Below are 57,671 nucleotides of genomic sequence, written 5' to 3'. Positions count from 1 at the left end.
GCGCCACGCCTGGAGAAGGTGATGGCCGAGTACACCGCGAAGTCGTACGAGGAGCTGATCCGGCTGATCCGTACCGGTCCGCCGCGGTTGTCGCCCTTCCGGCTCAAGCAGATCGACGAGGCGGCCAACATCGTCGAGTTCTACGTCCACACGGAGGACGTGCGCCGCGCCCAGCCGGAGTGGACCCCGCGCGAGCTGGACCCGGTCTTCCAGGACACGCTGTGGTCCCGGCTGGAGCGGACCGCGCGGCTGATGGGCCGGGGCGTGCCGACGGGGCTGGTGCTGCGCCGCCCGGACGGCCAGACGGCGGTGGCGCACCGGGGCACGCCGGTGGTCACGGTGACCGGTGAGCCGTCGGAGCTGCTGATGTTCGCGTTCGGACGGCAGAGCGCGGCGCGGGTGGAGCTGGACGGGGACGCGGACGCGATCACGAAGCTGCACGACTCCCGGCGGCTGGGTATCTGAGCGGGCCCCTCGCGGGCCGTCAACCGGGGAGTTCGGCGTGGCGCAGGGCCGGTACGGCGAGGATGACGACCCCGCCGAGTCCGCAGACGGCGGCGCTGACGGCGTAGACCGGGCCGAGTCCGAAGGCGCCGATCGCGGCGGCGGCGAAGGGCATGCTCAGCGGGGTGAGGCCGAGGCTGACGAGGCCGGAGACGGCGGTGACGCGGCCCAGGTAGGCGGGGTCGGCCCGGGTCTGGAGGAACGCCCCGCAGAGCGCGCCGCTGAGCCCGGTGAGCAGGCCGACGAGCACGGCCGTGCCGACGGCGGCGGCCAGCGCCGGTACGAAGGCGAGGGACGCCACGGCGACGGAGCCGGCGGCGCACGCGCACCCGGCGACCAGTCCGGCGCGCGGCACCCGGCCGCGGGCCGCCAGGAGCAGCGAGGCGGCGCCCGCGCCGACGCCGAACCCGGCCAGCACCCATCCCATTCCGGCGGCGCCCCAGCCGCGCCGGTCGGCGAGCAGGGTCAGCCCGACGTTCAGCGGTCCGACGAAGCCCAGGTCACCGAGGGCGATGGCGAGCATCAGCGGCCCGAGCACCCGGTGCCGCCGGACGTAGCGGAGTCCGCCCTTCAGCTCGCTCCAGGCGGTGTCCGCTCGGGGGGACCCGGCGGGGCCGCCGGTGTCGGTGGGCAGGTCGCGGATCCGGACCGACAGCAGCAGCGGCAGCGACAGCGCGATCAGCAGGCCGGCGAGGGCGAAGGCGGCCGGGGCGCCGCCGAGGGCCACGCCGAGGCCGCCGAGCGGGGCGCCCACGACGCTCGCGCAGCGGATGGCGAGGCCGCGCAGGCCCTGCACTCGGGCCAGCTGGTCCTTCCCGGTGATCCGGGCGGGCAGCGCGCCCACGGCCGGCATGAAGACGGCGTCCACGGTGCCGAAGACCAGCGCGAGCAGGGCCAGCGGCCACAGTCCGGGGCTGGTGAGGAACAGCAGGGCGGCCACGGCGAGGACGGCGGCGCAGCGCACGGCGTCGCTGCCGACGACGACCCGGCGCGGGCCGAACCGGTCGGCCATCACGCCTCCGCCGAGCATCAGCACGGCCCTGGGCAGGGCGCTCGCGGACATCACGAGCCCGGCCTCGGCGGGGGTGCCGGCCTGGGCGGCGGCCCAGGACAGGGCGAGGTAGTAGACGTTGTCGCCGAGCATCGAGGAGGTGTAGGCACCGAGCCAGCGCAGGACGTTGGGGTCGCGGTGGGCCTGGGCGGCCGCCGGCGGTACGAGCGTGGCGGTCACGGGAGGGGTCCTCTCAGAAGCGGAACGGGGAAGCCGTACACATGCAGCGCGACGTGCTCACGCCCTTCGGTGTCGCCGCTCCGGGTCCCTGCTGCGGCTCGGCGCCGGAGAACCGACCGCGCCGAAGAGGGCGGCCTGACCGGTCCCGGACCGGGACGCCGTCGGACGCCGGCTGCCGCCACCGCTCCCGGCGTCGGTGCCGCGCGGTTCCGCCTCCTCCACGAGTCCGTGCCGGGCCGGCTTGCGCGGGGGCAGCCGACCAGGGGGCACCGCCTCGTCCACCCGCCGTGCCGGGGCACGGGGCAGCCCCGGCCGCGTGCGGTGGCCGGGGCCGGGGTCAGCGGGGTGTCACCGGACCGGGTGGCCCGCCCCGCGCAGCGTCTCCTTCACCTCGGTGATCCGCAGGTCGCCGAAGTGGAACACCGACGCGGCCAGCACCGCGTCCGCGCCCGCCGCGACGGCCGGGGGGAAGTCGGCGAGCTTGCCGGCGCCGCCGGAGGCGATCACCGGGACGGTCACGTGCCTGCGGACGGCCGCGATCATCTCCAGGTCGTAGCCGTCCTTCGTGCCGTCCGCGTCCATGGAGTTCAGCAGGATCTCCCCCGCGCCCAGCTCCGCCGCCCGGTGCGCCCACTCCACCGCGTCGATGCCGGTGCCGCGCCGGCCGCCGTGGGTGGTGACCTCGAAGGTCCCCGACCCGGTGCGGCGCGCGTCCACCGACAGGACCAGGACCTGACGGCCGAAGCGCTCGGCGATCTCGCGGATCAGGTCGGGGCGCGCGATCGCGGCGGTGTTCACGCCCACCTTGTCGGCGCCCGCCCGCAGCAGCTTGTCCACGTCCTCGGCCGTGCGGACGCCGCCGCCGACCGTCAGCGGGATGAACACCTGCTCGGCGGTGCGGCGCACCACGTCGTAGGTCGTCTCCCGGTCGCCGGAGGAGGCGGTGATGTCCAGGAACGTCAGTTCGTCGGCGCCCTCGGCGTCGTACACCTTGGCCATCTCGACGGGGTCGCCCGCGTCGCGCAGGTTCTGGAAGTTGACGCCCTTGACGACCCGGCCGTTGTCCACGTCCAGGCAGGGGATGACTCGGACCGCCAGGGTCATGAATCCACGGCTCCTCTGTATGCCTCTAGCTCTACTTCGACCAGGATGCGCGGGTCGACGAAGCCCTCCACGACCAGCAGGGTCGAGGCCGGGCGGACGTCGTCGAACAGCTCCTTGTGGGCGCGGCCCACCGCGTCCACGTCCCGCACATGGGTCAGGTACATCCGCGTCCGGATCACGGACCCGATATCGAGCCCGAACTCGCCGATCGCCTCGACCGCGCCGGTGAAGGCCACCTTGGCCTGTTCGTAGGGGTCGCCCTCGCCGTACAGCACATCGCCCCGGAAGGACGTGGTGCCCGCCACCAGCACTCGGTCGCCCGCCGCCACGGCGCGGGCGAAACCGAAGGACTCTTCCCAGGGACTTCCGCTCTGCACGCGCCGCACGGCTCGGGACGTCATGACGACACAGCCTCCAAGGCCTCTTCCAGGGTGAACGCCTTCGCGTACAGCGCCTTCCCGACGATGGCGCCCTCGACACCCAGCGGGACCAGACCGGCGAGGGCGCGCAGGTCGTCCAGGGAGGAGACGCCGCCGGAGGCGACCACCGGGCGGTCGGTCGCCGCGCACACGTTCCTCAGCAGCTCCAGGTTGGGGCCCTGGAGCGTGCCGTCCTTGGCGATGTCGGTGACGACGTAGCGGGCGCAGCCCTCCTTGTCGAGGCGTGCCAGCGTCTCGTACAGGTCGCCGCCGTCCCGGGTCCAGCCGCGGCCGCGCAGGGTGGTGCCCCGCACGTCCAGGCCGACGGCGATCTTGTCGCCGTGCTCGGCGATGACCTTGGCGACCCACTCCGGAGTCTCCAGGGCGGCCGTGCCGAGGTTGACGCGGGTGCAGCCGGTGGCGAGGGCGGCGGCCAGGGTGTCGTCGTCCCGGATGCCGCCGGACAGCTCCACCTTGATGTCCATCGCCTTCGCGACCTCGGCGATCAGCTCGCGGTTGTCGCCCGTGCCGAAGGCCGCGTCCAGGTCGACCAGGTGCAGCCACTCGGCGCCGGAACGCTGCCAGGCGAGGGCGGCCTCCAGCGGGGAGCCGTACGACGTCTCGGTCCCGGACTCGCCGTGCACGAGGCGGACGGCCTGGCCGTCGCGGACGTCGACGGCGGGGAGGAGTTCGAGCTTGGCCATGGTCTACAGGGTTCCGATCCAGTTGGTGAGGAGCTGGGCGCCGGCGTCGCCGGACTTCTCGGGGTGGAACTGGGTGGCCCACAGGGCGCCGTTCTCCACGGCGGCCACGAACGGCTTGCCGTGCGTCGTCCAGGTGACCCGGGGAGCCTCGATCAGCGGGTTGTGGGTCTCCAGCCGCCAGTCGTGGACGGCGTAGGAGTGCACGAAGTAGAAGCGGGCGTCGGCGTCCAGGCCGGCGAACAGCTGCGAGCCGGCCGGCGCGTCCACGGTGTTCCAGCCCATGTGGGGCACCACGTCGGCCTGGAGCGGTTCGACCGTGCCGGGCCACTCGTCCAGGCCCTCGGCCTCCACGCCGTGCTCGACGCCGCGCGCGAAGAGGATCTGCATGCCGACGCAGATGCCCATGACCGGGCGGCCGCCGGACAGCCTGCGGTCCACGACCCAGTCGCCCCGCGCGGCGCGCAGGCCCCGCATACAGGCGGCGAAGGCGCCGACGCCCGGCACCAGCAGGCCGTCGGCGTTCATCGCCCGGTCGAAGTCACGGGTGATCTCCACGTCGGCGCCCACGCGGGCGAGGGCCCGCTCGGCGGACCGGACGTTGCCGAAGCCGTAGTCGAAGACGACGACCTTCTTGGACTTCTGACCGCTCAATTCCACACCTCCAGCCGCATGACACCCGCCACCAGGCACAGGCCCGCGGCGATCGACAGCAGCACGATCAGGCTGCCGGGCATCTTCTGCTTGACGAAGGAGATGATGCCGCCGACCAGGAAGAGGCCGACGACGATCAGGAGGGTCGACAGACCGTTCATGGGGTTACAGCGCGCCCTTCGTCGACGGGAGGATGCCGGCCGCGCGCGGGTCGCGCTCCGACGCGTACCTGAGCGCCCGGGCCAGCGCCTTGAACTGGCACTCCACGATGTGGTGCGCGTTGCGCCCGTACGGCACGTGCACGTGCAGCGCGATCTGCGCCTGGGCGACGAAGGACTCCAGGATGTGCCGGGTCATCGTCGTGTCGTACTCGCCGATCATCGGCGCCATCTTCTCCGGCTCGGTGTGCACCAGGTAGGGGCGGCCGGAGAGGTCGACGGTGACCTGGGCGAGGGATTCGTCCAGCGGGACCGTGCAGTTGCCGAAGCGGTAGATGCCCACCTTGTCGCCGAGCGCCTGCTTGAAGGCGGCGCCGAGCGCGAGGGCGGTGTCCTCGATGGTGTGGTGGGAGTCGATGTGCAGGTCGCCGTCGGTCTTCACGGTCAGGTCGAACAGACCGTGCCGGCCGAGCTGGTCGAGCATGTGGTCGTAGAAGCCGACACCGGTGGCGATGTCGGTCCGGCCGGTGCCGTCGAGGTCTATCTCGACCAGTACCGAGGTCTCCTTGGTGGTGCGCTCCACGCGTCCAACGCGGCTCATGAACCCTGCTCCTTCTTCAACTCACGGACCGCGTCGAGGAACGCGTCGTTCTCCTCCGGGGTGCCGGCGGACACCCGCAGCCACCCCGGTACGCCGTTGTCCCGGACCAGCACACCCCGGTCGAGGATGCGCCGCCACGCCCGGTGGGCGTCGTCGAACCGTCCGAACTGCACGAAGTTCGCGTCGGACTCCGTGACCTCGTAGCCGATGGCGCGCAGCTCGGCGACCAGCCGGTCCCGCTCCGCCTTGAGCTGCTCGACGTAGCCCAGCAGCGTGTCGGTGTGCTCCAGCGCGGCCAGGGCGGTCGCCTGGGTGATCGCCGACAGGTGGTAGGGCAGCCGGACGAGCTGGACGGCGTCCACGACCGCCGGGTCGGCGGCGAGGTAGCCCAGGCGCAGGCCCGCCGCGCCGAACGCCTTCGACATCGTCCGGGAGACGACCAGGTGCGGGCGGCCCGCCAGCAGCGGCAGCAGCGAGCGGCCGTGGCTGAACTCGACGTACGCCTCGTCCACGATCACCATGGACGGCTTGGCCGCCTGCGCCGCCTCGTACAGCGCGAGGACCGTCTCCGGCGGGACCGCGTTGCCGGTGGGGTTGTTGGGGGTGGTGATGAAGACGACGTCGGGCCGGTGCTCGGCGATGGCCCGGGCGGCGGCGTCCCGGTCGATGGTGAAGTCCGCGGCGCGCGGGCCGGGGATCCAGCCGGTGCCGGTGCCGCGCGCGATGAGCGCGTGCATCGAGTACGAGGGCTCGAAGCCCATCGCCGTGCGGCCCGGTCCGCCGAAGGTCTGGAGCAGTTGCTGGATGACCTCGTTGGAGCCGTTGGCGGCCCACACGTTCGCCATGCCGAGCGGGTGTCCGCCGGTCCGCGTCAGGTACCCGGCCAGCTCGGTGCGGAGCTGGACCGCGTCCCGGTCCGGGTAGCGGTTCAGGTCGCGGGCGGCCCGGCGGACCCGCTCCGCGATCCGCTCGACCAGCGGCTCGGGCAGCGGGTAGGGGTTCTCGTTGGTGTTCAGCCGTACGGGGACGTCCAGCTGGGGCGCGCCGTAGGGGGACTTGCCGCGCAGCTCGTCCCGTACGGGGAGATCGTCGATGCCGGTCACTTGCCCGTCGGTACCTTCCAGCCGAACCTCGCCTTGACCGCGGCGCCGTGCGCCGGCAGGTCCTCCGCCTCCGCCAGCGTCACCACGTGGTGGGCGACCTCGGCGAGCGCGTCCTTCGTGTAGTCGACGATGTGGATGCCGCGCAGGAAGGACTGCACGGACAGGCCCGAGGAGTGGCAGGCGCAGCCGCCGGTGGGCAGCACGTGGTTGGACCCGGCCGCGTAGTCGCCGAGCGAGACGGGGGCCCAGGGGCCGATGAAGATCGCGCCGGCGTTCCGCACCCGGTCGGCCACCGCGGCGGCCTCGGCGGTCTGGATCTCCAGGTGCTCGGCGCCGTAGGCGTCGACCACCCGCAGGCCCTCCTCGACGCCGTCCACCAGGACGATGGCGGACTGCCTGCCCTTCAGGGCGGGCACGATCCGGTCGTCGATGTGCCGGGTGGCGGCGACCTGCGGCTCCAGCTCCTTCTCCACCGCGTCCGCCAGCTCGGTGGAGTCGGTGACCAGCACGGCCGCGGCGAGCGGGTCGTGCTCGGCCTGGCTGATCAGGTCCGCGGCCACGTGCACCGGGTCGGCGGTGGCGTCCGCCAGGATCGCGATCTCGGTCGGGCCGGCCTCGGCGTCGATGCCGATCCGGCCGGTGAAGTAGCGCTTGGCGGCGGCGACCCAGATGTTGCCCGGGCCGGTGACCATCACGGCGGGCGGGCAGGACTCGGTGCCGTAGGCGAACATCGCGACGGCGGTGGCGCCGCCCGCGGCGTACACCTCGTCCACGCCGAGCAGGGCGCAGGCGGCGAGGATCGTCGGGTGCGGCAGACCGCCGAACTCCGCCTGCGCCGGGGAGGCGAGCGCGATGGACTCGACGCCGGCCTCCTGCGCGGGCACCACGTTCATGACGACGGAGGAGGGGTAGACCGAGCGGCCGCCGGGCGCGTACAGACCGACGCGCTCGACCGGCACCCACTTCTCGGTCACCGAGCCGCCGGGCACCACCTGGGTGGTGTGGGCGGTACGGCGCTGCGCGCGGTGGACCAGCCGAGCCCGGCGGATGGACTCCTCCAGGGCGGCGCGGACCGCGGGGTCGAGAGCGGCGAGCGCGTCGGTGAGCGCCTGGGCCGGGACACGGACGTTTTCCAGCCGTACTCCGTCGAACTTCTCGGCGAAGTCGATCAGCGCCGCGTCGCCCCGATGATGCACGGCCTCGCAGATCGGACGCACCTTCTCCAGGGCGGCCGAGACGTCGAAGTCGGCTCGGGGCAGCAGGTCGCGCAGGGCGGGGCCCTCGGGGAGGGCGTCGCCGCGCAGATCGATTCGGGAAATCACAGTCCCAATTCTCTCAGATCGCCGTCGGGAGCCGTCCGCGCGTATCAATGGCTGATACAGAACGTGGGTCAATGCCTGGTACAGAGGCTGGCCGAGACCGGAAGATCACCTTCACGTGGTGTGTTCCGGAGGTCACGCAGCGGGCATGAACGGCTGTACATGAACGGCTGTACGAAAAGGTTCGGACGGAGAGGAGGGAGACGGTGACCGAGGTGGCCGGCACCCGTACCGGGGACCTGCCGGACGACCTGACCGCGACCGAGGCGGGCATGTGGCAGGCCTTCCGCAACGGCAGTGTGTACGACCTGAGCAGCGGCGACGCCGCCGTGGACGATCCGCACGGCGGACATCCGTGGGGGCCGGAGCGGACCGTGCGCGCCCGGACCGTCTGCTGGCTGCTGCTGGACGGGCCGCCGGCATTGGCCGGCCGGGTGTCCTCGCTGAAACTCGTCGGTGTGCGGATCACCGGGGTGGTGGACCTGTCGGGCGGCCAGGTCACGCCGTACGTGGAGCTGACCGGCTGCCGCTTCGACCAGGAGATCCGGCTGCCGGAGGCCCGGTTCACCACCGTGCGCCTGGCGGACTGCGCGGTGCCGCGGCTGGAGGCGGCCCGGGTGCAGACGGAGGGTGACCTGCACCTGCCCCGCTGCCGGTTCCGGTACGGCATCCGGCTGACGGACGCGCACATCGGCACCGACCTGCTGCTCAACCAGGCGGTCGCGCACCGGGACCGGCTGGGCCGGTCGATCGCGGCGGACGGCATGACCGTCGGCCAGGACCTCCAGGCGGAGCTGCTGGAGTCGCACGGCGAGCTGAGCCTGCGCGGCGCCCAGGTCGGCGTCTCGCTCAGCCTGCGCGGCGCGAAGCTCGCCAACCCCTACTCGCGCTTCGCCCTGAACGCCCCCCAGCTCACGGTCGAGCGCACCCTGTACCTGACCCCGGCCGGCGTGGGCAGCCCCGCGCTGAGCGGCACCACCCCCGCGCGCGGGACGCGCATCCAGCGGTTCGAGTGCCGGGGCGGGGTGCGGCTGGACGACGGGCGGTTCGGGGACGCCGTCGACCTGGAACGGGCCCGGTTCGTCCTCTCCGAGGACCAGGAGCTGTCGCTGCGCCGGGTGCAGGCGCCGGAGCTGCGCTTCCTCGGGGACCGGCCGGAGCACGGCAAGGTGGTGCTGTCCGGGGCGCGGATCACCACGCTGGTGGACCGGGCGAGCAGCTGGCCGGACGCGGGCCGGCTGCACATGGGCGGGTTCAGCTACGAGAACCTGGTGCCGCAGGGCCCCTTCCCGCTGACCCGGCGCCTGGACTGGGTGGCCGCGGCCACCGCCGAGTACGCCCCGGAGCCGTACGAGCGGCTGGCCGCGGTGCTGCGCGCCGCCGGGGAGGACGAGGACGCGCGCGAGGTGCTGCTCGCCAAGCAGCGCCGGCGCCGCGAGACGCTGCCGCCGGCCGCGAAGGTGTGGGGGTTCGCGCAGGACTGGACGGTGGCCTACGGCTACCGTCCGGGCCGGGCCGCGGTGTGGATGGCGGTGCTGTGGGCGGCGGGCACGCTCGCGTTCGCGCACGCGGACCACCCCCCGGTGGACTCCGGACACCCGGCCTGGAACCCGGCGCTGTTCACGCTGGACCTGCTGCTGCCGGTGATCGACCTGGGCCAGGTCGGCCAGTGGCAGCTGCGCGGCGGCTGGCAGTGGCTGGCGGCGGTGATGATCCTGCTCGGCTGGATCCTGGCGACGACGGTGGCGGCGGGCGCGACCCGGCTGCTGCGGCGCAACTGACGCACACACCCACCACTCTCACCACTCCCCCACAAGACGCACATTCACCCTTTACCGGCCCTTGACCGTCGGCCGTGCAACTTTCCACGACTTGCCCGGGACCTCTGGCGCCGCCCCGGCCTGCGGACTTTCAATGGTCGACACCATGGCTCTGCTGCCCTCGTTCATCCGCCCCCCGCGGACGGCCAAACGCCTCACCCGCCCGGCCGGCCGGCCGCCGGCCGGCGACGAGGCCGTGCTCGACGCGCCCGACGACCGTCTCTCGCCCGCCCTCGTCGCGGCCGGCCGGGGCGAGTACGCCGTCGCGGCCGGGCTGCTCGCCGTCACCCGCGCCGCGGCCGAGTGGGAGCACCGGGACCGGTACGCGCGGCGTCTGGCCGCCTTCGCCCGCTCCCGCCCCGAGTGGTTCGACCAGTGGCGCGCCACCGCCCCGGACGACCCCGGGGTGCTGCTGGTCGCGGCCCAGCTGGCGGTGGACCGCGCCTGGCCCTCGCCGGCCCGGACCGAGCTGCTGCGCGAGGTGAGCCCGCTGATCACCGCCGCCGCCCGGGCCGAGGACCGCGACCCGGTGCCCTGGCGGATCGCGCTCGACCACGCGCGCGGCTCACGGGCCGGCCACCGCTACTTCGAGGAGCTGTGGGAGGCGGCCGTGCGGCGCGCCCCGCACCACTACGGCTGCCATGTGGCCGCGCTGCGCTACCTGGCCGACTCCTGGCACGGCTCCCACCGCGAGTGCTTCGACTTCGCCGACCGGGCCGCCCAGGACGCCCCGGCCGACTCCCTGGTCCAGGCGCTGCCCGCCCGGGCGGCCTTCGGCTACCTGACCGACGGGTGCGGCCCGAAGGTGCCGCGGTCCCGGCTGGACGAGGCGGCCGACCGGGCGATCGCCCTGTCCGGGCGCCTCCCGGCGGCCGACCCGTGGCCCGCCGAGCTGCGCAACAAACTGCTGTACGTGCTGCTGCGGCTGGACCGCCGGGAGGACGCCCGCGCCCAGCTGGCCCTGATCGGCCCGTACGCCACGTCGTTCCCCTGGGACCGGTGCTCCGACGACCCGCTCGGCCACTTCCTGCGGCTGCGCGAACACCTGGAGTCGGGAGCCCCCGGACCCGCTCCGGCCGGGCTGCTGGGCTGGCCGCCGGAGCCTCCCGGCGGCCACGGCGGACACGTTCGCGCCGCCGACCACTAGGCTGGGGCGCCGTGACCACCGTCCGTCTCCCGCTGTTTCCGCTGAACTCGGTGCTGTTCCCGGGGCTCGTGCTGCCGCTGAACGTCTTCGAGGAGCGTTATCGCGCCATGATGCGCGACTTGCTGAAGACCCCCGAGGACGAACCGCGCCGGTTCGCCGTCGTGGCCATCCGCGACGGCCTGGAGGTCGCGCCGAGCGCCCCGGGCATGCCGGATCCCACGGCACGGCCCGAGCGCGGTCCGGCCGCCGGCTTCGGCCCCGATCCGCTCAAGGCCCTCCACGCGGTGGGGTGTGTGGCGGACGCGGCGACCGTCCGGGAGCGGCCCGACGGCACGTTCGAGGTGCTGACGACCGGTACGACCCGGGTGCGGCTGCTGTCCGTGGACGCCTCGGGGCCGTTCCTCACCGCCGAACTCGAAGAGCTGGCGGAGGAGCCCGGGGACGAGGCCGGCGCGCTCGCCGAGGACGTCCTGCGGTCCTTCCGCCGGTACCAGAAGCGCCTGGCGGGCGCCCGCGAACGTTCGCTGTCCGGTGGCACGGAACTGCCGGACGACCCGAGCGTGGTGTCGTACCTAGTGGCCGCCGCGATGGTGCACGACACACCGACCAAGCAGCGCCTGCTCCAGGCGCCGGACACCGCGTCCCGGCTGCGGGACGAGCTGAACCTGCTGCGCGCGGAGACGGCCATCATCCGCACCCTGCCGTCGCTGCCCGCGTTCGAGCTGACGCGGACGCCGACCAGCCTGAACTGAACCGAGGAGAACCGCACTCCCGATGGCGAAGAAGCCGAAGAAGCAGCAGTCCGCGGGGACGCCCGCCACGGTGGCCCTGACGGCGGCGGGCGCGGACTTCACCGTCCACGCCTACGACCACGACCCGTCCCACCCGTCCTACGGCGAGGAGGCGGCGGAGGCGATGGGCGTCCCGCCCGACCGCGTCTTCAAGACCCTGGTGGCCGACGTGGACGGCTCCCTGGTGGTCGGCGTGGTCCCGGTGGCCGGCTCGCTGGACCTGAAGGCCCTGGCGGCGGCGGTGGGCGGCAAGCGGGCGGCCATGGCCGACCCGGCCCTCGCCGAGCGCACCACGGGCTACGTCCGCGGCGGCATCTCTCCGCTGGGCCAGCGCAAGAAGCTCACGACGGTCCTCGACGACTCGGCCCGCGCCCACCCCACGATCTGCGTCTCGGCCGGCCGGCGGGGGCTGGAGGTGGAACTCGCCCCGGCGACCCTGGCCGATCTGACGGACGCGGTACTGGCCCCCATCGGCCGGCCCTGACCCGGGACCGCGCCGACCGCCCTAGGGACGGGGCCGACGCCTCCCCCGCGGGGCCGCCGGACCGGAACCGGCGCACCGGGGCCGCCGTCGACCGAGCGGGCGTCCGGTGCACAGGGGCCGCCCGTGACCGTGCCGCCGTCCCGGCGGCCAGAGCCGCCGGGACGGGACCGGTGTCCCCGGCCGGAGCACGGAGGCGATACCGGCACCCGGCAGGCACCAGGTGACCGGGGCGGCGAAGGTCAGTCGACCGGGGTGTCGTAGCGCGGTTCGGGGTCGCGGGGGCCGAACAGGGCCGTGAGGCCCAGGTGGGCGAGGAGCGCGGCGAGCGGCCACGCCAGCAGCGCGCCCTTCGCCGACAGCTTCAGCGGCGCCGCGAACGACACCCCCTTGCCCACGGCCTGCGCGTGCGCGAGTACGTCGGAGTCCGGTCCGAGCCACACGCCGAGCCGCCAGGCCAGCAGGGACCCGAGCAGGCTCCCAACACCGAGCGCCACCGCCAGCGGCACTCCCCCGCGCCGGCGCAGCAGGAAGACGACGACCGCGCTGACGACTCCGAACCCGAGCCCCAGCAGGGTGAACGTTCCGTCGGCCCCGACCGCCTGCTCCCCCTCGGTGTCCTTCAGGTACACGACCCAGTTCTTGTCGATCTCGTCGCCGACCAGCGGTACGTGCGGTGCCAGCCACCACCACAGCAGCCCCAGCAGCACCCCGCCGAGCGCCACCGCCACCGTGATCACGGCGGCCTCCCGCACTTCCGTCCGCATCCCGGGACCGTCCTGTTCGTACTCGCTCCCGGCGGGTGCCCCGGCCGGCGGCGAAGCCTGCCAGACCTCGTTCGGGGAGTCGTCGTGCGGCGGCGGTGGCGGAGTCAACGGTGCGGTCACCCTGCCATCGTGCCAGGTCGCGCCGTGCGCCGCGTCACCGGACGGCGGCCCTGCGGTAGGCCCGGGTGGCCACGGCCAGCGAGACGACTCCGACCCCCGCGCACACCCCCAGGTCAGCGAGGACGACGGCCCAGTCGGGGTGCGGCCCGAAGGTCCGCGCGTACGCCTCCACGCCGTAGGTGGAGGGCAGCAGATCACGGGCCAGCCGGACGATCTCCGGCATCCGGTCGGCCGGCAGCACGCCCAGCAGCAGCGCCGCCGACATGCCCAGCTGCCCGAGCAGCGTGGCCAGCTCCGGCCGGGGCGCGAGCAGCCCGCAGGCGGCGCCCAGCCCGGCCAGCGCGGCCCCGGCGAGCGGGATGACGGCCACCAGGATCCACAGGTTGGCCAGCGGCAGCCCGAAGAGCGCACACCCGAAGAGCGCGGTCACCAAGGTCCCCGGCACGGTGAAGGAGGCGTACGCCGCCGCCGCGCCCAGCACCACGGCCGCCGGCGGCACCGGCAGCGTGGCGTAGTGGTCGAGTCCGCCGCTGGCCCGCAGCTGCCCGAAGTACTGCGACAGCAGGTTCAGCGCCACGTACGCGACGACCAGCACGGACGACCCGGCCACCACGGACTGGGCCTCGGGGCCGCTGTCGACCACCCCGCGCATCATCACGGTGATGCCGACGGACTGGAAGGTCGCCACGAACAGCAGCGGGATGCGCGCCACCCGGGCCCGGGACAGCTGCGCCCGGTAGACGGCCGCCAGAGACGGCCACAGCCGCGCGGGCGGTCCGAGCTCGGCCGCGCGGGGCGCCGTCTCCGGCACGGCCCGGGCGCCGCCCGGCACGACCTCGGCGGGTACGACACTCACGACGAGCTGCTCCTCTTCCCTACGGCAGTCGCGCGGACCCCCACGCCATTCGCGCGGAGCCCCGCGCCGGCCACGGTCCGCCCGCTCACGCCCGCACCAGTCCCTGCCGGGCCGCCCCGCCCAGCGCCAGGTACACGTCCTCCAGGCTGGGCGTGGCGAGCGTGAAGTCGTCCAGGGCGGCGAAGGCGGTGCCGCCGGTCACGGTGGCGACGACGGCACGGGCCTCCTCGGGCGCGAGCCGGAGCGTCCAGCGCCGCCCGGACTCCACCGCCCGCTCGCGCAGCACGGCCACCTCGGGCACCTCCAGCGGTGCCCGCTCCCGCCACACCAGCTCCACCCGCACCTCGCCGGCGACCTGGGCCTTGAGCCCGGCGGGGCTGTCGCAGGCGATGACCCGGCCCTGGTCGAGCACGGCGACCCGGTCCAGGACCGTCTCGGCCTCGATGACGTTGTGGGTGACCAGCAGCACCGTCGTACCGCGCTCGGCCCGCCGCCGGTCCACGGCCGCCCACACCGCGCGCCGGGCCACCGGGTCCATGCCGGTGGTCGGCTCGTCCAGCACGAGCAGCGGGCGCTCGCCGACGAGGGCGGCGGCGAAGCAGGCGAGCCGCCGCTGCCCCCCGGACAGCTTCTTCAGCGCGCGTCCGGCGATCGGGGTCAGCCCCAGCTCCTCCAGGACGGCGTCGCGCTCGGCCCGCGCGGTCGTCGCGTCCAGGCCGCGCAGGCGTCCGGTGGTCTCGGCGGCGAGGGAGACGGTCAGCTCGTCCAGGGCCGAGGACTCCTGGCCCAGATAGGCGAGGAGCCGGGCGGCCCGCTCGGGGTGCCGCACGATGTCGTGGCCGAGTATCTCGACGCTGCCCGTATCCGGCCGCAGCAGCCCGGTGAGCTGCCGCACGAGGGTGGACTTGCCGGCGCCGTTGGGGCCGAGCAGCCCGAAGACCTCGCCGCGCCGCACGTCCAGCTCCACCCCGTCGGTGGCCCGCACCTCGGGGGTGGCCGGCGTGCCCCGGCGGCCCTTGACGGCCGGGTAGGTCTTCCCGAGCCCGCGCACGCGTACGACCTCGTCGTACCGAAGTGCCTGTGCCGCGCGCGTCATCACAAGGGACGAGAGTACGGGGTCGGGGGGCTTTACTCGCCTTTGGGGGCGGCCCCGGGAGGTCAGTCGGCGGCGGGCGCGGGCTGCTCGGCCGCCGCCGGAACGTCGAACTCCCGCCAGAACCCCGCCCGAATGGCGTAACGGTCGTGCTCGTCGATCTGGTCGTCCTTGTGCGCGAGCAGCCCGAACCGCGCCGCGTACCGCAGCAGCTCGCCGTCGATGCGGTGCGGGATGCGCGGATACATGTGCGACAGCCGCTGGAGATGGCCCTGGTCGCCGAGCCGGGACATCCAGCGGCGGGCGAAGACCTGCCCCACCTCGTACGGGTCGCCGCCGACGGTGGTGATGTCCTCCTCGCGGTCGGCCCACCGCTGTTCGGCGGTGGTGAGCTGGGCCAGCGTCGGCATCGCGGCGACCTCGGGCGACTCGGACACCGCGCCGGGCCGGTCGACCCAGCCCTTGTCGGAGGACCAGCGCAGGGTCGCGGTCGCCGGCTGCTGCACGGAGGGGGTGCCCGAGGGAGTGCCGGGGGCGCGCAGCGCGGCCAGGTCCTTGGGGGTGGGGACGCCCTTCGGGGCGGGGACCCGCTCCGCGGCGCCGTTCTCCGCCGACGCGGCCGGCGGGTGCGCGGGCCGTTCGGCGGACCGCTCGGCGGTCGCGGTGAGCGCGGACTCGGGCAGCGGCGCGGAGAGGATCGCGGCGATCTCGGGGCGGGGCGCGGGCGGCGGGGGGCAGACCCCGGTCAGCTCCTTGGCGCGGACGGCCTGGGTGATCCAGGCGCGGTCCAGCACGCGCCGCTCGTCGGCCTCGGCGACCAGGTCCTCGGACTGGTTGTAGTCGCCGTCGGCGGCCTGGACGGCCCAGAGGTGGACGGCGACGCCGTGCTCCTTGGCGGCCATCATGCCGGGCAGCAGATCGCCGTCACCGGTGACCAGGACGATGTCGGAGCAGGCGCGGTTGCGGGCCAGCTCGGTCAGCTCGGCGTGCATGGCGGCGTCGACGCCCTTCTGCGCCCAGCGCCCGTCGCTGCGGGTGAGGGCGCCGAGCCGGACGGTGACCCGGGGCATCACGCGCAGCCGGCGGTGCTCCGGCTGGGGAACACGGTCGGGTGCGCCGTCGAACCAGTAGATGCGCAGCAGCGGGCGCTCGGTCTCGGACTCCGCGCGTTCCCGCAGGGCCTGGATCAGCGCGGTGTGGTCGACGGTGATCCGGGACCGCGAGGGCTCGCCGGCGAGGAGGCTGGCGGCGGCGCCCAGCAGGTACCCGGCGTCCACCAGGACGATGCAGCGGTCCACGCGACTCACCCTCTTCCCGGGAGGTTTTGCTTCGGACTTCCTTCGAGTCTGCCCGACCGCGCGGGGGTTAACGGCCGGAACTCGATCTTCGGCGTGGCGTTTCCGGTTCCGGGCCGCCCACCTGCCCTGTCACACACGGTAATTATCCGACATGCGCCTGATGTCGGCATATGTGAATCTGGTCCCGGCCCTGGCCCCTAGATCCCCCACAGGAGGCAGAACCATGGCCAAGAACAAGAACCGCAAGCAGGCCGGCCCGCAGAACCGCGCGCAGCAGACCGAGCACGCGCAGCGGCCTCCGGCGGAGGAGCACGAGTCGCCGGTGTCGCAGATCTCGGGCAGCCCCGCGGATGTTGCTCGTAAGAAGCAGAAGAGCTTCGGCCACAACTAAAAGGGCAGTTGAAGCCCGGTACACACGAGGGGCGCACCCGCCTGGGGTGCGCCCCTTCATGCCGTACGGGTCTCAGCCGGCCAGGCAGGACGGGCCGAGGAGCACCTTCAGATCACCGAACAGGGCCGGGTCGGGCTTGACCCGGTGCCGGTCCAGGCGCAGCACGGTGGTCTTGCGCGGGCCCTGGAGCCTGATCCGGACCTCGCTGTCGCCCTTGTGGTGGCTGAGGATCTCGCCGAGGCGGCTGACCATCGGCGGGGTCACCTTCAGCGCCGGGATGGTGAGCACCACGGGCGCGTTGGTGCCCGCGTTGGACAGGTCGGGGACCATCAGCTCCATGGCGACGAGCCGGGGCACGTCCTCCCGCTTGTCGAGGCGGCCCTTGACGAAGACCACGGCGTCCTCGACGAGTTGGGTCGACACCAGCTGGTAGGTGGCCGGGAAGAACATGCACTCGATGGAGCCGGCGAGGTCCTCGACGGTGGCGATCGCCCAGGCGTTGCCCTGCTTGGTCATCTTGCGCTGGAGGCCGGAGATGATGCCGCCGATGGTGACCACCGCGCCGTCGGCGTGCTCGCCGCCGGTGAGCTGGGCGATGCCCGCGTCCGCCTTGTCGGACAGCACGTGCTCCAGACCGAACAGCGGGTGGTCGGAGACGTACAGACCGAGCATCTCCCGCTCCTGGGCGAGCAGATAGGTCTTGTCCCACTCGTCGTCCGCGAACTGCACGTCGAGTCCGAAGCCGGGCTCGCTGCTGGTCTCCTCGCCCATCCCGCCGAAGAGGTCGAACTGGCCCTCGGCCTCCTTGCGCTTGACCGCGACCACGTTGTCGATCATCGGCTCGTACTGCGCCGTCAGGCCCTTGCGGGTGTGGCCCATCGAGTCGAAGGCACCGGCCTTGATCAGCGATTCGGTGGTGCGCTTGTTGCAGACCACGGCCTCGACCTTGTCGAGGTAGTCGGGGAAGGAGGTGTACTTCCCCTTCGCCTTGCGGCACTTGATGATCGACTCGACCACGTTGGTGCCGACGTTGCGGACGGCGGAGAGGCCGAAGAGGATCACGTCGTCGCCCTGGGCGGCGAAGTTCGCCTCCGACTCGTTCACGTTGGGCGGCAGCACCCGGATGCCCATCCGGCGGCACTCGTTGAGGTAGACCGCCGACTTGTCCTTGTCGTCCTTGACGGAGGTCAGCAGGGCGGCCATGTACTCGGCGGGGTGGTTCGCCTTCAGGTACGCGGTCCAGTACGACACCAGGCCGTACGCGGCCGAGTGCGCCTTGTTGAACGCGTAGCCGGCGAACGGGACCAGGACGTCCCAGAGCGCCTGGATCGCCTCGTCGCTGTAGTTGTTCTTGCGGGCGCCGGCCTGGAAGATGACGAAGTTCTTCTCCAGCTCCTCCGGCTTCTTCTTGCCCATGACGCGGCGGAGGATGTCGGCCTCGCCGAGCGAGTAGCCCGCGATGATCTGGGCGGCCTTCTGCACCTGCTCCTGGTAGACGATCAGGCCGTAGGTGACGTCCAGGACCTCCTTGAGCGGCGCCTCCAGCTCCGGGTGGATCGGCGTGATCTCCTGCTGCCCGTTCTTGCGCAGCGCGTAGTTCGTGTGGGAGTTCATGCCCATCGGGCCCGGCCGGTACAGGGCCGACACGGCGGAGATGTCTTCGAAGTTGTCCGGCTTCATCAGCCGGAGCAGGGACCGCATGGGGCCGCCGTCGAACTGGAAGACGCCGAGGGTGTCGCCGCGCTGGAGCAGGTCGAAGGTCGTGGGGTCGTCCAGCGGCAGGGACAGCAGGTCGATGTCGAGGCCCTTGTTGGCCTTCACCATCTTGACCGCGTCGTCCATGATCGTGAGGTTGCGCAGGCCCAGGAAGTCCATCTTCAGCAGGCCGAGCGACTCACAGCTCGGGTAGTCCCACTGGGTGATGGTCACGCCGTCGGTGTGCCGGACCCAGACCGGGACGTGCTCCGTGATGGTCTCGCTGGACATGATCACGCCGGCGGCGTGCACGCCCATCTGCCGGACCAGGCCCTCCACGCCGCGCGCGGTGTCGATGACCTTCTTGACGTCCGGCTCGTTCTCGTACATCCCGCGGACCTCGCCGGCCTCGCTGTAGCGGGGGTGGGCGGGATCGGTGATGCCGGACAGCGGGATGCCCTTGCCGAGGACGTCGGCGGGCATGGCCTTGGTGATGCGGTCGCCCATCGCGTACGGGTAGCCCAGCACGCGCGCGGAGTCCTTGATCGCGTTCTTGGCCTTGATCGTGCCGTAGGTGCCGATCATCGCGACCTTGTCGGCGCCGTACTTCTCGGTCACGTACCGGATCACCTCGACGCGCCTGCGCTCGTCGAAGTCGATGTCGACGTCGGGCATCGAGATGCGCTCGGGGTTGAGGAACCGCTCGAAGATCAGGCCGTGCGGGATCGGGTCGAGGTCGGTGATGCCCATGGCGTAGGCGACGATCGAGCCGGCCGCGGAGCCACGGCCGGGGCCGACGGCGATGCCCTGCTTCTTCGCCCACATGATGAAGTCGGCGACGACGAGGAAGTAGCCGGGGAAGCCCATCGAGATGATGGTGTCCATCTCGTAGTCGGCCTGCTTCTGGCGGTCCTCGGGGATGCCGCCCGGGTAGCGGCGCTCCATGCCGCGGCGGACCTCCTCCTTGAACCAGGTGACCTCGGTGTAGCCCTCGGGGATGTCGAACTTGGGCATGAGGTCGCGCTTCTCGAACATCCCGGTGGTGTCCACCATCTCGGCGACGAGCAGCGTGTTGGCGCAGCCCTCCTGCCAGGCGTCCGAGGAGTCGATGGCGTACATCTCGTCCGTGGACTTCAGGTAGTAGCCGGTGCCGTCGAACTTGAAGCGGTCGGGGTCGGAGAGGTTCTTGCCGGTCTGGATGCACAGCAGCGCGTCGTGGGCGCCCGCCTCGTGCGCGTACGTGTAGTGCGAGTCGTTGGTGACCAGCGGGGGGATGCCGAGCTTCCGGCCGATCTCCAGCAGGCCGTCGCGGACCCGGCGCTCGATCTCGATGCCGTGGTCCATCAGCTCCAGGAAGTACTTGTCCTTGCCGAAGATGTCCTGGTACTCGGCGGCGGCCTTCAGGGCCTCGTCGAAGTGGCCGAGGCGCAGCCGGGTCTGCACCTCGCCGGAGGGGCAGCCGGTGGAGGCGACGATGCCCTCCGACCACTTCGCGATGGTCTCCTTGTCCATCCGGGGCCACTTCTGGAGCCAGCCCTCGGCGTAGGCGTCGGAGGAGAGCCGGAAGAGGTTGTGCAGGCCGGTCCGGTTCACGGCCCACATCGTCTTGTGGGTGTAACCACCGGAACCGGAGATGTCGTCCCGCTTCTGGTGCGGCTGGCCCCAGAGGATCTTGCGCTTGTTGCGCCGGGACTCGGGGGCGACATACGCCTCGATCCCGATGATCGGGGTGATTCCGGCCTTCTTCGCGGAGTGGAAGAAGTCGTACGCCCCGTGGAGGTTGCCGTGGTCGGACATGGCGATGTGCGTCATGCCCATCTCGTTGCAGGCGTTGAACATGTCCTTCAGCCGCGCGGCACCGTCCAGCAGCGAGTACTGGGTGTGGACGTGCAGATGCGTGAAGGGCGGCTTCGACACGGTTTGGGCCTCCGGGGAGAACACCGCGGCGCTGGGCGCCTCGGCGAGGGTGGCGGTCGGGTGACGGGTGGGGCACCGGTCGACGGGCCGGGCCGGCGGACACTTCTGGGGTCAGCGTCGAAGTCTATGCCTCGCCACTGACACCCGGGACGACCCCGGTGGCGCGAGCCGCCTCCGCACGGGGTGGCGACCGGGCGGCGGGCGGGCACTCCCGCGTACCTTCGTGCGTTGGAGACGGCAGAGACGCTGTCGTACACGCACCGCACCAGGAGGCACCCCGCGATGTCGGTCCCCCAGCTCGACGAGGAGCAGCGCGGCGAGGAGATCCTCGCCGTCTTCGACACCGCCTTCGGCCGGCTCCTGGCCGCCGACCCGGCCGCCTTCCGGGTGAAGTTCCGGAAGATGGCGGCCTCGGCCTTCGCGTTCTACCGGGGCACGGCCGGCCTCTTCTACCACGACCTCGCCGCCGAGAAGCGCGGCGGTCCGTACCTGGACGAGCGCACCTCGCGGGTGTGGATCCACGGCGATCTGCACGCGGAGAACTTCGGCACGTACATGGACTCCAACGGCCGCCTGGTCTTCAACGTCAACGACTTCGACGAGGCGTACGTCGGCCCCTTCACCTGGGACCTGAAGCGGTTCGCGGCGTCCGTCGCGCTCATCGGCTACGCGAAGGCGCTGAGCGACGCGCAGATCACCGAGCTGGTCACCGTCTACGCGGGCGCGTACCGGGAGCGGATCCACGCGCTGGCCACGGGCGCCAAGCGGGACGAGGTGCCGCCGTTCACGCTGGACACCGCGCAGGGTCCACTGCTGGACGCGCTGCGTGACGCCCGTTCGCTGACCCGCTTCGGGCTGCTGGACTCGATGACCGAGATCCGCGACTTCGAGCGCCGCTTCGCGCCGGGCGGCGGCTCGATCGAGCTGGACGCGGCCACCCGCTACAAGGTCCTGGCGGCCTTCGACGGCTATCTGGAGACCCTGCCGGACTCCTCCCTGGCCCGCCCGGACTCCTACCGCGTGAAGGACGTCGTGGGCCGCCGGGGCATCGGCATCGGCTCGGCCGGCCTGCCGTCGTACAACATCCTCCTGGAGGGCCACAGCGACGCCCTGGAGAACGACGTGGTGATCTACATCAAGCAGGCGCAGACCCCGGCGGTCTCCCGGCACGTCACCGACCCGGTGATCGCGGAGTACTTCCTGCACGAGGGCCACCGCACGGTGATCTCCCAGCGCGCCCTCCAGGCGCACGCCGACCCGTGGCTGGGCTGGACCGAGCTGGACGGCGCGGGCCAGCTGGTCGCGGAGGTCTCGCCGTACGCCGTCGACCTGGACTGGGGCGACATCGACGACCCGGAGGAGATCGCCGCCGTCGTGGCGGACCTGGGCCGGGCCACGGCGACCATGCACGCGGCGGCGGACGACACCTCGGGCGAGTCCCTGGTGCCGTTCTCCACCGAGCGGGCCATCGACGCGGCGCTCGCGGCCGACGAGGAGGGCTTCGCGCCCCTGCTGGTGGACTTCGCGCACCGCTACGGCGCACGCGCGCGCGGTGATCACCGGATCTTCGTCGACCTGTTCCGCAACGGCCGGATCCCGGGACTGTGACGTCCCGCGGATTCACAGGCACCCTTTAGGGGTCTCTTACCCGCGTACGTGACAGACTCTCCTTTCGCTATGGACATATCCGGGACCCAGCTCAGAGCCGTGCGCGCGGTGCTGTTCACGGCTTTCGTCGTGACGCTCGGCAGCGCGTCGCACGTGCTGCTGTCCCGTGCTCCGCTGCCGCCGGTGACGGTGGCCGCGGTCGCCGCCGGGGTGTTCGCCGCCGCGTACGCGCTGGCGGGCCGCGAGCGCGGCTTCGGCCGGATCGCGGCCCTGCTGATCCCGCTGGAGCTGGCGGCGGACACCGTGTTCACCACCGGCCAGCACGCCTGCTACGGCCGGGCCGGCGGCCCGGTCACGGGTCCGCTGCGCGCGTTCGGCCTGGACGTGCTGTGCGAGAACCCGGTGGGCACCCCGCTGGCCCAGGTGACCGGCGGGGGCGACCGGGCCGGGGCGCTGCTGGTCCACGCCGGCCCGGGCGCCGCCTGGCTGCTGCTGGCCGCGCACCTCGGCGTGGGCCTGCTCGCCGCCGCCTGGCTGCGCCGGGGCGAGCGGGCGCTGACCCAGCTGCTGCGCGCGGTCGCCGCCACCACCTTCCGGCCGCTGCTGCTGGCGGTGGCCTCGGTCGCCGTACGGCCGCTGCCGGTCCGCCGGCCGCACCGCCCGGCCCCGCGCCGGGCCGCCGCCCGCGACCTGCTCCTCGTGCACTCCCTGGGACGGCGTGGACCGCCGCGCTCACCGGCATTCGCCTGAGCACGACCAAGTCCCCACACGTATTCCGCGCACGGCACGTGCGCGTCCCTCAGGGAGATCACCCGGATGAGCAAGCGGAACAGCCAGGCGGCGAAGACGGCGGCCCGGGAGCGGCTGCGCCAGGAGCGCGAGCGGCAGGCCAAGCGCGACAAGGCCAAGCGGCAGGTCATCGTGGCCGCCTCGGTGGTGGCCGTCCTGGCCGCGGCCGGCGGCATAGGCTACGCCGTCGTCCAGAACAACAAGCCCGCCTACTGGGAGGCCGCGAAGGACGACAAGCTCGTCAAGCCGGCCAACACCACGGGCAAGGACGGCACGACGGTCGTCATCGGCAAGGACAGCGCCAAGAAGACCCTGGTGATGTACGAGGACCCGCGCTGCCCGGTCTGCGCGACCTTCGAGCAGACGGTCGGACCCACGGTCCAGAAGGACCTCGACGCCGGCAAGTTCAAGATCCAGTACGTCGGTGCCACCTTCCTCGACAAGAACCTGACCGGCGAGGGCTCCAAGAACGCGCTGAGCGCCCTGGGCGCCGCGCTCAACGTCAGTCCCGAGGCGTTCCTGGAGTACAAGTCCGCGATGTACTCGAAGAAGTGGCACCCCGAGGAGACCACCGACAAGTTCAAGGACGACTCCTACCTGATCGAGATCGCCGACACGGTCCCCGCGCTGAAGGGCAACTCGGCCTTCCGAAAGGCCGTCAAGGACGGCACCTACGACCGGTGGGCGCTGGAGGAGTCGAAGATCTTCGACAGGGACGGCGTCTCGGGCACCCCAACCCTGAAGATGGACGGCAAGGCCCTGACCGGCGCCGACGGCAAGAACGCGCCGATGACCGTCGCCGAGTTCGACACCGCGCTGGAGGCGGCCCTCAAGGGCTGACCCGACGACACGCCGAACGGCGGGCGAACTTTCCCGTGTTCGCCCGCCCCGGCGCATACCGATCAGTAACCTGATCGTCCGTGACCAGTCGACACAGATCAGCGGAAGGCCTCCACGGCCCCGCGCTTTCCCCCCGCCGCCGCACGGTCGTCAAGGCCGCGGCGGCGTCCGCGGTCCTGGCCGGACCGCTCGCCGCCGCCGTACCGGCCCGCGCCGCCGCGGACTCCCCCGCCTTCCTGCACGGCGTCGCCTCCGGGGACCCGCTGCCCGACGGCGTGCTGCTGTGGACCCGGGTGACCCCGGCGCCGGAGGCCATACCGGGCTCCGGGCTCGGTCCGGACACCGAGGTGAGCTGGGTCGTCGCCCGGGACAAGGCGCTCACGGACATCGTCGCCCGGGGCTCCACCACCGCCACGGCCGCCTCCGACCACACCGTCAAGGCCGACATCCGGGGCCTGGCACCGGCCACGGACTACTGGTTCCGCTTCTCGGCCGGCGGCGCCGGCTCCCCGGTGGCGCGCACCCGCACCGCGCCGGCGGCGGACGCCGACGTCCCCTCCCTGCGCTTCGGCGTGGTCTCCTGCGCCAACTGGGAGGCCGGGTACTTCTCCGCCTACCGTCACCTCGCCGCCCGCAACGACCTCGACGCGTGGCTGCACCTCGGCGACTACATCTACGAGTACCGGTCCGGCGAGTACGGCACCCGGGGCAAGGTCGTCCGCCCGCACGCGCCGGCGGGCGAGATCCTCACCCTCGCCGACTACCGGACCCGGCACGCCACGTACAAGACCGACCCCGACCTCCAGGCCCTGCACCTGAAGGCACCGGTCGTCGCGATCTGGGACGACCACGAGTTCGCCGACAACGCCTGGTCGGGCGGCGCGGTCAACCACACCGAGGGCGCCGAGGGCACCTGGGCGGCCCGTCAGGCCGCCGCCAAGCAGGCGTACTTCGAGTGGATGCCGGTCCGCCCCGCCCTCGCCGGCACCACCTACCGGCGGCTGCGCTTCGGCAAGCTCGCCGACCTCTCCCTGCTGGACCTGCGCTCCTTCCGCTCCCGGCAGGCGTCCACGGCGAGCGGCTCGGTGGACGACCCGGACCGCACGCTCACCGGCCGTGCCCAGCTCGACTGGCTGAAGGCCGGTCTGGCGGCCTCCGACACCAGGTGGCGGCTGGTCGGCAACTCGGTGATGATCTCGCCGTTCTCCTTCGGCTCGCTCTCCGCCGACCTCTTCAAGCCGCTCGCCAAGCTGCTCGGCCTGCCGCAGGAGGGCATCGCCGCCAACACCGACCAGTGGGACGGCTACACCGACGACCGCCGCGAACTCCTGGACCACCTGCGCTCGCGGGCCATCGGCAACACCGTCTTCCTGACCGGCGACATCCACATGGCGTGGGCCAACGACGTGCCGGTGGACGCGGGCACCTACCCGCTGTCGGCGTCGGCGGCCACCGAGTTCGTGGTGACCTCGGTGACCTCCGACAACCTGGACGACATCGTGAAGGTGCCCGAGGGCACGGTCTCCGCGGTCGCCGCCCCCGTCATCGAGGCCGCCAACCGGCACGTCCACTGGGTGGACACCGACCGGCACGGCTACGGCGTACTGGACATCACCGCCGAGCGCGCGCAGATGGACTACTACGTGCTGTCCGACCGCACCGACGCGAATGCCACCTCCCGCTGGGCGCGCTCGTACCGCACCCGCAGCGGCACGCAGAAGGTCGAGCGGAGCTACGACCCGGTGTGACCGGCGGCGTGACGGCGGCCCGTCACAGGCTGTCGAGGAAGCCGAGCGCCACCCGCCAGGTGGCCTCGGCGGCCTCCTCGTCGTAGTCCGGCAGCCCGGGGTCGGTGTAGAGGTGCCCGGCCCCGGCGTACCGGTAGACCTCCACGTCGGCGCCCGCCCGGCCCATCTGGAGGTACCAGGCGCTCAGCCAGTCGTCCGGCTCGAACGGGTCCGGCTCGGCCACGTGCAGCTGCACCGGCAGCTCGTCCACGTGGGCGGTGGCCGCGATGTCCGAGGTGCCGTGCAGGAGCAGCAGCCCGCGCGCCTTGTCGTCGCCGAGGGCGAGGGTCTGGGCTACGGAGGCGCCGAGCGAGAACCCGGCGTACACCAGCCCGCGGTCGGAGTAGGGCGCCGCCGCCAGCACGGCCCGCTTCAGCAGTTCCTCCTTGCCGATGCTCTCGTTGAACTCCATGCCGTCCTCGACGGTGTCGAACGTGCGCCCCTCGAAGAGGTCCGGCGTCCACACCTCGTGGCCCGCCGCGCGCAGCCGGTCCGCGGCCTCGCGCACCGCGGGCCTGAGCCCGTAGGTCGAGTGAAAGAGCATGATGTTCATGGGGCCATGGTGCCAGCCGGGTACGACACCGCCGAGGGCGCCTTACCCAGGATCGGGCCGAACTCACATGTTCATCGGCGCCGGGGGCCGGATAGGCGCGGATGCATGGAGAACATACTCCGCCCCCTGATCGTGGTCGGCGGCTCACTGCTGCTCACCTTCGCCCTCGGCTGGGTCACCGACCGGCTGTTGCGCAAGGCCGACGAACGCAATTCGGACACGCCGCTGTGGGAGCTGCTGCGGCGCGGTCGCATCCCGTACCAGCTGGTGCTGTGCGCCGCTCTGCTCCGCGGCTCCTACGACCAGGCCGGAATGCTGCTGGAGCACCGGACGGCCGTCGGCCGGACACTGACGCTGGTGCTGATCGGATCGGCGGCCTGGCTGGCGATCCGGATCGCCGCGGCGATCGTCGAGACCTCCTACAGCCGCTACGCGCGCGCCCACCGGGACGCGGCCCGGGTGCGCCGGGTGCGCACGCAGGTGGAGCTGATCATGCGCGTGGTGTCCGCGGTCGTCATCGTGGTGGCGAGCGCGGCGATGCTGCTGACGTTCCCCGCGATGCGCGCGGCCGGCGCCTCGCTGCTGGCCTCGGCCGGCATCCTCGGCATCGTCGCCGGTGTCGCGGCCCAGTCCACGCTGTCCAACATCTTCGCCGGGCTCCAGATCGCCTTCGGGGACATGGTCCGCATCGGCGACACGGTCGTCGTGGACGGCGAGTGGGGGACGGTCGAGGAGATCACCCTGACCTTCCTGACGGTGCGGACCTGGGACGAGCGCCGGATCACCATGCCGGTGTCGTACTTCACCTCGAAGTCCTTCGAGAACTGGTCCCGCGGCACCGCGCAGATGACCGGGATCGTCTACTGGCACCTCGACCACAGCGCGCCGCTGGAGGCGATGCGGGAGAAGCTGCGGGACATCCTGCGCGGGTGCCCGGCCTGGGACGGCCGCGCCTGCAACCTCCAGGTGACGGACACCACGCCGAGCACCATGCAGGTGCGCGCCCTGGTCACGGCGAAGGACTCGGACGACATCTGGACGGTCCGGGTCACGGTCCGCGAGCAGATGATCACCTGGCTGTCCCAGGAGCACCCCTACGCGCTGCCCCGGGTGAACACGGCGGAGTCGGTGCTCCCGCCGCACCGCATCCCCTCGCCCGACGGCGCCACCCTGCGCCGGGCCTACGAGTTCCCGCGCACCGGCCGGGGCTGACCGCCCGGGGCCCGGCGCGGGCACCGGCGAGGAGCCGCGCCCGCCGGGCCCCGTCCGGGCTGCCGCCGCACCGGCGAGGGCCGTACCAGGAAGGGCCGTACCGGGGAGGGCCGTACCGGGGAGGGCCGTACCGGGGAGGGCCGTACCGCTCACCGCAGGCTGCGCACGTCGAGGTGGCGCAGCACCCGGTCCACGATCTCCGGGTCCGCCCCGGGCTCGCTCCGCGCGGCCAGCACCTCGTGCCGGGCCGCGCTGAGCATCTCGTTCTGGATGCGCCGCACCCGCTTGATCCGCTTGGCGCGCTGGTGCTGCGCCTCCCGCCGCTCCTCCTCGCCCATGTCGGGGCTGATCCGGATGCCGATGTCGAACGCGCGCCGCAGCATCTGCTCGGACAGTTCCTCGGGCAACTCCTCGACCTGCTCGATCTCCCGCAGCCGCCGCTTCGCCGCCCTGGCCGCCCGGACCGCCAGTTCCTTCTCGAACTCCTTCTCCCGCTCGGAGTCCGCCCGCACCCCGAGCCGCCGCACCAGCCAGGGCAGCGTCAGCCCCTGCAAGACCAGCGTGACGACGATCACCCCGAAGGCGATGAAGACGATCTCGTCCCGGTCCGGGAACGGGCCGCCGTCCTCGGTCCTGAGCGGCACGGCCAGCGCCAGCGCCACCGAGGCCACCCCGCGCATCCCGGACCACCACATGACGACGGTCTCCCGCCAGCTCACCGGGATCTCCTCGTCGTAGTCCCGCCGGGCGTGCAGCCGTTTGGTCAGCCAGGTCGCCGGCAGCAGCCACAGCAGCCGTACCACGACGACCACGCCCACCACGGCGGCGGCCCAGCCGAGCATCTCGCCCCAGCGGCCCTGGGCCGTGCGGATGGCGTTGTGCAGTTCCAGACCGATGAGTCCGAAGGCGACGCCCGTGACGAGGGTGTCGATGATGTCCCAGAACGTGTGCCCGGCGAGCCGGGTCATCACGTCGTCGGCGCCGGTGGCGTACTCGGCGAGGAAGAGCGCCGTGGTGAGCACGGCGAGCACCCCTGAGCCGTGCAGCTTCTCCGCGAGCACGTAGGAGGCGTACGGCACCAGCAGCGTCATGCCGATCTGGAGGGTGGGATCGCCCAGCAGGTCCATCAGCCGGTTCGCGCCCCAGCCCAGCGCCAGCCCCACGGCCACCGCGACGACGGCGGACAGCACCAGGTCCAGTCCGGCCTGCCAGGGCGAGAACGTGCCGCTCACGGCGGCGGCGATCGCCACGTGGTAAAGGACGATGGCCGTGACGTCGTTGAACAGCCCCTCGCCCTCCAGGATCGACACCAGGCGGCGCGGCAGCCCCAGCTGTCCGGCGACGCTGGTCGCGGCGACCGGGTCCGGCGGGGCGATCAGGGCGCCGAGCGCGACGGCGGCGGCGATCGGCAGTCCGGGCACGATCGCGTTGGCGACGAACGCCACGCACACCGTCGTCACGAAGACCAGGGCGACGGCCAGCAGGAAGATCGGGCGGACGTTGGCCGCGAACTGCCGCCAGGAGGTCCGGCGGACGGCGGCGTAGAGCAGCGGAGGCAGCAGCGCCGGCAGGATCAGATCAGGCGGGATGTTCACGTTGGGCACGAAGTCGGCCACCGCCAGGGCCCCGCCGAACAGGGTCATCAGCACCGGCGCCGGCACCCCCAGCCGGTCCCCCGCAGGGACGCTCACCAGGGCCCCGAGCAGCAGTACGAACAACAGAGCCAGCTGGTCCACGGATGGCGCTCCGGGGGTTGACGATCACACGGCAGAACTCCAGTCTGCCACCGCGACCTGCGGATTCCCCACGACCGGCTTGGTGCGCCCCGCGTGTTCGCATACACTGCACGCCCACCTGAGGGGGCAGGTGGCGACGGTGAGGTCAACCCCCGTCGGCGCGCATAGGATTGACGTCCTGTCAGCGGGCTCCGGCGGAAGCCGTCGCGCCGGCCGCCCCCGTCGGCACCGACCTGGAGGTCCCCGTGGACATCGAACTCTCCGACCTTCTCGCCTCCTTGCGGGCCGAGATCGAGACCGCCCGCGCCGAGGCCGACGGCCATGACGTGCGGTTCCGGATCGACTCCGTCGACCTGGAGCTGCACGTCGCCGTCGAGAAGACCAAGCAGGCCAAGGGCGGGGTGAAGTTCTGGGTGCTGTCCGGCGACTTCACCGGCGGGTCCAAGGACACCCGGACCCATGTGGTCAGGATGCGCCTGTCCGCCGAGGCCCTCGACGAGCACGGGCAGCCGGCCGCGGTGCTCACCGGTGACGACGTCTCCGACCTGATCGGCTAGGGACGCGCATGGGGGGCGGGGACGACCACGGGGCGCGCGTCGCGGAAGTACTGGTGCGCCAGGGCGAGGACGCCGAGTACGGCTCGGGGTTCCTCATCAGCCGGAGCGTGGTGCTCACGGCCGGGCACCTGCTGCGGCCGACGACGACCGCCGCCGGGCCGTACACCATCCACGTCATGCTCGGCGGCCGGGCGGAGCGGCTGCCCGCCGACGTGGCGTGGCACTCGAAGACCCAGGACCTGGCACTCCTGCGGCTGCGTGAGCCGGTGAACGGCGTGCCGGTGGTCCGCTTCGGCCGACTGCCCTCGTGGCCCGGCACGGTACAGGTGCTGGCCAGCGGTTTTCCCCGCTTCGCCCAGCGCCCGGAGCGGCAGGGCCTGGCCAAACGGGACAGTTTCGCGCCCGAGGGCGTGCTCCGGCTCGGCTCCAATCTGAAGTCCGGCCTGCTGGACATCGCGATCACCGACGCGCCCAGTTTCCCGTCCCCGGACAGCGAGCTGTGGAAGGGCATGTCGGGCGCCGCCTTCTTCACCGCGGAGGGGCGCTTCCTGGTCGGCGTGCAGCACCAGTGCCGGACCGTCACGGGGACGAACACCGTCGAGGCCGAACCGATCGCCACGGCGCTTGAGGACCCCGACTTCACCGCCGTGCTGAAGAACGACGGCATCAGGGCGACCAAGCTCAGGCCCGTCGACATCGCGCGGGCCGACACGGAGGACTCCCTGGCCGCGGTGGTCGAGCAGAAGGACCTGCTCGCCGGCCTGACCGGCTTCAAGCGGAACCTCATCTCCGACAACCTGCCGTTCGTCTCCCCCGGGGCCGAGCACGACGCCGACCCCGACCGGATCCTGGACCGCATCCTGGAGGGCGAGGAGACCGGTCTGCTGCTCGTCGGCGCGGCCGGCACCGGGAAGACCCGCACCGGCATCGAGGTGGGGCGGCGGGCCCTGGCGCGCGACTGGCGGGTGCTGCACGTCAGGCCCGGCGGATCGGCGTCCCTGGTGGACGAGATCGCGAAGGCGGTGCTGTCCGACTCCCGGGACGTCCTCGTCGTGCTCGACTACCTGAACCTGTTCATCACCGACAAGGAGAGCGAGTCACCGCTCGATCTGGAAGCCGTCCGCAGCCGCCTGATTCCCGATGCCCGCAAGGAGAACGTCGACGTGGTGTTCCTGGCCTCGGTCCGGCCGGGCTGGCTCCAGCAGCACCGCGGGCGCCTGCGGTCCTTCTTCGGCGAGGTGCACCTGCGGCAGGACGAGGAGTTCCTGCGGGCCGTCGCCGACAAGGGCCTGGACAGTCTGGCCCGGACGGCCGTGCGCACGTACGGCCTGCCCCGGATGCGGCGCCTGTGCGGGCACCGCCCCATCCTCACCCTGCTCATCGCCTCGGAGATCGAACGCCGGGTGGTGCGCGGCCTGGACCTGCCCCCCATCGCCGGCATGCGCGAGGGCGGCGAACTCGCCAAGTGGCTGCACACCCGGCTGCACGAGGACGCGCTCACCGTGCCGCCTCCCCGGTCGCCCCTCGACGGCGTGCACGCCTCGGACGACCTGGTCGCCGCCGCTGCCGCCGCGGCGGCCTGCCCGCAGCCGGAGGCCGAGGTCCGGGAAGCGGCCCGGGCCGCGCTGGCCGCGACGCCCGGCGGCGCGGAGCGGGCCGACACCGTCGTCGACGCCCTGATCGGCCTCGGCTGGCTGGAGGGCGAGGGCGGCCACCTGGAGGTCGCGCACGACATCGTCTGCGACCAGCTGACCGATTCGGTGATCCTGCCCGACGGCACCCGGCTCGACCGGCCCCGCACCCACGACCTGCTGTCCGGCTGCTTCACCGAGGCCCGCACCATCGGCCGCTACGCCGTCAACCTCGCCCGGCTCCTCGACGACCTCGCGCTGCGGCAGCGGGACGCGGAGGTCAGCGGCGCGCTGGCGGACTGGTTCGCGGCGAACGCCACCACCATCGGCCAGGTCATGCAGCGCGACCCCGACGTCGGCGGCTACGCGCTGGGCGCGATCTGCTCCGGCCCGCCCTGGGCCGGCCCCCTGGTGCGGCACTGGCGGGAGATCGTCGACCCCTGGCTGGCGGAGTACGGCGACAGCGTCAACGCCCGCCACGTCCTGCGCCGCGGTCTGAAGCACCTGCCGACCGACGCCGCCCAGCGTCTGGTGCCCACCGCGCTGCGCTGGCTGGAGCTGCACAGCCGGCGCCGGGAGGGCGGCTTCGTGCTGTCCATCCTGCTGGAGCGCGACGAGGTCGGCGCGGTCGCCCGCCCGGACATCGTGCGGACGACCGTGACCTGGCTGGCGGAGAACTACGCCCTCGCCGAGGCGAGTCACCTGTTCGCCCGGATGCTGGTCCGCAGGGACCTGAGCGGGCACCAGGAGCAGCGGATCGTCGCCGCCGCCGTCCGGTGGCTCGGCCGGCACGGCGGCAAGCGGGAGGCGACGTACGTGCTCGCGCCCCTCCTGGAGCACCCGGGGCTGCGCCTGGACGCGCGCAAGGCGGTCCGGGCCGCCGAACTGTGGCTCGGCGAACACGGCACCGGGGCGGAGGCCTGCCATGTGATCGCCAAGCTGCTCACCCGCGACGACCTCCCCGCGGACGTACGGCGGCGGACCTTCCGGCGGGCCGAGGAGTGGCTCGGCACGCACGGCCTCCTGCAAGAGGCCAGTCACGTCGTCAGCAGGCTGCTGGCGCGCGACGACCTCAGCGGCACCGAGCTGCGCGGTGCGGTGCGGACCTGCGTCACCTGGATACGGGCGCAGCCGGTCGAGGCCAACTGGACGTACGTGCTCGAAGTGCTGCTCGGCCGGCACGACCTGACCGACGGCGAGCGGGAGAGCGCCGTCCGGCTCGCCGACGAGTGGCTGGCGCACCACGCGCTGGACACGGCCGCGGACTTCTTCATCCGCACCGTGCTGGAGAGGCCCGATCTGACGCCCGGCGAGATCCGGCGGATCGTGGCCTACGCCGACACATGGCTGCGGGTGCACGCGCTGGAGCACAACGCGGACCGCATCATCAACTTCCTGCTCACCCGCGACCCGCTCACCGCGGACGAACGCGCCATGGCGACGCGGTACGCCGAGCGGCGTCTCGCCGGCCGGCCGGACGACGAGGAGAACAGCTTCGTCCTGGTCAACCTGCTGGGACAGCAGCGCGACGGCACCGAGGAGCAGGGCGCGGGACACGTGTCGGCCGCGCTCTCCTGGCTCGCGGCGCACGGGACCGGCCCGTCGGCCAGCCATGTCGTCCGTGCCCTGCTGGAGCGGCAGCACCTGCCCTACGACGTGCTGACCCTGTCGTGCGCCTCGGCCGTGGTCTGGCTCGACCACCACCCGTCCGACACCGGCACCGGCTTCGTGCTCGCCGCGCTGCTGTCCCGGGCCGACCTGCCCGCGGAGTTCGTCCCCGTCGCCCACTCCCGGGCCATCGCCTGGCTGGCGCGGAACGTCACCGAGCCGGTGGCGGGCGTCGTCCTGTTCCAGCTGCTCCTCAGACGGGACCTGGCCGGCGAGCAGGTGCGGCACGCCTTCGTGCTGTCCTCCGCGTGGCTCGACCGCCATCCGGGCGAGGTGCCGATGTCGGGCCGCATCCTCGGCAGCCTGCTCTTCCGCGGCGACCTGGAGCCGGCCGAGACCGGGCAGGCCGTCGCCCGGGCGCTGCCCTGGGCGCGCGAGCACGTCGACAACCACTGGTCGGAGCGGACGGTGCGCGCCCTGCTGCGCCGCGAGGAGCCGGCCGGGGCCGACCGGCACGCCGTCCTGGCGCTCGCCGCCGACTGGGCGCACACGCACCGGGAACACCCCGTGGCGGCCACCCTCCTCATCGAACTGCTGGGCCTGGCGGACCTCACCGCCGAACAGCGGGCCCGCGTCGAGGCGGCCGGCTCCGACTGGCTGGCGGCGAACCCCGACAGCCCGCGGAACACCGCCGTGCACGCGGCCCGGGTGAGGGCCGCCACGGCGGCGCAGGCCGCGAACTCGATCGCCGAGGCCCTCGACCAGCTCGTGCGGAGCACCGAGCTGCCCCCGTTCGAACTGGTCAGGGCTCTGTTCAGCCGACGGCAGCTGACGCAGGACGCGTTCGAGTCGACCGTCGCCGCCGTCCTGGACTGGACGGAGTCCCACATCGACAGCCTGGACAGCGCCTGGCACCTCGGTCTGCTGCTCAGCCGGCAGCGGCTCACCGGCACGGTCCTGGACCGCTCCTTCGCCACGGCCGACCGGTGGCTCAGGCAGCACGTGGCGGCCCCCCAGTCCAGCACCGTGCTGTCCGGCATGCTCGACCGGCGGGACCTCGACCCGGACCGGCTGCGCACGGCGCTGGCGCACGCCCGGCAGTGGCTGCGCCGCCATGCCGGCCTGAGCGACGCCCAGTACGTGCTCAAGAAGCTGCTCGGCCGCCACGACCTGGCGCCGGCCGAGCAGCGCGCGGTCGTGCGCACCGCGCTGGACTGGCTGGAGACGTACGGCGGGACCGAGCACGCGGTGACCGTCCTGGCCCCGTTGAACGCCTCGTCATGGCTGACGCCCGAGGACCTCGCGGTCCTGGTCGGGCACTCGCTGACGTGGCTGGAAGCCGAACGCGGCGGCCGGGAGACCCAGGCCGTCCTGGAGCCCCTGCTCGACCGCCCGGACCTCACACCGTCCCAGCTGGTGCCCGTCGCCTCCCGCGCGCTGCGCTGGAGCGACGAGCACCCCGGCGAGACGGGTGCCCCCCGGCTGCTGAAGGCCGTGCTGTGCCGGGCGGAGATCCCCGGCCATGTCTCGGCGGCCTCGGTCGAACTCGCCTACCGCTGGACGGGCCGGGACCCGACCGCCTTCGAGACCTGCTTCTACCTCGACGCCCTGCTCCGCGCCCGGGACGTCCCGGACGACCTGCTCACCACCGTGGCCGGCTGGTCCCTCGACTGGCTGGGACGGAACATGCCGCAGTTCAAGTCCCGGCTGGTGCTGAGGTCGCTGCTCGCGGTGGAGCGGCTCTCGGAGGCGCACGCGCGTCAGGCCAGGGACTACGCGCTGAGGTGGCTGCGCGAGTACGAGGGGCACCTCGTCGCCGCCCCGTCGAAGGGGCACGGCCAGGAGATCGTCGAACTGCTGCTCGCGCGCCCGGACACCGACGCGGACACGGCCGAACAGGTACGGCGCCTCTCGGCGCGGCTCACCCGGGGCGGGTGAGCCGCGGTCTACAGGGCTCGGCGCATCGCCCGGTGCGGTATGCCGGCGTCCGGGAACTCCGGGCCGTACGCCACGTAGCCGAGGCGCTCGTAGAAGCCCAGGGCGTGGGTCTGCGCGTGCAGGTCCACCGACGTCAGGCCGCGTGCGCGGGCCGCCTCCTCGACGGCGCGCACCAGGGCCGCGCCTACACCGAGCCCGCGCGCCGCCCGCGAGACGGCGAGCCGACCCAGCGAACCGACCGACGGGTCCCCGCCGGTCTTCGCGACCGCCGCCGCGCCGTGCAGCAGCCGGCCGGTGCCCAGCGGCACCCCGTCCGCGCGGACGGCCAGCACGTGCACCGCTACGGCGTCGTAGGCGTCGTACTCGATGTCCTCCGCGACGCCCTGCTCGGCCACGAAGACCTCCTTGCGGACCGCGAAGCACGCTTCGCGGTCGGCGGGGTCCTCGGCGACCCGGACGGTGTAGGGCGGGCTCACGCCCACGTCTCCTCCCGGACCTGCTCCAGGGCCTGCCGGAGGTCCTCGGGGTAGTCGCTGGAGAACTCCACCCAGCCGCCGTCGCCGGGGTGTTCGAAGCCGAGGCGCACGGCGTGCAGCCACTGGCGGGTCAGGCGCAGCCGCTTGGCGAGGGTCGGGTCGGCGCCGTAGGTGAGGTCGCCGACGCACGGGTGGCGGTGGGCGGACATGTGGACGCGGATCTGGTGGGTGCGGCCCGTCTCCAGCTTCACGTCCAGCAGGGAGGCGGCGCGGAATGCCTCGATGAGGTCGTAGTGGGTCACCGACGGCTTGCCGTCGGCCGTGACCGCCCACTTGTAGTCGTGGTTCGGGTGGCGGCCGATGGGGGCGTCGATCGTGCCGCTCGTCGGGTCGGGGTGGCCCTGGACCAGCGTGTGGTAGCGCTTGTCGACCGTGCGCTCCTTGAACTGGCGCTTGAGCGAGGTGTACGCGTACTCCGACTTGGCGACCACCATCAGGCCCGAGGTGCCGACGTCCAGCCGGTGCACGATGCCCTGGCGCTCGGCGGCGCCGGAGGTGGAGATCCGGTACCCGGCGGCGGCGAGACCGCCGATGACGGTCGGGCCGGACCAGCCCGGCGAGGGGTGCGCGGCCACGCCGACCGGCTTGACGATCACGACCACGTCGTCGTCGTCGTGCACGATCTCCATGCCCTCGACCGGCTCGGCGACCACCCGCACCGGCGCGGGCGCCTGCGGCATCTCGACCTCCAGCCAGGCGCCGCCGCGCACCCGCTCGGACTTGCCGACCACCGCGCCGTCGACCTGGACCTTGCCGGCCGCGGCCAGCTCCGCCGCCTTCGTGCGGGAGAAGCCGAACATGCGGGAGATGGCGGCGTCGACGCGCTCGCCCTCCAGGCCGTCGGGCACGGGCAGGGTACGGATCTCGGGAATCGTGCTCACCCGTCGAGTATGCCGGACGGGCCGCGGGCCACCGAACGAGCCTGTGGACAAGGCCCGGGGATCAGTCCTTGTGGACCGAGCCGTCCGGGTCCAGGCCGCGGAAGGACAGCAGCACGATCAGGATGCCGCCGCAGACGATCGCCGAGTCGGCCAGGTTGAACACCGCGAAGCCCTTGGGCGCGATGAAGTCGACCACCTCGCCCTCGAAGACGCCCGGCGCGCGGAAGATCCGGTCGGTGAGGTTGCCGAGCGCGCCGCCGAGCAGCAGGCCGAGCGCGACCGCCCAAGGAAAGCTGTACAGCTTGCGGGCCAGCCGGATGATCACCACGATCACGGCCGCGGCGATCAGCGTGAAGATGATCGTGAAGGCCGCGCCGAAGCCGAAGGCGGCGCCCGGGTTCCGGATGGCGTGCAGCTCCAGCAGGTCGCCGACGACCCGGATGGGGGCGTGCCCCTCCAGCCGGGAGACGACGAGCATCTTGCTGATCAGGTCGAGGGCGTACGCGAACGCGGCCACCGCGAACAGCACGGCGATCCGGCGCCCGCGGCCGGCCCGCCGCGGCTCCGGGGCCCGCCGCCCGTCCGCGCCGGACCCGTCGGCCGCCCCGGACCCGTCGGGGGCTCCGGCCGCCGCCGTCTGCTCGTGCTCGTCGCCCGGGGTGTCCGGCGTACCGATGATGCGCTCCGCCTCTGCCACGTGAGTCCCTCAACCTAGGTGCCTGACTGGGGACGAGACTACGGCACGGCCCCTCGGCTTCAGGAGCGGCGTTCCTGCTTCTGTTTGCACTCCACGCAGAGCGTGGCCCTCGGGAACGCCTGCATCCGGGCCTTGCCGATCGGGTTGCCGCAGTTCTCGCAGAGGCCGTAGGTGCCCGCGTCCAGCCGTTCCAGCGCTCGCTCCGTCTGGGTGAGCATCTCGCGCGCGTTGGCGGCCAGCGCCAGCTCGTGCTCGCGGGTGATGTTCTTGGTGCCGGTGTCGGCCTGGTCGTCGCCGGCGCCGTCCCCGGAGTCCCGCATCAGGCCGACCAGGGCCGCCTCGGAGTCGCTGATCTCCTTCCGCAGCCGCTCCAGCTCGGACTGGAGCTCCGCGCGGGCCTCCTCGGCCTCTTCCGGGGTCCACGGGTCCTCACCGGGGCGCACCGCCAGTTCGCCGGGCTCCGCCGCGCCCGCCCGCGCCTTGGGAACGGCGCCCTGTTCCGCCGTGGCCGTGCCAGGAGTCTTCTTCGCAACCACCGTCGTGGCTCCCGTCTGCTCCGCGGCGTGCGCCGCGCCCGCTTTCCTGCCCGTGCTCTTCCCGGTCGCGGTCCTCCCCGCGCCCGTTCCTCCGGTGGCCGTCCTTCCGGTCGCCCGCTCCCGCCCGGCCGTCCCCCGGGCGGCCGTGTGCTCCGTGCCCGCCGTCTCCCGGGCGGCCACGCTCTTCGTGGCCGTCTTGCGGGCGGCGCCCTTCTTCGTGCCGCCCCGCTCCACGACGGCTCCCCGGGCGGCGGACTTCCTCCCGGACACCGCCCTCCTGCCGTCGGCGGCCTTCGGGGCGGCGCCCTTGGGGGCGGCCGTCCCGTCCGCGGCCCGCGCCTCGCCCGCCGCCGTCGCCTTCCCGGCGGCCGCCGTCTTGGCGGCCGTCCCGTCCGGGGCCGTCCTCCCGGTGGCATGCCCCGCGCCGGTCTTCCCGGTCGCCGGCTGCCGTACGGCGGTCTTCTTCGCCACCATGGCCGCGGCCCCTTCACATATTGTGATCTTGCTCGCGAATCGTGCTGGGACGATAAATCGACTTGAGTCCCACGGCAACGGGGCGCACCGCCCGATTCGCCCGCCCGCACCCCCCGAGCCACGGGCCTGCATCCGTTGTGCCCAGCTCCCCGCCGGGTAATCCGCCGGGCCGGGCCCGCGCGCCCCGGATCCCGCCCCCGCGCCATTCGGGTCCCCGCGGCCCGGTCACGGGACCTCCGCCCCCGCCCCGGGGAAAACCGGTCCACCGCCCGCCGCGCGGCGCCGTACACTGGGCGGAGCGAGAAGCGTGGATGGGGACGAGTAGCGGCGTAGGCAGCCCAGAGCGACCCGGGGACGGTGTGAGCCCGGGGGCGAGCGCGACGTGAAGATCACCCCGGAGCCGCCGGAAGAAAGCCGCGGGCCAGAGGCCGGCGCGGCGAGTAGAACCGGTTTCGCGACCCCAATGAGGGGGCTCACCGGCGTGGAAGGCGCGGCGGAGGGCCAAGGAGGGTGGTACCGCGGGAGCGCGCCGCACACGGCGTAGACAGGATCGAAGGCTCTCGTCCCTCCGACGGAAGGCAGCAAGTCCGTTGGAGGATGCTCGCAGATGACAGCGCCGACGTACCGCCAGGTGCCCGCACAGGTCGACCTGCCCGCTCTTGAGCACGCCGTGCTCGACTTCTGGCGCGAGCAGAAGATCTTCGCCAAGAGCCTGGAGCAGTCCCAGGGCCGCCCCGAGTGGGTGTTCTACGAGGGCCCGCCCACCGCGAACGGCATGCCCGGCGCCCACCACATCGAGGCACGCGTCTTCAAGGACGTCTTCCCCCGCTTCCGCACCATGCGCGGCTACCACGTCGCCCGCAAGGCCGGCTGGGACTGCCACGGCCTGCCCGTCGAGCTGGCGGTCGAGAAGGAGCTGGGCTTCTCCGGCAAGCCCGACATCGAGGCGTACGGCGTCGCCGAGTTCAACGCCAAGTGCCGTGAGTCCGTGACCCGGCACACCGACGCCTTCGCCGAGCTGACGACCCGCATGGGCTACTGGGTCGACCTGGACGACGCCTACCGGACCATGGACCCCGAGTACGTGGAGTCCGTCTGGTGGTCGCTGAAGGAGATCTTCGGCAAGGGGCTGCTGGTCCAGGACCACCGCGTCGCCCCCTGGTGCCCGCGCTGCGGCACCGGCCTGTCCGACCACGAGCTGGCGCAGGGCTACGAGACGGTCGTCGACCCGTCCGTGTACGTCCGCTTCCCGCTCACCTCCGGTCCGCTCGCCGGCCAGGCCGCGCTCCTGGTGTGGACGACGACCCCCTGGACCCTGGTGTCCAACACGGCGGTCGCCGCGCACCCCGAGGTCACCTACGTCGTCGCCACCGACGGCGAGGAGAAGCTCGTCGTCGCCGAACCGCTCGTCGCCAAGGCGCTCGGCGAGGGCTGGGAGACCACGGGCCAGACCTTCACCGGCGCCGAGATGGAGCGCTGGACGTACCGGCGCCCGTTCGAGCTGATCGAGTTCCCCGAGCCGGCGCACTACGTGGTCAACGCCGACTACGTCACCACCGAGGACGGTACGGGTCTGGTCCACCAGTCCCCCGCCTTCGGTGAGGACGACCTCAAGGTCTGCCGCTCCTACGGCCTGCCGGTGGTGAACCCGGTCCGCCCGGACGGCACCTTCGAGGAGGACGTCCCGCTGGTCGGCGGCGTCTTCTTCAAGAAGGCGGACGAGAAGCTCACCGAGGACCTCCAGCAGCGCGGCCTCCTCTTCAAGCACCTGCCGTACGAACACAGCTACCCGCACTGCTGGCGCTGCCACACCGCGCTGCTCTACTACGCGCAGCCCTCCTGGTACATCCGTACGACGGCGATCAAGGACCGCCTCATCCAGGAGAACGAGAAGACCAACTGGTTCCCGGAGACGGTCAAGCACGGCCGCTTCGGCGACTGGCTGAACAACAACATCGACTGGGCGCTGTCCCGCAACCGCTACTGGGGCACCCCGCTGCCGATCTGGCGCTGCGCGGAGGACCACCTCACCTGCGTCGGCTCCCGCGCGGAGCTGTCCGAGCTGACCGGCACGGACCAGTCGGGCCTGGACCCGCACCGCCCGTACATCGACGAGATCACCTTCGCCTGCCCGCACGAGGGCTGCGGCGGCGCGGCCACGCGCGTGCCCGAGGTCATCGACGCCTGGTACGACTCGGGTTCGATGCCGTTCGCGCAGTGGGGCTACCCGTACAAGAACAAGGAGCTGTTCGAGAGCCGGTACCCGGCGCAGTTCATCTCCGAGGCGATCGACCAGACCCGCGGCTGGTTCTACACGCTGATGGCCGTCGGCACGCTCGTGTTCGACAAGTCCTCGTACGAGAACGTCGTCTGCCTGGGCCACATCCTGGCCGAGGACGGCCGCAAGATGTCCAAGCACCTGGGCAACATCCTCCAGCCGATCCCGCTGATGGACCAGCACGGCGCGGACGCGGTGCGCTGGTTCATGGCGGCCGGCGGCTCCCCGTGGGCCGCGCGCCGGGTCGGCCACGGCACCATCCAGGAGGTCGTCCGCAAGACGCTGCTGACCTACTGGAACACGGTCGCCTTCCAGGCGCTGTACGCCCGTACGTCGAACTGGGCGCCGTCCGCGGCGGACCCGGCCCCGGCCGAGCGCCCGGTGCTGGACCGCTGGCTGCTGTCCGAGCTGCACGCGCTGACCGACCAGGTGACCCAGGCGCTGGAGGCGTACGACACCCAGCGCGCCGGCAAGCTGCTGTCCGCGTTCGTGGACGACCTGTCCAACTGGTACGTCCGCCGCTCCCGGCGCCGCTTCTGGCAGGGCGACAAGGCCGCGCTGCGCACCCTGCACGAGGTGCTGGAGACGGTCACCAAGCTGATGGCGCCGATCACCCCGTTCATCGCCGAGCGGGTCTGGCAGGACCTGGTCGTTCCGGTCACCCCGGGCGCGCCGGAGTCCGTGCACCTGGCCGCCTGGCCGGAGGCGGACCTGTCGGCGATCGACCCGGAGCTGTCGAAGCAACTGGTCCTGGTCCGCCGGCTGGTGGAGCTGGGCCGCGCCACGCGCGCGGAGTCGGGCGTCAAGACCCGCCAGCCGCTGTCCCGCGCGCTGATCGCGGCGCACGGGTTCGACTCCCTGGACCGGGAGCTGCACGCGCAGATCACCGACGAGCTGAACGTCTCCTCCCTGGCGTCCCTGTCCGAGGTCGGCGGCAGCCTGGTCGACACGACCGCCAAGGCCAACTTCCGGGCGCTCGGCAAGCGGTTCGGCAAGCGGGTCCAGGACGTGGCCAAGGCGGTCGCGGCGGCCGACGCCGCCGCCCTCTCCCTCGCCCTGCGCGAGGGCACGGCGTCCGTGGAGGTCGACGGTGAGACGATCGCCCTCGCCCCGGACGAGGTGATCATCACGGAGACCCCGCGCGAGGGCTGGTCGGTGGCCTCCGACTCCGGTGCCACGGTGGCGCTGGACCTGGAGATCACGGAGGAGCTGCGGCAGGCCGGTCTGGCCCGGGACGCGATCCGGCTGATCCAGGAGGCCCGCAAGAACAGCGGTCTGGACGTCGCCGACCGGATCGCCCTGCGCTGGACCTCCACGGACCCGGCGGTCCTCGCGGCGCTCACCGAGCACGCCGGACTGATCGCCGACGAGGTGCTGGCGACCGACTTCGCCCAGGGCGAGGCGGACGACGCCTTCGGCGAGCCGTTCACCGACGAGGGGCTGTCCCTCGTCTTCCGGCTGCGCAAGGCGTAACCGCCGGACAGCGATGAGGCCCGGTCCCCTGGCGGGGGCCGGGCCTTCGGCGTCACGGAGGAACAGCCGGGTGCGCCGGGGCGGGCCGGAACAGGGGAGTCGCGGCTGCGCGCCCCATGGAAAAGGGCGGGCCCCCGGGACCGAAGTCCAGGGGGCCCGCCCTATCAGACGTTGCCGACGCCGTTGTCGTACCGGTCCGGGTGGACCGTCAGTTGTCGTCCTCGTCGATCAGGAACCCGCGCATCGGCGAGGGGGCCTGACCCATCGGGGACGGACCCTGCGGCCGGACCGGCGCCATGGGCTGGGTCATGGCCGGGGTCATCTGCTGCTGACCGCCGTACGACGGGGCGGACGGAGCGGGCGAGCCGCCCATCGACTGGTTGCCGCCGTAGGACGGGGCGCCGGCGCCTGCCGGAGCCATGGAGGGCGCCGGGGACGGCGGCAGCGAGGCGGTGGCCGGGGTGCGCGGCGGCGCCAGGGAGTCGTCGGCCTGGGTCTCCAGCTGACGCAGCTGCGACTCCAGGTACGACTTCAGGCGCGTGCGGTACTCGCGTTCGAAGCCGCGCAGGTCCTCGACCTTGCGCTCCAGCGTGGCGCGGGCGGACTCCAGGGAGCCCATGGCGACGCGGTGCTTCTCCTGCGCGTCCCGCTCCAGGGCGTCGGCCTTGGCCCGGGCGTCACGCTCCAGACCCTCGGCGCGGCTGCGGGCCTCGCCGACGATCTTGTTGGCCTCGGAGCGGGCCTCGGCGATCGCCTGGTCGGCGGTCTGCTGGGCCAGCGAGAGGACACGGGCGGCACTGTCGCCGCCGGGGCCCTGACCGGGGCCGCCCATCGGACCGCCCATGGGGCCACCCATGGGACCGCCCATCGGGCCGCCCATCTGCTGCTGCATGGGCGGCTGACCGCCCATCGGGCCCTGACCCATCGGACCCTGGCCCATCGGGCCGGGACCCTGCGGGCCGCCCTGACCGCCGGGGCCGGCGGGCAGCTGCGGGGCACCGCTCGGCAGCTGGGGCGGACCACCCATGGGGCCACCCATCTGCTGCTGCGGCGGGCCCGATATCCCGGCGGGCACCGGCGCGCCGGGACCTCGCATGCCCTGCTGCTGCATGCCCTGCTGCTGTTGCATGCCCTGCTGCTGCATGGCCTGCTGTTGCTGCATGCCCTGCTGCTGCATGCCCTGCTGCTGCATGCCTTGCTGCTGCTCCTGCTCCGGAGGCTTGCGCGCGTTCTGCTGGTTCTGCGCGGCGGCTCGCGTCGCGGCGGCCAGCTTGGCGCGCAGGTCCTCGTTCTCCCGGAGCAGACGGGTCAGTTCGGCTTCGACCTCGTCGAGGAAGGCATCGACCTCGTCCTCGTCATAGCCTTCTCGGAGGCGGACGGTCGTGAACTGCTTGTTCCGCACGTCCTCGGGGGTCAACGGCATCTCTTCACCTCAACGTAGTCATCGGCAGTCGGCAAGACCGGATCGTCCTCACCCTCATCTCACGAAGTGCTGCACGATGGAGATGAGAATGTAGACGATGATCATCAGTACGAAGAAGGACAGGTCGAGCGCCACGCCCCCGAGACGCAGCGGCGGGATGAACCGCCGCAGAAGCTTCAGCGGTGGATCGGTGACAGTGTAGGTGGCCTCCAGTACGACCACCATCGCCTTGCCGGGTTGCCACGAGCGGGCGAACTGGAAGACGTAGTCCATGACCAGCCGGAAGATGAGCACGACGAGGAACACCATCAGCGCGATGTAGATCACCTGCGCGAACACGCTCATGGCCTGTGGTTCCCTCTCCCCTGTTCCCGTGCTCTTCCGTGCTTCGATCCGGTCCTGCGTCTCAGCTCTGGTTGAAGAACCCGCCCTCTGCGATGCGGGCCTTGTCCTCCGCCGTGACATCGACGTTAGCAGGAGACAACAGGAACACCTTCTGCGTCACCCTCTCGATACTGCCGTGAAGACCAAACACCAAACCTGCCGCAAAGTCGACAAGTCGCTTGGCGTCTGTGTCATCCATCTCAGTCAGATTCATGATCACCGGGGTGCCCTCACGGAAGTGTTCCCCGATGGTACGGGCCTCGTTGTAGGTCCGCGGGTGAAGCGTGGTGATCCGGTAAGGCTCTCGTTCCGACACGACCTTGGGCATGATCACCGGCGCGTTCTTCTCCAGGGACTGGCGTTCTTGTGTGATGGATGCCACGGGCGCGATCCGCGCCGGACGTCCGGATTCCGCGGCGAGCGAAGCCGAACGGGACACCGGTTCGCGCGGCGCGGGCGGTTGCACGATGCGTACCTCTTCGTCCCTTTGGGACTGATGTGCACCGTGCGACTGGTGGGACGGCTCGTGCCGTCGGTGGTCCCGCTCGGGCTCCGGGTCCAACTCGGGCTCGAAGTCGTCATCGGGATCGAATCCGCGGCCGTCGTACCCATCGTCCTCCACGAGGCCGAGGTAGACCGCCATCTTGCGCATCGCGCCGGCCATGCTCTGAGTCCTCCGCTCTGTGGTGGATCGGCTGACGACTGCCCAGTGCCCGCGATCCACGTGGTCGTTGTGCCCTGTTTCACGGCACTGACCATATTTTCTGCTGTGGTCCGACTTCCTGGCGACGTTACCCGAGCCTGGGGCGGACTCCGAGTACCGCGGTGCCAATGCGCACATGTGTCGCCCCGGCGGCCACGGCCTGTTCGAGGTCCGCGCTCATCCCTGCCGACACCATGGTCGCAGCCGGATGGGCCCGGCGCAGGTCGGTCGACAAATCCATGAGCCGCTCGAACGCCGCCTGTTCGCGTCCCGCGTACTCCCCGGTGAGCGGTGCGACGGTCATCAGCCCGTCGAGCCGCAGTCCGGGCGCCCCGGCGACCAGGTCGGCCAACTCTTCGATTCCGTCCGGGGCCACGCCCCCGCGCTCGCCCCGGCCGCCCGCCCCCGCGTCCAGCGCGACCTGGACGAGGCAGCCGATCTCGCGCTCCGCCCGCACCGCCTCCTTCGACAGCGCGGTCACGAGTCGGGAACGGTCGACGGACTGCACGACATCGGCATAACCGACCACGGAACGCACCTTGTTGGTCTGCAACTGGCCAACGAAGTGCCACTTCAGCGGCAGATCCGCACAGGCGGCGGCCTTCGGGGCCGCGTCCTGGTCGCGGTTCTCGGCGACGTGACGCACACCGAGTTCGGACAGGGCGCGGACATCGCTCGCCGGGTAGGTCTTGGTGACCACGATCAGGGTCACCTCCTCGCGCCGGCGCCCGGCCGCCCCGCACGCGGCGGTGATGCGCTCTTCCACCTTCGCCAGGTTCGCGGCGAGTTCGGTCTTACGGTCCGTCATGCCCCATCAGTCCAGCCAGACATAGCCCGCGAGCCGCCCGGTGGAGCGGTCGCGGCGGTACGAGAAGTGGTCGCCCGATTCCAGCGTGCACACCGGCGACTGCGCCCGGTCGCACACCCCGAGCCGGTCGAGCTGCGCGTGCACGCCGGCGCTCACGTCGACCGCCGGTGTGCCCCAGCTCGTCTCGGCGTGCGCCGCCGGCTCGACGGCGGCCACCTCGGCGCGCATCGTCTCCGGCACCTCGTAGCACCGGCCGCACACGGCCGGTCCGGTGCGGGCGACGATCCGCTCGGGCTCGGCGCCGAGTTCGACCATGGCCCGTACGGTGGCGGGGACGATCCCCTTGACCATGCCGGGCCGGCCGGCGTGGGCCGCGGCGGCGACCCCGGCGACGGGGTCGGCCAGCAGCACCGGCACGCAGTCGGCGGTCAGGACGGCCAGGGCGAGACCGCGCCGGGCGGTGACGAGCGCGTCGACCTCCGGCACCGGACGCTCGCCCCACGGTGCGTCCACCACGGCGACGTCGGCGCCGTGCACCTGGTTCATCCAGACGACCAGCCCCGGGTCCAGCCCGAGCGCCCGGGCCGCCGCCTCCCGGTTGCCGCGCACCGCCTCGGGCGCGTCGCCGACCGCGCCGCCGAGGTTCAGCTCCTCATACGGAGCGGCGCTCACCCCGCCCCACCGGTCGGTGAAGGCGAAGTGCGCGCCGCGCACGCTCTCGCGCTGTCCTATCACTTGAGGAAGTCCGGCACGTCCAGTTCCTCGGCCGCGCTGTCCGAGTAGGTCCGCGGCGCCGGTGTCACCGGCGGCGCGACCGGGATGTCGGGCACCGGCTCGGGCGCCGGCTCCGGCTCCTCCTTCGGCTTGACGCTGCCCAGCGCGCCGAAGGACGGACGGCTGGGCTCGCTCGGCCGGGCCGGGGCGGGCTCCTCGCGGCGCGCGGGGGCCGAACCGGAGGCCGAGCCGAGGACGTTGTCCCGGCGGGCCGGCGGCTGGCCGCCGTCGAATCCGGCCGCGATCACGGTGACCCGCACCTCGTCGCCGAGGGCGTCGTCGATGACCGCGCCGAAGATGATGTTGGCCTCGGGGTGCGCGGCCTCGCTCACCAGCTGGGCGGCCTCGTTGATCTCGAACAGGCCGAGGTCGCTGCCGCCGGAGATGGAGAGCAGCACGCCCCGGGCGCCGTCGATGGACGCCTCCAGCAGCGGCGAGGAGATCGCCATCTCGGCCGCGGCCACCGCGCGGTCGTCGCCGCGGGCCGAGCCGATGCCCATGAGGGCCGAACCCGCTTCGGACATGACCGACTTGACGTCGGCGAAGTCCAGGTTGATCAGGCCGGGGGTGGTGATGAGGTCGGTGATGCCCTGGACACCGGAGAGCAGGACCTGGTCGGCGGACTTGAAGGCGTCCAGGACCGATACCTGGCGGTCCGAGATGGACAGCAGCCGGTCGTTCGGGATGACGATGAGGGTGTCGACCTCTTCGCGCAGTTCGGCGATGCCGTCCTCGGCCTGGTTCGCGCGGCGCCGTCCCTCGAAAGTGAACGGGCGCGTGACCACGCCGATGGTGAGGGCGCCGAGCGAGCGTGCGATGTTGGCCACGACGGGCGCCCCGCCGGTGCCGGTGCCGCCGCCTTCACCGGCCGTCACGAAGACCATGTCGGCCCCCTTGAGGACCTCCTCGATCTCCTCGCGGTGGTCCTCGGCGGCCTTGCGGCCGACGGCCGGGTTGGCTCCGGCGCCGAGTCCGCGGGTGAGTTCACGGCCGACGTCGAGCTTGACGTCGGCGTCGCTCATCAACAGCGCCTGCGCGTCGGTGTTGATGGCGATGAACTCGACGCCCTTGAGGCCGACCTCGATCATCCGGTTGATGGCATTGACACCACCGCCGCCGACACCGATGACCTTGATGACTGCGAGGTAGTTCTGCGGTGCTGCCACGTCGAAGGCCTCTCGCCTCGAATTACGTTGCCGTCGCCGTGCGGTGCCCCGCGCCGGGACGGCGGATGCCGAATGGGACGGTCCGTAGCGCCGACCCGAACCCTAACCCTGAAGTTTAGGGTTACCAGTGTGTCCGTTCCTTGAGTCTTCTGAACAGGACACTAAGTCGACAAGTGGCGCCCGTTCAACGAACACGCCGAACCTCCCGTTTTTCTTTTCACCCTATGTGATCAGCCGTAGCAGTGCCCAACCAGGGTGCTGGCCTGCGCTGATGTGCGTCAACTCACCGATGACGCAGGGGCCGTGGGCACGCTGACGTCGAAGTGGCGCGCGCCGGGGGCTGCTTTCATGAGAGCGGTGAGGGCCCGCGCCTTGGCGCGGCCCTGCTCCCCGCTGCCCCACGCCACCACGCGGCCGTCGCCCAGCACGACCGAGATGGCGTCGTAGGAGCGGACTTGGACGGTCCGGGCGGTCCGGGCCACCGGGGCGGGCAGGTCGCCGGCGACCCGGACGGCCGCGCGCACGAGCCGGTCGGTGCCGAAGCGCCTGAGGCTCGCGGCGCCCGGGCCCCGCCGGGAGACGGTCAGCTCCAGGGCCGGAACGCCCTTCGGCGCCCGCGCGACCGTGGCGAACCGGACACCGTCGTCATCGACTTCGACGAATTTCCCGCCCTCGCGGACCAGCAGCACCGGAGTGCGCTCGATCACCTTCAGATCGATTCCGCGCGGCCAGGAACGAGTGACGTCCACGGTGTCGATCCGGGGCAGCCTCCGGCGCAGCCGGGCCGAGATGGCCTCCGTGTCGACGGAGGCCATCGGCTCCCCGACGGGCACGGCCGCCGCCTCGCGGACCTCGGCGGGGGTCAGCACCAGGGTGCCGGACACCGAGACCTGCCTCACGCGCAGCCACTGCGAGCCGTAGAACAGCCAAGTCCCGCCGCCGCCCAGGAGCGTGACGGCGAGGGCCAGGGTGACGAGCGCGCGCGGGCGCAGCCCCGCGAACCCGCGCGCGGGCGGCGGGCCGGACGACTCCTGCTGGCGTTTCCCGCGCTCGGCGGTCGTCGGTCCGGCCACGCTCACTGCCCTTTCGTCATACGGTCCTAACGGCGCGAGGCGATCGCCTCGTACACCATGCCGACGAGCAGGTCGTCGGCGTCCCGGCGGCCGAACTCGGCCGCCGAGCGGGACATCTCGTACAGCCGGTGCGGGTCGGCGAGCACGGGCAGCACGTTCTGCTGCACCCACTCGGGCGTGAGTTCCGCGTCGTCGACGAGGAGTCCGCCGCCGGCCTTGACCACCGGCTGGGCGTTCAGCCGCTGTTCGCCGTTGCCGATGGGCAGCGGGACGTAGGCGGCCGGGAGTCCGACGGCGGAGAGTTCGGCGACGGTCATCGCGCCCGCGCGGCAGAGCATCATGTCGGCCGCGGCGTACGCGAGGTCCATCCGGTCCAGGTAACTTACCGGGATGTAGGGGGGCATCCCCGGCATCTGGTGCACCTGCGGCAGTTCGTTCTTCGGGCCGACCGCGTGCAGGATCTGGATGCCGGCCTGCTGGAGCCACGGGGCGACCTGCTGGACCACCTCGTTCAGCCGCCGGGCGCCCTGCGAGCCGCCGGAGACGAGCAGCGTCGGCAGGTTCGGGTCGAGGCCGAAGCGGGCGCGGGCCTCCGGGCGGACGGCGGCGCGGTCCAGCGTGGCGATGGAGCGGCGCAGCGGGATGCCGATGTAACGAGCGTCACGCAGCTTGCTGTCCGGGGTGGAGACGGCGACCCGGGCCGCGTACCGCGAGCCGATCTTGTTGGCCAGGCCGGGGCGGGCGTTGGCCTCGTGGATCACGATGGGCACCCCGAGGCGCTTGGCGGCCAGGTATCCGGGCAGCGCCACGTAGCCGCCGAAGCCGACCACGCAGTCCGCCTTGGTGCGCTCCAGGATCTGCTCGGCGGCCTTGATCGTGCCGCGCAGCCGGCCCGGGACGGTGATCAGTTCGGGGGTGGGCTTGCGGGGCAGCGGCACCGCCGGGATCAGCGCCAGCTCGTAGCCGCGCTCCGGGACGAGCCGGGTCTCCAGGCCGCGCTCCGTGCCCAGGGCCGTGATCCCCACGGTCGGGTCCTGCCTGCGCAGGGCGTCCGCGAGGGCGAGCGCGGGCTCGATGTGGCCGGCGGTCCCCCCACCGGCGAGTACGACATGCACCGAAATTCACCGCTCTCCGGACGAACGCGCCGCCGAGGCACGCCGTCGCATCGTGTTCCATCTCCGAGGCCCCCGCTCGGCACCGGAGCCTCCCGCCCGCTTTTTACCAAAGCGAGGTTGCCGCATCGCAAGCGCCGCCCGCGCAGCGGGCTCGTCGCGTGCGAAGGCGATCAGCAGCCCGATGGCGAACATGGTCGGCAGCAGGGCGGACCCTCCGTAGGAGAACAGCGGGAGGGGGACGCCGGCGATCGGCAGCAGGCCGAGCACCGCACCGATGTTGATCACCGCCTGGGCGGTGATCCAGGTGGTCACGCCTCCCGCGGCGTACCTCACGAAGGGGTCCTCCGTGCGTCCGGCCACGCGGATACCCGCATAGCCTAGAGCCGCGAACAGGGCGAGCACCGACAGCGTCCCCGCCAGACCCAGTTCCTCACCGGTGACGGCGAAGATGAAGTCCGTGTGCGCTTCCGGGAGTTGACCCCATTTTTCCACACTCGCGCCGAGCCCGGAGCCGAACAGTCCGCCGGAGGCCAGCGCGTAGATTCCGTGCACGGCCTGCCAGCAGTCGGCGACCCCGCTCTTGGGCTCGGTCGCGCCGATGCAGGCGAGGCGGGCCATCCGGTTGGGGCTGGTCTTGATCAGCAGCACACCGATCAGGCCGGCCACCGACAGCACTCCGGCGAAGAGCCTGGTCGGCGCCCCCGCCAGCCAGAGCAGGCCGAAGAGGATCGCCGTGAGGATGATCGCGGTGCCCATGTCCCCGCCGAGCATGATCAGGCCGAGCAGCAGGAAGGTGACCGGGACCAGCGGCACCAGCATGTGCTTCCACTGGGCCAGCAGCTTGCGCTCCTGCTTCCGGGCGATCAGGTCGGCGCCCCACAGCACCAGGGCGAGCTTGCCGAACTCGCTGGGCTGGATCTGGAAGGAGCCGCCGAGGGAGATCCAGTTCTGGTTGCCGTTGACCGACATCCCTATCCCGGGCACCTGCACCAGGGCCATCAGGAAGACGGCGGCGGCGAGGATCGGGTAGGCCAGCGCCCGGTGCAGCCTCACCGGCATGCGGGAGGCGGCGAACAGCAGTGCGCCGCCGATGAGCGCGGCGAGGGCCTGCTTGCGGAAGAAGTACGACCCGGGCAGGGACAGCTGGAGCGCGGTGATCTGGGAGGCCGAGTAGACCATCACCAGGCCCAGCACGGTGATCAGCGCGCTGCCGCCGACGATCAGGTAGTAGGCCGTCAGCGGCCGGTCCCATGCCTTGCGCGCGCGCGTGCAGAGCCGCTGTACCGGGTTCTCCCGCGCGGGGCGGGGGACGGCGGGACGGCGGGCCGCCCGCTGTACGGGCGGCCGGCCGGTACGGCTACCGGGCATCGGCGCCTCCACTGAGCATCGGCCGTCCCACGCGTCCCTCCCAAATCCGCCCGGCAGGCGGGCCGGGGTCAGGCGCCGAGTTCGCGGACCGCCGCCGCGAACGCGTCACCGCGCTGGTTGTAGTTGGTGAACATGTCCATGGAGGCACAGGCCGGGGCCAGCAGCACCGTGTCGCCGGGCCGGGCCAGCCGCTTCGCCTCCGTCACCGCCTGGAGCATCGCCCCAGTGTCGGTCCGGTCGAGGTCGACCACGGGTACCTCCGGGGCGTGTCGCGCCAGGGCGTCGCGGATCAGGCCCCGATCGGCGCCGATCAGGACCACGGCGCGCAGCCGCTTCGCCGACTTGGCGACCATCTCGTCGAAGGTGGCGCCCTTCGCCAGACCGCCCGCGATCCATACGATCGGTTCATATGCCGCCAACGACGCTTCCGCGGCATGCGTGTTGGTCGCCTTGGAGTCGTCCACGTACGCCACGCCGTCGATGTCCGCCACGTGCGCGATGCGGTGGGCGTCCGGCCGGAAGGCCCGCAGACCGTCCCGTACGGCGCCGGCGGGCACCCCGAAGGCACGCGCGAGGGCCGCCGCCGCGAGGGCGTTGGCGATGTTGTGCGGGGCCGGCGGGTCGATGTCGGAGACCTCGGCCAGTTCCTGCGCGTTGCGCTGCCGGTTCTCCACGAAGGCGCGGTCGACCAGGATGCCGTCCACGACGCCGAGTTCGGACGGCCCCGGCGCGCCGAGGGTGAACCCGATGGCCCGGCAGCCCTCTTCGACGTCGGCCTCGCGCACCAGGTCCTCGGTGGCCTTGTCGGCGGCGTTGTAGACGCAGGCGACCCGGTTGCCCTCGTAGATGCGGCCCTTGTCGCGCGCGTACGCCTCCATGGAGCCGTGCCAGTCCAGGTGGTCCGGCGCGAGGTTGAGGACCGCGGCCGAGTGGGCGCGCAGGGAGGGCGCCCAGTGGAGCTGGTAGCTGGACAGTTCCACGGCGAGGACGTCGTACTCCTCCTCGCCGAGGACCGCGTCCAGCAGGGAGACGCCGATGTTGCCGACGGCGGCCGTGCGCAGACCCGCGGCCCGCAGGATCGCGGCGAGCATCTGGACGGTCGTGGTCTTGCCGTTGGTGCCCGTCACGGCCAGCCAGGGGGCCGCGTCCGGGCCGCGCAGCCGCCAGGCCAGCTCCACGTCGCCCCAGACCGGCACACCGGCCGCCCGGGCCGCGAGGAACAGCGGCTTGTCGGGCTGCCAGCCGGGCGCGGTGACGATCAGCTCGGTGCCCTCCGGCAGGGTCGACCCGTCGCCGAGGCGCACGGTGATGCCGAGCGCCTCCAGCTCGGCGGCCTGTTCCCGCGCGCGCGCGTCGTCGCCGTCGTTGACGACCGTGACGACCGCGCCGCGCGCGTGCAGCACCTTCGCCGCCGGGACGCCGGAGACACCGAGCCCGGCGACGGTGACGTGCTTGCCCTGGAAGTCGAAGAGCTCCGAGCTGGAGGTCACTTGTCCGCTGCCCATCCCGCGTAGAAGAGGCCCAGTCCGACGATCACGCAGATGCCCTGGATGATCCAGAAGCGGACCACCACCAGGACCTCGGACCAGCCCTTGAGTTCGAAGTGGTGCTGGAGCGGTGCCATCCGGAAGACGCGCTTGCCGGTGAGCCGGAAGGAGCCGACCTGGATGACGACCGACATGGTGATGAGGACGAACAGACCGCCCATGATGGCCACCAGCAGCTCCGTGCGGGAGAGGATGGCCAGACCCGTGAGGACACCGCCGAGCGCGAGCGAACCGGTGTCGCCCATGAAGATCTTCGCCGGCGAGGTGTTCCACCACAGGAAGCCCAGGCAGGCGCCCATCAGCGCGGAGGCGACCACGGCGAGGTCGAGCGGGTCGCGCACCTCGAAGCAGGCGCCCGGGTTGGTGAGGGTCTGCGCGTTGGCACAGGACTCCTGGAACTGCCAGACGCCGATGAAGGTGTAGGCGCCGAAGACGAGCACGGAGGCGCCGGTGGCGAGACCGTCCAGACCGTCGGTCAGGTTCACGCCGTTCGACATCGCGAGGATCATGAACAGCGCCCAGACCACGAACAGCACCGGGCCGATCGACCAGCCGAAGTCGGTGATGAACGACAGCTTCGTGGACGCCGGGGTGTTGCCGCGCGCGTCGGAGAACTGGAGCGACAGCACGGCGAAGGCGATGCCGACGATCAGCTGGCCGGCCATCTTCGCCTTGGCCCGCAGACCCAGGGACCGGCGCTTGACGATCTTGATGTAGTCGTCGAGGAAGCCGACCAGGCCCATGCCGAACATCAGGCCCAGGACCAACAGGCCCGAGTAGGTCGGCGGCTGGCCGGTGATCACCTTGGACAGGAAGTACGCGGCGATCGTCGCCAGGATGAAGGCGATACCGCCCATGGTCGGCGTACCGCGCTTGCTGGCGTGCTCGCGGGGGCCGTCGTCCCGGATGTACTGGCCGTAGCCCTTGCGGGCCAGCAGCTTGATCAGCAGCGGCGTGCCGATCAGCGTCAGGAAGAGGCCGATGACACCCGAGAACAGGATCTGCTTCATCATCGGGCATCAACCCCACGCCCGGCACCGGACTCGACGAGCGCCTGGGCGACGCTCTCCAGCCCCACCGAACGGGACGCCTTCACGAGCACGACGTCCCCCGGGCGCAACTCGCTGCGCAACAGGTCGATCGCCGCCTGTGCGTCGGACACGTGCACCGACTCCTCACCCCACGAACCCTCGTTATATGCGCCCAATTGCAGCCAGGAGGCCTCAACCCCCCCGACGGCGACGAGCTTGCTGACGTTGAGCCGGACGGCGAGCCGTCCGACGGCGTCGTGCTCGGCGAGCGCCTCGTCCCCCAGCTCGGCCATCTTGCCGAGCACCGCCCACGTGCGACGTCCCCTGCCCATGGCCGCGAGCGCCCGGAGGGCGGCCCGCATGGACTCGGGGTTGGCGTTGTAGGCGTCGTTGACGATGGTCACGCCGTCCGGGCGCTCGGTGACCTCCATGCGCCACCGGGAGAGGGAGCCCGCCTCGGAGAGCGCGAGGGCGATCTCTTCCGCGGACATGCCCAGCTCATGGGCGACGGCGGCCGCGGCGAGCGCGTTCGACACGTGGTGCTCACCGTACAGGCGCATCGTCACATCGCTTGCACCGGAGGGTGTGTGAAGCCTGAAGGCGGGCTGTCCGCTGTCCGTGAGTCGCACGTTCTCGGCGCGTACGTCCGCTTCGGCCGACTCTCCGAAAAGGACCACCTTCGCCTGGGTACGGGAGGCCATGGCCCGGACCAACGGGTCGTCGGCGTTGAGGAGGGCGGCGCCGCCCTCCGCCGCCGGAGGCAGCGCCTCGACCAGCTCGCCCTTCGCCTGGGCGATCTGCTCACGGCCGCCGAACTCGCCGATGTGGGCGGTGCCGACGTTCAGCACCAGGCCGATCCGCGGCGGGGTGAGGCCGGCGAGGTAGCGGATGTGGCCGATGCCACGGGCGCCCATCTCCAGCACGAGGAACTTCGTCTCCTCGGTGGCGGTCAGGGCGGTCAGCGGCAGCCCGATCTCGTTGTTGAGCGAGCCGGGCGTGAACACGGTCGGCGCCTTGCGCCGGAGCACCTGGGCGATGAGGTCCTTGGTGCTGGTCTTGCCGGCCGAGCCGGTCAGGGCGACCAGGGTCGCCCCGAGCCGGCGTACGACGTGCCGGGCGAGGGCGCCGAGGGCGGTCTGGACGTCGTCCACCACGACGGCGGGCACGCCGACCGGCCGGGAGGCCAGGACGGCCACCGCGCCGGCCGCGACGACCTGCGGCGCGTAGTCGTGGCCGTCCACGCGCTCGCCGACGAAGGCGGCGAACAGGCTGCCCGGCACCACCTCACGGGAGTCCCGGACGACCGGGCCCGTCACCTGCACGGACGGATCCGGTATGTCGTGCGTCTGCCCGCCGACGACTGCTGCGATCTCGGCGAGGGAGAGGGCGATCACAAGTTCATCCCTGGGTCTTCTGGATAGCTTCGCGAAGCACCTGGCGGTCGTCGAAGGGACGGATCACGCCGGCGATGTCCTGGCCCTGCTCGTGGCCCTTGCCCGCGACCAGCACCGTGTCGCCGGCCTGGGCACGGCCCACGGCGGCGGCGACGGCGGCGGCCCGGTCCTCGAAGAGGAGCACCTCGCCGCGCTGGTGCGCGGGCACGGAGGCCGCGCCCTGGAGCATGGTCGCGAGGATCGCGAGGGGGTCCTCGGAGCGGGGGTTGTCTGAGGTCAGTACGGCCGTGTCGGCGAGCCGGGCCGCCGCGGCGCCCATCGGGGCGCGTTTGGTCCGGTCGCGGTCGCCGCCGCAGCCGAGGACGACGTGCAGCCGGCCCTTGGTGACCTTGCGCAGCGCCTTGAGCACCGACTCGACCGCGTCGGTCTTGTGGGCGTAGTCGACGACCGCGAGGTAGGGCTGCCCGGCGTCGACGCGCTCCAGCCGGCCCGGGACGCCGGGGACGGCGGCGATGCCGTCGGCGGCGGCCTGCGGGTCGAGACCGGCGGCGGCGAGGGCGACGATGGCGGCGAGGGTGTTCGCCACGTTGAACGGGCCGGCGATCGGCGACCTGGCGTGGATGCGCTCGCCGTTCGGGCCGAGCACGGTGAACGTCGAGTCCATGGGGCCGACCTGGACGTCCTCGGCGCGCCAGTCGGCGTCGGGGTGGCCCTCGGCGGAGAAGGTGACGACCGGCACGGTCGCCTCCCCGGCAAGCCTGCGGCCGTACTCGTCGTCGGCGTTGACCACGCCGAGCCTGCTGCGCCGCGGTGTGAAGAGCTGCGCCTTGGCCCGGAAGTAGTCCTCCATGTCGGAGTGGAACTCCATGTGTTCCGGGCTGAGGTTGGTGAAGACGGCGATGTCGAAGACGCAGCCGTCGACCCGGCCGAGCACCAGCGCGTGGCTGGAGACCTCCATGGCGACCGCCTCGACGCCGCGTTCGCGCATGACGGCGAACAGGGCCTGGAGGTCGGTGGCTTCGGGCGTGGTGCGCTCGGACTTGATGCGCTCGTCGCCGATGCGCGTCTCGACGGTGCCGATGAGGCCGGTGCTGCGCGCGGTCCGCAGACCGCCCTCGACCAGGTAGGCGGTGGTGGTCTTGCCGGAGGTGCCGGTGATGCCGATCTGGAGCAGATCGCGGCCCGGGTGGCCGTAGATGCGGGCCGCCAGCTCGCCCATCCGCGCGCGCGGGTCGTCCACGACCAGGACGGGCAGGCCGGTCGCGGCGGCGCGCTCGGCGCCGTCGGGGTCGGTGAGCACGGCGACCGCGCCGAGGCCGGCGGCCTGGGTGGCGAAGTCGGCGCCGTGCAGCCGGGCGCCCGGCAGGGCGGCGTACAGGTCGCCGGGGCGGACGGCGCGCGAGTCGTGGGTGATCCCCGTGACCTCGGCGGCGGCGTCCGGAGCGGCGGCACCCAGCTGATCGGCGAGTTCCGCGAGGGGGGCGGCGGAGACCTGAACCGGTCGCGGCGGTCCCGGATACGTCACGGAAGCGCCCTTCTGGGTGGTTTGGGACTGATCAGCGTGTGGCACGGCGGTGAGCGTACCGGGCGTACCCGCTCCGGAGCGAAGTGAGGGGCTCGGCGCCCCGTGGTTCCCGGGATCGGGGGTGATCGTTGTCACGAGCTCGTTCCTGGTGTTTCCGTGCTGATCAGTGGGGTGCTGATCAGGGTTTGTACGCGACGGGCAGGTTGGCGGGCTTCGCCCCGGTCGGCGGGACCTGGAGGGTCTTGAGGGCGAACTCCATCACCTGCTTGTAGATGGGGCCGCAGATCTGGCCGCCGAAGTAGCTGCCGGAGGTGGCGTTCTGGATGGCGCAGTAGACGGTGATCCGCGGGTTGTCGGCGGGTGCGAAGCCGGCGAACGACGAGGTGTAGCCGCGGTAGCGGCCGGTGGCCGGATCCACGCGGTTGGCCGTGCCGGTCTTGCCCGCCACCCGGTACCCGGGGATGCGGGCCTTGATGCCGGTGCCCTGCTCGTCGTCGACCACGGACTCCAGCATCCGGGCGAGGCTCTTGGCGGTCTTCTCGCTGACCACCCGGGTCTGCTTGGGCTTGGGCCCCGGGGTGAACCGCCCGTCGGCGCCCTTGGTGCCGCGCACCAGGGTCGGTTCGACGCGGACGCCGCCGTTGGCGATGGTCGAGTACACGGAGGCGGCCTGCATCGCGTTGATGGAGAAGCCCTGGCCGAAAGGGATCGTGTACTGCTGCGAGGTGGACCACTTCTGCGGCTGCGCGAGGATACCGGGGGTCTCGCCGGGGAAGCTGAGCCCGGTGTAGCCGCCGATGCCGAACTTGCGCAGATAGGAGTGGAGTACCCGGTTGACCTCGGCCTGGCTCTTGCCCAGCTCGCCGGTGGCCAGGATGGTGCCGATGTTGCTGGACTTGGCGAGCACGCCGTTGAGCGTGAGGTACCAGGTGGCGTGGTCGATGTCGTCCTGGAAGAGCCGGTCGCCGCGGTGCAGCCGGTTGGGGACGACGACATGGGTGAGCGGGGTCGCCGCGTTCCGCTCCAGCACGGCCGCCATCGACATCACCTTCGCGGTGGAGCCGGGCTCGTAGGCGTCCTGGAGGGCCGCGTTGCCCATGGCGTCGCCGTCGGCCTTCGCCAGGTCGTTCGGGTCGAAGCCGGGCGAGTTGGCCATGGCCAGGATCTGGCCGGTGCGGGTGTCCTGGACGATGACGTAGCCGCGGTCCGCCCTGGACTTCCTCACCTGCTCGCTGATCGCGTTCTGGGCGGCCCACTGGATGTCCCGGTCGATGGTCAGCTCGACGTCGGCGCCGGGCACGGCGGGCGTCTCCGTCGACCCGGCCGTGGGCACCTCGCGCCCGCCGGACTGGGCGTACCGGATCTTGCCGTCCTTGCCGGAGAGCTGCTTGTCCAGCTGCTGCTCGACGCCGCCGCCGCCCTGGCCGTCGGCGTTGACCCAGCCCAGTATCCCGGCGGCCAGGTCGCCGTTGGGGTACACGCGCGTGCTGCTGGGATCGGCGAAGACGCCGGCCAGCACGTTGACGGTGGTGTGGTCGGTGCCGGCCTTCTTGGCGAGCGCGGTCCTGAGGTCCTTGATCTGCTTCCACACCTGCGGGGTCTGCCGGGTGGCGAGCCGGGTGTAGCGGGAGTCGCGGTTCTCGGGCCGCAGCTTCCTGACGAGCGCGGCCTGGTCCTGGCCGAGGATCGGGGCGAGCAGCGCGGCGGCCCGCTCCGGCCCGTCGGTGATCTTCAACTGCCTGGCGCCGAACATCGTCGGGTCGGCCGTGATGTCGTAGGCGTCCTCGCTGACGGCGAGGGCGACGCCGTTGCGGTCGGTGATCTCGCCGCGCTCGGCGGCCAGGGTGTGCACCACGTACCGGTTCTGCTCGGCCCGCGCCGCGTAGGCGCTCGCGTCGACGGCCTGGACCTGGAGCAGCCGTACGACGAAGACGAGCAGCACCAGGGTGAGGGCGAGGCCGACCAGGCGCAGCCGGGGCCGGGGGCTGCCGAGCCGGAGCGGGCGCGGGGGCATGGGCCGGGCGCCGCCGGGGCGCCGGACCGGCCGGGCACCGGG

48 protein-coding genes (1 of these 48 running past the window's edge) are annotated in these 57,671 nt (G+C 72.4%); 14 read left to right on the top strand and 34 right to left on the bottom strand.

Annotated elements, in window-relative coordinates; all coding sequences use genetic code 11:
- Positions 1-465 carry the 3' portion of a TIGR03085 family metal-binding protein gene (locus IF37_RS0118535; RefSeq protein WP_030743600.1) on the top strand. The gene continues 171 nt to the left of window position 1, outside the view, so 465 of the gene's 636 nt are visible here — the last part of the coding sequence; its start codon lies beyond the left edge, outside the window; the stop codon is at positions 463-465.
- A gap of 19 nt (positions 466-484) precedes the next feature.
- Here the strand turns inward: IF37_RS0118535 and IF37_RS0118530 are convergent, their stop codons facing one another.
- The 9 genes from IF37_RS0118530 to hisD all read right to left on the bottom strand — a co-directional run bounded on the left by IF37_RS0118530 (position 485) and on the right by hisD (position 7,797).
- Positions 485-1,735 carry an MFS transporter gene (locus tag IF37_RS0118530; protein WP_030743598.1) on the bottom strand — a complete coding sequence of 417 codons (1,251 nt, stop codon included), beginning with the start codon at positions 1,733-1,735 and terminating at the stop codon, positions 485-487.
- 348 nt (positions 1,736-2,083) lie between these two features.
- On the bottom strand, positions 2,084-2,839 hold the full coding sequence (gene hisF / locus IF37_RS0118525; RefSeq protein ID WP_030743596.1) for an imidazole glycerol phosphate synthase subunit HisF: 756 nt from the start codon (positions 2,837-2,839) through the stop codon (positions 2,084-2,086).
- Positions 2,836-3,240 carry a RidA family protein gene (locus IF37_RS0118520; RefSeq protein ID WP_030743594.1) on the bottom strand — a complete coding sequence of 135 codons (405 nt, stop codon included), beginning with the start codon at positions 3,238-3,240 and terminating at the stop codon, positions 2,836-2,838. Before IF37_RS0118520 ends, hisF begins: the two co-directional genes overlap by 4 nt.
- Positions 3,237-3,962, bottom strand: a complete 726-nt coding sequence (gene priA / locus IF37_RS0118515; RefSeq protein ID WP_030743592.1) for a bifunctional 1-(5-phosphoribosyl)-5-((5-phosphoribosylamino)methylideneamino)imidazole-4-carboxamide isomerase/phosphoribosylanthranilate isomerase PriA — start codon at positions 3,960-3,962, stop codon at positions 3,237-3,239. Before priA ends, IF37_RS0118520 begins: the two co-directional genes overlap by 4 nt.
- A 3-nt stretch (positions 3,963-3,965) precedes the next feature.
- A complete protein-coding gene (hisH, locus tag IF37_RS0118510; RefSeq protein ID WP_030743590.1) occupies positions 3,966-4,613 on the bottom strand; it encodes an imidazole glycerol phosphate synthase subunit HisH in 648 nt (215 codons plus the stop codon).
- Positions 4,610-4,774 (bottom strand): hypothetical protein, encoded by a 165-nt coding sequence (locus tag IF37_RS44970; RefSeq protein ID WP_030743588.1) that lies wholly within the window; start codon positions 4,772-4,774, stop codon positions 4,610-4,612. Before IF37_RS44970 ends, hisH begins: the two co-directional genes overlap by 4 nt.
- 4 nt (positions 4,775-4,778) lie before the next feature.
- Complete coding sequence (gene hisB, locus IF37_RS0118500) at positions 4,779-5,372, bottom strand: imidazoleglycerol-phosphate dehydratase HisB (RefSeq protein WP_030743584.1); 594 nt, start codon at positions 5,370-5,372, stop codon at positions 4,779-4,781.
- Entirely contained in the window at positions 5,369-6,475 is a 1,107-nt protein-coding gene (locus tag IF37_RS0118495) for a histidinol-phosphate transaminase (RefSeq protein ID WP_030743582.1), read from the bottom strand. Before IF37_RS0118495 ends, hisB begins: the two co-directional genes overlap by 4 nt.
- Positions 6,472-7,797: a histidinol dehydrogenase gene (hisD, locus tag IF37_RS0118490; protein ID WP_030743580.1), complete on the bottom strand. Its 1,326-nt coding sequence runs from the start codon at positions 7,795-7,797 to the stop codon at positions 6,472-6,474. Before hisD ends, IF37_RS0118495 begins: the two co-directional genes overlap by 4 nt.
- Before the next feature lie 203 nt (positions 7,798-8,000).
- Here hisD and IF37_RS0118485 point away from each other — a divergent pair, with 203 nt between their 5' ends.
- The 4 genes from IF37_RS0118485 to ybaK all read left to right on the top strand — a co-directional run bounded on the left by IF37_RS0118485 (position 8,001) and on the right by ybaK (position 12,036).
- Positions 8,001-9,575 carry an oxidoreductase gene (locus tag IF37_RS0118485; RefSeq protein ID WP_030743578.1) on the top strand — a complete coding sequence of 525 codons (1,575 nt, stop codon included), beginning with the start codon at positions 8,001-8,003 and terminating at the stop codon, positions 9,573-9,575.
- Between the two features lie 133 nt (positions 9,576-9,708).
- The gene (locus IF37_RS0118480; protein WP_173456902.1) at positions 9,709-10,761 is read left to right on the top strand and encodes a hypothetical protein; all 1,053 of its coding nucleotides are present in this window, start codon (positions 9,709-9,711) and stop codon (positions 10,759-10,761) included.
- 11 nt (positions 10,762-10,772) lie between these two features.
- Complete coding sequence (locus IF37_RS0118475) at positions 10,773-11,513, top strand: LON peptidase substrate-binding domain-containing protein (protein WP_030743574.1); 741 nt, start codon at positions 10,773-10,775, stop codon at positions 11,511-11,513.
- Between the two features lie 22 nt (positions 11,514-11,535).
- Entirely contained in the window at positions 11,536-12,036 is a 501-nt protein-coding gene (gene ybaK / locus IF37_RS0118470; RefSeq protein ID WP_030743572.1) for a Cys-tRNA(Pro) deacylase, read from the top strand.
- A 239-nt stretch (positions 12,037-12,275) separates the two neighbouring features.
- Here the strand turns inward: ybaK and IF37_RS0118465 are convergent, their stop codons facing one another.
- From IF37_RS0118465 to IF37_RS0118450, 4 genes are all read right to left on the bottom strand, one after another.
- Complete coding sequence (locus IF37_RS0118465; RefSeq protein WP_030743569.1) at positions 12,276-12,920, bottom strand: ATPase AAA; 645 nt, start codon at positions 12,918-12,920, stop codon at positions 12,276-12,278.
- Between the two features lie 34 nt (positions 12,921-12,954).
- The gene (locus IF37_RS0118460) at positions 12,955-13,776 is read right to left on the bottom strand and encodes an ABC transporter permease (protein WP_030743567.1); all 822 of its coding nucleotides are present in this window, start codon (positions 13,774-13,776) and stop codon (positions 12,955-12,957) included.
- 85 nt (positions 13,777-13,861) lie between these two features.
- On the bottom strand, positions 13,862-14,872 hold the full coding sequence (locus IF37_RS0118455) for an ABC transporter ATP-binding protein (protein ID WP_052845239.1): 1,011 nt from the start codon (positions 14,870-14,872) through the stop codon (positions 13,862-13,864).
- A gap of 62 nt (positions 14,873-14,934) precedes the next feature.
- Positions 14,935-16,167 carry an NYN domain-containing protein gene (locus tag IF37_RS0118450; RefSeq protein WP_030743560.1) on the bottom strand — a complete coding sequence of 411 codons (1,233 nt, stop codon included), beginning with the start codon at positions 16,165-16,167 and terminating at the stop codon, positions 14,935-14,937.
- A 223-nt stretch (positions 16,168-16,390) separates the two neighbouring features.
- On the opposite strand from IF37_RS0118450, the gene IF37_RS44965 reads away from it, so the two are divergent.
- A complete protein-coding gene (locus IF37_RS44965) occupies positions 16,391-16,558 on the top strand; it encodes a hypothetical protein (protein WP_173456900.1) in 168 nt (55 codons plus the stop codon).
- A 72-nt stretch (positions 16,559-16,630) separates the two neighbouring features.
- Here the strand turns inward: IF37_RS44965 and dnaE are convergent, their stop codons facing one another.
- Entirely contained in the window at positions 16,631-20,170 is a 3,540-nt protein-coding gene (gene dnaE / locus IF37_RS0118440) for a DNA polymerase III subunit alpha (RefSeq protein WP_030743558.1), read from the bottom strand.
- 282 nt (positions 20,171-20,452) lie between these two features.
- On the opposite strand from dnaE, the gene IF37_RS0118435 reads away from it, so the two are divergent.
- The 4 genes from IF37_RS0118435 to IF37_RS0118420 all read left to right on the top strand — a co-directional run bounded on the left by IF37_RS0118435 (position 20,453) and on the right by IF37_RS0118420 (position 25,155).
- A complete protein-coding gene (locus IF37_RS0118435) occupies positions 20,453-21,778 on the top strand; it encodes a DUF2252 domain-containing protein (RefSeq protein ID WP_030743556.1) in 1,326 nt (441 codons plus the stop codon).
- A 69-nt stretch (positions 21,779-21,847) separates the two neighbouring features.
- On the top strand, positions 21,848-22,528 hold the full coding sequence (locus tag IF37_RS0118430) for a hypothetical protein (protein ID WP_030743554.1): 681 nt from the start codon (positions 21,848-21,850) through the stop codon (positions 22,526-22,528).
- A gap of 66 nt (positions 22,529-22,594) precedes the next feature.
- The gene (locus IF37_RS0118425; RefSeq protein ID WP_030743552.1) at positions 22,595-23,407 is read left to right on the top strand and encodes a thioredoxin domain-containing protein; all 813 of its coding nucleotides are present in this window, start codon (positions 22,595-22,597) and stop codon (positions 23,405-23,407) included.
- Positions 23,408-23,487: 80 nt separating this feature from the next.
- Positions 23,488-25,155 (top strand): alkaline phosphatase, encoded by a 1,668-nt coding sequence (locus tag IF37_RS0118420; RefSeq protein WP_030743549.1) that lies wholly within the window; start codon positions 23,488-23,490, stop codon positions 25,153-25,155.
- 22 nt (positions 25,156-25,177) lie between these two features.
- On the opposite strand, the gene IF37_RS0118415 is transcribed toward IF37_RS0118420, so the two are convergent.
- On the bottom strand, positions 25,178-25,747 hold the full coding sequence (locus tag IF37_RS0118415; protein WP_030743547.1) for a dienelactone hydrolase family protein: 570 nt from the start codon (positions 25,745-25,747) through the stop codon (positions 25,178-25,180).
- 105 nt (positions 25,748-25,852) lie between these two features.
- Here IF37_RS0118415 and IF37_RS0118410 point away from each other — a divergent pair, with 105 nt between their 5' ends.
- Positions 25,853-26,959, top strand: a complete 1,107-nt coding sequence (locus IF37_RS0118410; RefSeq protein WP_030743545.1) for a mechanosensitive ion channel family protein — start codon at positions 25,853-25,855, stop codon at positions 26,957-26,959.
- Positions 26,960-27,108: 149 nt separating this feature from the next.
- Here the strand turns inward: IF37_RS0118410 and IF37_RS0118405 are convergent, their stop codons facing one another.
- Positions 27,109-28,695, bottom strand: coding sequence for a Na+/H+ antiporter (locus IF37_RS0118405; RefSeq protein ID WP_030743543.1), 1,587 nt, complete (start codon positions 28,693-28,695; stop codon positions 27,109-27,111).
- Positions 28,696-28,940: 245 nt separating this feature from the next.
- Between IF37_RS0118405 and IF37_RS40880 the strand changes: the two genes are divergently transcribed.
- The gene (locus tag IF37_RS40880) at positions 28,941-29,252 is read left to right on the top strand and encodes a trypco2 family protein (RefSeq protein ID WP_158727356.1); all 312 of its coding nucleotides are present in this window, start codon (positions 28,941-28,943) and stop codon (positions 29,250-29,252) included.
- An 8-nt stretch (positions 29,253-29,260) separates the two neighbouring features.
- A complete protein-coding gene (locus tag IF37_RS0118395; RefSeq protein WP_030743539.1) occupies positions 29,261-34,429 on the top strand; it encodes a trypsin-like peptidase domain-containing protein in 5,169 nt (1,722 codons plus the stop codon).
- Between the two features lie 8 nt (positions 34,430-34,437).
- On the opposite strand, the gene IF37_RS0118390 is transcribed toward IF37_RS0118395, so the two are convergent.
- From IF37_RS0118390 to IF37_RS0118375, 4 genes are all read right to left on the bottom strand, one after another.
- Positions 34,438-34,905 carry a GNAT family N-acetyltransferase gene (locus IF37_RS0118390; protein WP_030743537.1) on the bottom strand — a complete coding sequence of 156 codons (468 nt, stop codon included), beginning with the start codon at positions 34,903-34,905 and terminating at the stop codon, positions 34,438-34,440.
- Complete coding sequence (locus IF37_RS0118385) at positions 34,902-35,846, bottom strand: RluA family pseudouridine synthase (RefSeq protein ID WP_030743536.1); 945 nt, start codon at positions 35,844-35,846, stop codon at positions 34,902-34,904. The genes IF37_RS0118390 and IF37_RS0118385 overlap by 4 nt, the downstream gene beginning before the upstream one ends.
- 61 nt (positions 35,847-35,907) lie before the next feature.
- Positions 35,908-36,543 (bottom strand): signal peptidase II, encoded by a 636-nt coding sequence (gene lspA / locus IF37_RS0118380; protein ID WP_030743533.1) that lies wholly within the window; start codon positions 36,541-36,543, stop codon positions 35,908-35,910.
- Positions 36,544-36,602: 59 nt separating this feature from the next.
- Positions 36,603-37,553 (bottom strand): TraR/DksA family transcriptional regulator, encoded by a 951-nt coding sequence (locus IF37_RS0118375; RefSeq protein ID WP_030743530.1) that lies wholly within the window; start codon positions 37,551-37,553, stop codon positions 36,603-36,605.
- A 607-nt stretch (positions 37,554-38,160) separates the two neighbouring features.
- Between IF37_RS0118375 and ileS the strand changes: the two genes are divergently transcribed.
- Positions 38,161-41,304: an isoleucine--tRNA ligase gene (gene ileS / locus IF37_RS0118370; RefSeq protein ID WP_030743528.1), complete on the top strand. Its 3,144-nt coding sequence runs from the start codon at positions 38,161-38,163 to the stop codon at positions 41,302-41,304.
- 208 nt (positions 41,305-41,512) lie between these two features.
- Here the strand turns inward: ileS and IF37_RS0118365 are convergent, their stop codons facing one another.
- The 14 genes from IF37_RS0118365 to IF37_RS0118300 form a co-directional block, all read right to left on the bottom strand.
- A complete protein-coding gene (locus IF37_RS0118365; protein WP_030743526.1) occupies positions 41,513-42,727 on the bottom strand; it encodes a DivIVA domain-containing protein in 1,215 nt (404 codons plus the stop codon).
- Positions 42,728-42,781: 54 nt separating this feature from the next.
- Entirely contained in the window at positions 42,782-43,072 is a 291-nt protein-coding gene (locus IF37_RS0118360; RefSeq protein ID WP_030743524.1) for a YggT family protein, read from the bottom strand.
- 61 nt (positions 43,073-43,133) lie between these two features.
- Positions 43,134-43,775 (bottom strand): cell division protein SepF, encoded by a 642-nt coding sequence (locus IF37_RS0118355; RefSeq protein WP_030743521.1) that lies wholly within the window; start codon positions 43,773-43,775, stop codon positions 43,134-43,136.
- Positions 43,776-43,902: 127 nt separating this feature from the next.
- Complete coding sequence (locus IF37_RS0118350) at positions 43,903-44,622, bottom strand: YggS family pyridoxal phosphate-dependent enzyme (protein ID WP_030743520.1); 720 nt, start codon at positions 44,620-44,622, stop codon at positions 43,903-43,905.
- 6 nt (positions 44,623-44,628) lie between these two features.
- Entirely contained in the window at positions 44,629-45,357 is a 729-nt protein-coding gene (pgeF, locus tag IF37_RS0118345) for a peptidoglycan editing factor PgeF (RefSeq protein WP_030743518.1), read from the bottom strand.
- Complete coding sequence (gene ftsZ, locus IF37_RS0118340) at positions 45,354-46,562, bottom strand: cell division protein FtsZ (RefSeq protein WP_030743515.1); 1,209 nt, start codon at positions 46,560-46,562, stop codon at positions 45,354-45,356. Before ftsZ ends, pgeF begins: the two co-directional genes overlap by 4 nt.
- A 278-nt stretch (positions 46,563-46,840) precedes the next feature.
- The gene (locus IF37_RS0118335) at positions 46,841-47,635 is read right to left on the bottom strand and encodes a cell division protein FtsQ/DivIB (RefSeq protein ID WP_030743513.1); all 795 of its coding nucleotides are present in this window, start codon (positions 47,633-47,635) and stop codon (positions 46,841-46,843) included.
- A 26-nt stretch (positions 47,636-47,661) separates the two neighbouring features.
- Positions 47,662-48,750 (bottom strand): undecaprenyldiphospho-muramoylpentapeptide beta-N-acetylglucosaminyltransferase, encoded by a 1,089-nt coding sequence (gene murG / locus IF37_RS0118330; protein WP_030743511.1) that lies wholly within the window; start codon positions 48,748-48,750, stop codon positions 47,662-47,664.
- A gap of 6 nt (positions 48,751-48,756) precedes the next feature.
- Positions 48,757-50,118 carry a putative lipid II flippase FtsW gene (ftsW, locus tag IF37_RS0118325; RefSeq protein WP_030743509.1) on the bottom strand — a complete coding sequence of 454 codons (1,362 nt, stop codon included), beginning with the start codon at positions 50,116-50,118 and terminating at the stop codon, positions 48,757-48,759.
- A gap of 68 nt (positions 50,119-50,186) precedes the next feature.
- Positions 50,187-51,623 carry a UDP-N-acetylmuramoyl-L-alanine--D-glutamate ligase gene (gene murD, locus IF37_RS0118320; protein WP_030743507.1) on the bottom strand — a complete coding sequence of 479 codons (1,437 nt, stop codon included), beginning with the start codon at positions 51,621-51,623 and terminating at the stop codon, positions 50,187-50,189.
- A complete protein-coding gene (gene mraY, locus IF37_RS0118315) occupies positions 51,605-52,678 on the bottom strand; it encodes a phospho-N-acetylmuramoyl-pentapeptide-transferase (RefSeq protein WP_030743506.1) in 1,074 nt (357 codons plus the stop codon). The genes murD and mraY overlap by 19 nt, the downstream gene beginning before the upstream one ends.
- Positions 52,675-54,090 (bottom strand): UDP-N-acetylmuramoyl-tripeptide--D-alanyl-D-alanine ligase, encoded by a 1,416-nt coding sequence (gene murF / locus IF37_RS0118310; protein ID WP_030743504.1) that lies wholly within the window; start codon positions 54,088-54,090, stop codon positions 52,675-52,677. Before murF ends, mraY begins: the two co-directional genes overlap by 4 nt.
- Positions 54,091-54,094: 4 nt before the next feature.
- Positions 54,095-55,615, bottom strand: coding sequence for a UDP-N-acetylmuramoyl-L-alanyl-D-glutamate--2,6-diaminopimelate ligase (locus tag IF37_RS0118305; RefSeq protein WP_030743502.1), 1,521 nt, complete (start codon positions 55,613-55,615; stop codon positions 54,095-54,097).
- 178 nt (positions 55,616-55,793) lie between these two features.
- Positions 55,794-57,671, bottom strand: a 1,878-nt coding sequence (locus IF37_RS0118300) for a penicillin-binding protein 2 (RefSeq protein WP_030743500.1), incomplete at its 5' end; no start/stop codon positions are given.

This window comes from Streptomyces sp. NRRL S-31 (assembly GCF_000718775.1).
GTDB lineage: Bacteria > Actinomycetota > Actinomycetes > Streptomycetales > Streptomycetaceae > Streptomyces.
The sequence above is the reverse complement of the archived record's forward strand: the minus strand, read 5'-3'. Positions and strand labels throughout refer to the sequence as shown.

Excerpts from the sequence above, each read along its gene's own strand:
- priA (WP_030743592.1), bottom strand. The coding sequence starts at position 3,962 with ATGGCCAAGCTCGAACTCCTCCCCGCCGTCGACGTCCGCGACGGCCAG.
- hisF (WP_030743596.1), bottom strand. The coding sequence starts at position 2,839 with ATGACCCTGGCGGTCCGAGTCATCCCCTGCCTGGACGTGGACAACGGC.
- IF37_RS0118425 (WP_030743552.1), top strand. The coding sequence starts at position 22,595 with ATGAGCAAGCGGAACAGCCAGGCGGCGAAGACGGCGGCCCGGGAGCGG.
- IF37_RS0118355 (WP_030743521.1), bottom strand. The coding sequence starts at position 43,775 with ATGGCCGGCGCGATGCGCAAGATGGCGGTCTACCTCGGCCTCGTGGAG.
- ileS (WP_030743528.1), top strand. The coding sequence starts at position 38,161 with ATGACAGCGCCGACGTACCGCCAGGTGCCCGCACAGGTCGACCTGCCC.
- IF37_RS0118430 (WP_030743554.1), top strand. The coding sequence starts at position 21,848 with ATGGACATATCCGGGACCCAGCTCAGAGCCGTGCGCGCGGTGCTGTTC.
- IF37_RS0118350 (WP_030743520.1), bottom strand. The coding sequence starts at position 44,622 with ATGACGGACCGTAAGACCGAACTCGCCGCGAACCTGGCGAAGGTGGAA.
- ybaK (WP_030743572.1), top strand. The coding sequence starts at position 11,536 with ATGGCGAAGAAGCCGAAGAAGCAGCAGTCCGCGGGGACGCCCGCCACG.
- hisB (WP_030743584.1), bottom strand. The coding sequence starts at position 5,372 with ATGAGCCGCGTTGGACGCGTGGAGCGCACCACCAAGGAGACCTCGGTA.
- IF37_RS0118395 (WP_030743539.1), top strand. The coding sequence starts at position 29,261 with ATGGGGGGCGGGGACGACCACGGGGCGCGCGTCGCGGAAGTACTGGTG.
- IF37_RS0118375 (WP_030743530.1), bottom strand. The coding sequence starts at position 37,553 with ATGGTGGCGAAGAAGACCGCCGTACGGCAGCCGGCGACCGGGAAGACC.
- IF37_RS0118360 (WP_030743524.1), bottom strand. The coding sequence starts at position 43,072 with ATGAGCGTGTTCGCGCAGGTGATCTACATCGCGCTGATGGTGTTCCTC.
- mraY (WP_030743506.1), bottom strand. The coding sequence starts at position 52,678 with ATGATGAAGCAGATCCTGTTCTCGGGTGTCATCGGCCTCTTCCTGACG.
- murD (WP_030743507.1), bottom strand. The coding sequence starts at position 51,623 with ATGGGCAGCGGACAAGTGACCTCCAGCTCGGAGCTCTTCGACTTCCAG.
- IF37_RS0118415 (WP_030743547.1), bottom strand. The coding sequence starts at position 25,747 with ATGAACATCATGCTCTTTCACTCGACCTACGGGCTCAGGCCCGCGGTG.
- IF37_RS44965 (WP_173456900.1), top strand. The coding sequence starts at position 16,391 with ATGGCCAAGAACAAGAACCGCAAGCAGGCCGGCCCGCAGAACCGCGCG.
- IF37_RS0118435 (WP_030743556.1), top strand. The coding sequence starts at position 20,453 with ATGTCGGTCCCCCAGCTCGACGAGGAGCAGCGCGGCGAGGAGATCCTC.
- IF37_RS0118455 (WP_052845239.1), bottom strand. The coding sequence starts at position 14,872 with ATGACGCGCGCGGCACAGGCACTTCGGTACGACGAGGTCGTACGCGTG.
- IF37_RS0118480 (WP_173456902.1), top strand. The coding sequence starts at position 9,709 with ATGGTCGACACCATGGCTCTGCTGCCCTCGTTCATCCGCCCCCCGCGG.
- IF37_RS0118520 (WP_030743594.1), bottom strand. The coding sequence starts at position 3,240 with ATGACGTCCCGAGCCGTGCGGCGCGTGCAGAGCGGAAGTCCCTGGGAA.
- IF37_RS44970 (WP_030743588.1), bottom strand. The coding sequence starts at position 4,774 with ATGAACGGTCTGTCGACCCTCCTGATCGTCGTCGGCCTCTTCCTGGTC.
- IF37_RS0118410 (WP_030743545.1), top strand. The coding sequence starts at position 25,853 with ATGGAGAACATACTCCGCCCCCTGATCGTGGTCGGCGGCTCACTGCTG.
- ftsW (WP_030743509.1), bottom strand. The coding sequence starts at position 50,118 with ATGCCCGGTAGCCGTACCGGCCGGCCGCCCGTACAGCGGGCGGCCCGC.
- IF37_RS0118365 (WP_030743526.1), bottom strand. The coding sequence starts at position 42,727 with ATGCCGTTGACCCCCGAGGACGTGCGGAACAAGCAGTTCACGACCGTC.